General features: G+C 67.7%; 53 protein-coding genes (1 of these 53 cut by a window edge). 33 read left to right on the forward strand and 20 right to left on the reverse strand.

Going from position 1 to position 56218, the window contains the following annotated elements; translation table 11 throughout:
* Positions 1–298: 298 nt before the first annotated feature.
* The 3 genes from Q8S38_RS19695 to Q8S38_RS19705 are packed head-to-tail and all read left to right on the forward strand — an operon-like array spanning position 299 to position 3740.
* The gene (locus Q8S38_RS19695) at positions 299–1228 is read left to right on the forward strand and encodes a hypothetical protein (RefSeq protein ID WP_305682043.1); all 930 of its coding nucleotides are present in this window, start codon (positions 299–301) and stop codon (positions 1226–1228) included.
* The gene (locus Q8S38_RS19700) at positions 1225–1707 is read left to right on the forward strand and encodes a hypothetical protein (protein WP_305682044.1); all 483 of its coding nucleotides are present in this window, start codon (positions 1225–1227) and stop codon (positions 1705–1707) included. Before Q8S38_RS19695 ends, Q8S38_RS19700 begins: the two co-directional genes overlap by 4 nt.
* Positions 1704–3740, forward strand: coding sequence for an AAA family ATPase (locus Q8S38_RS19705; RefSeq protein WP_305682045.1), 2037 nt, complete (start codon positions 1704–1706; stop codon positions 3738–3740). Before Q8S38_RS19700 ends, Q8S38_RS19705 begins: the two co-directional genes overlap by 4 nt.
* Before the next feature lie 414 nt (positions 3741–4154).
* Here the strand turns inward: Q8S38_RS19705 and flgH are convergent, their stop codons facing one another.
* The 4 genes from flgH to flgF are packed head-to-tail and all read right to left on the reverse strand — an operon-like array spanning position 4155 to position 7618.
* Positions 4155–4937, reverse strand: coding sequence for a flagellar basal body L-ring protein FlgH (gene flgH / locus Q8S38_RS19710; RefSeq protein WP_305682046.1), 783 nt, complete (start codon positions 4935–4937; stop codon positions 4155–4157).
* Between the two features lie 23 nt (positions 4938–4960).
* Positions 4961–6046 carry a flagellar basal body P-ring formation chaperone FlgA gene (gene flgA / locus Q8S38_RS19715; RefSeq protein WP_305682047.1) on the reverse strand — a complete coding sequence of 362 codons (1086 nt, stop codon included), beginning with the start codon at positions 6044–6046 and terminating at the stop codon, positions 4961–4963.
* A 17-nt stretch (positions 6047–6063) separates the two neighbouring features.
* Positions 6064–6855, reverse strand: a complete 792-nt coding sequence (gene flgG, locus Q8S38_RS19720) for a flagellar basal-body rod protein FlgG (protein ID WP_305682048.1) — start codon at positions 6853–6855, stop codon at positions 6064–6066.
* 19 nt (positions 6856–6874) lie between these two features.
* On the reverse strand, positions 6875–7618 hold the full coding sequence (flgF, locus tag Q8S38_RS19725; RefSeq protein ID WP_305682049.1) for a flagellar basal-body rod protein FlgF: 744 nt from the start codon (positions 7616–7618) through the stop codon (positions 6875–6877).
* Positions 7619–7910: 292 nt separating this feature from the next.
* Between flgF and fliL the strand changes: the two genes are divergently transcribed.
* From fliL to Q8S38_RS19750, 5 genes are all read left to right on the forward strand, one after another.
* The gene (gene fliL, locus Q8S38_RS19730; RefSeq protein WP_305682050.1) at positions 7911–8426 is read left to right on the forward strand and encodes a flagellar basal body-associated protein FliL; all 516 of its coding nucleotides are present in this window, start codon (positions 7911–7913) and stop codon (positions 8424–8426) included.
* A gap of 88 nt (positions 8427–8514) precedes the next feature.
* A complete protein-coding gene (gene fliM, locus Q8S38_RS19735; RefSeq protein WP_305682051.1) occupies positions 8515–9642 on the forward strand; it encodes a flagellar motor switch protein FliM in 1128 nt (375 codons plus the stop codon).
* Between the two features lie 16 nt (positions 9643–9658).
* Positions 9659–10138 (forward strand): DUF6468 domain-containing protein, encoded by a 480-nt coding sequence (locus tag Q8S38_RS19740; RefSeq protein WP_305682052.1) that lies wholly within the window; start codon positions 9659–9661, stop codon positions 10136–10138.
* Positions 10135–11004 (forward strand): MotE family protein, encoded by an 870-nt coding sequence (locus Q8S38_RS19745; protein WP_305682053.1) that lies wholly within the window; start codon positions 10135–10137, stop codon positions 11002–11004. Before Q8S38_RS19740 ends, Q8S38_RS19745 begins: the two co-directional genes overlap by 4 nt.
* A 90-nt stretch (positions 11005–11094) precedes the next feature.
* Positions 11095–14586, forward strand: a complete 3492-nt coding sequence (locus Q8S38_RS19750; protein WP_305682054.1) for an ATP-binding protein — start codon at positions 11095–11097, stop codon at positions 14584–14586.
* A gap of 24 nt (positions 14587–14610) precedes the next feature.
* On the opposite strand, the gene fliP is transcribed toward Q8S38_RS19750, so the two are convergent.
* Positions 14611–15348 (reverse strand): flagellar type III secretion system pore protein FliP, encoded by a 738-nt coding sequence (gene fliP / locus Q8S38_RS19755; protein WP_305682055.1) that lies wholly within the window; start codon positions 15346–15348, stop codon positions 14611–14613.
* Positions 15349–15523: 175 nt separating this feature from the next.
* The gene (locus tag Q8S38_RS19760; RefSeq protein WP_305682056.1) at positions 15524–17008 is read right to left on the reverse strand and encodes a hypothetical protein; all 1485 of its coding nucleotides are present in this window, start codon (positions 17006–17008) and stop codon (positions 15524–15526) included.
* A gap of 226 nt (positions 17009–17234) precedes the next feature.
* On the opposite strand from Q8S38_RS19760, the gene flgB reads away from it, so the two are divergent.
* From flgB to cckA, 7 genes are all read left to right on the forward strand, one after another.
* Complete coding sequence (gene flgB / locus Q8S38_RS19765; protein ID WP_305682057.1) at positions 17235–17636, forward strand: flagellar basal body rod protein FlgB; 402 nt, start codon at positions 17235–17237, stop codon at positions 17634–17636.
* Between the two features lie 62 nt (positions 17637–17698).
* A complete protein-coding gene (gene flgC / locus Q8S38_RS19770) occupies positions 17699–18109 on the forward strand; it encodes a flagellar basal body rod protein FlgC (protein WP_305682058.1) in 411 nt (136 codons plus the stop codon).
* A 14-nt stretch (positions 18110–18123) separates the two neighbouring features.
* The gene (locus tag Q8S38_RS19775) at positions 18124–18447 is read left to right on the forward strand and encodes a flagellar hook-basal body complex protein FliE (protein WP_305682059.1); all 324 of its coding nucleotides are present in this window, start codon (positions 18124–18126) and stop codon (positions 18445–18447) included.
* A 22-nt stretch (positions 18448–18469) separates the two neighbouring features.
* Positions 18470–18736 (forward strand): flagellar biosynthesis protein FliQ, encoded by a 267-nt coding sequence (gene fliQ, locus Q8S38_RS19780; RefSeq protein ID WP_305682060.1) that lies wholly within the window; start codon positions 18470–18472, stop codon positions 18734–18736.
* An 80-nt stretch (positions 18737–18816) separates the two neighbouring features.
* Positions 18817–19575: a flagellar biosynthetic protein FliR gene (gene fliR, locus Q8S38_RS19785; protein WP_305682061.1), complete on the forward strand. Its 759-nt coding sequence runs from the start codon at positions 18817–18819 to the stop codon at positions 19573–19575.
* 7 nt (positions 19576–19582) lie between these two features.
* Entirely contained in the window at positions 19583–20650 is a 1068-nt protein-coding gene (gene flhB / locus Q8S38_RS19790) for a flagellar biosynthesis protein FlhB (protein WP_305682062.1), read from the forward strand.
* A 122-nt stretch (positions 20651–20772) separates the two neighbouring features.
* Entirely contained in the window at positions 20773–23271 is a 2499-nt protein-coding gene (gene cckA, locus Q8S38_RS19795) for a cell cycle histidine kinase CckA (protein WP_305682063.1), read from the forward strand.
* A 6-nt stretch (positions 23272–23277) separates the two neighbouring features.
* Here cckA and Q8S38_RS19800 read toward each other — a convergent pair whose 3' ends face one another.
* A complete protein-coding gene (locus Q8S38_RS19800) occupies positions 23278–24306 on the reverse strand; it encodes a DmpA family aminopeptidase (protein ID WP_305682064.1) in 1029 nt (342 codons plus the stop codon).
* 198 nt (positions 24307–24504) lie between these two features.
* On the opposite strand from Q8S38_RS19800, the gene recA reads away from it, so the two are divergent.
* The 6 genes from recA (at position 24505) to Q8S38_RS19830 (ending at position 31845) form a co-directional block, all read left to right on the forward strand.
* Positions 24505–25590 carry a recombinase RecA gene (gene recA / locus Q8S38_RS19805; RefSeq protein WP_305682065.1) on the forward strand — a complete coding sequence of 362 codons (1086 nt, stop codon included), beginning with the start codon at positions 24505–24507 and terminating at the stop codon, positions 25588–25590.
* Between the two features lie 323 nt (positions 25591–25913).
* Positions 25914–28556, forward strand: coding sequence for an alanine--tRNA ligase (gene alaS / locus Q8S38_RS19810; RefSeq protein ID WP_305682066.1), 2643 nt, complete (start codon positions 25914–25916; stop codon positions 28554–28556).
* A 7-nt stretch (positions 28557–28563) separates the two neighbouring features.
* Complete coding sequence (locus Q8S38_RS19815) at positions 28564–29730, forward strand: cyclic nucleotide-gated ion channel (protein WP_305682067.1); 1167 nt, start codon at positions 28564–28566, stop codon at positions 29728–29730.
* On the forward strand, positions 29727–30389 hold the full coding sequence (locus Q8S38_RS19820) for a hypothetical protein (RefSeq protein WP_305682068.1): 663 nt from the start codon (positions 29727–29729) through the stop codon (positions 30387–30389). The genes Q8S38_RS19815 and Q8S38_RS19820 overlap by 4 nt, the downstream gene beginning before the upstream one ends.
* Before the next feature lie 232 nt (positions 30390–30621).
* Entirely contained in the window at positions 30622–30915 is a 294-nt protein-coding gene (locus tag Q8S38_RS19825) for a helix-turn-helix domain-containing protein (RefSeq protein WP_305682069.1), read from the forward strand.
* A 111-nt stretch (positions 30916–31026) separates the two neighbouring features.
* Positions 31027–31845 (forward strand): hypothetical protein, encoded by an 819-nt coding sequence (locus Q8S38_RS19830; RefSeq protein ID WP_305682070.1) that lies wholly within the window; start codon positions 31027–31029, stop codon positions 31843–31845.
* Positions 31846–32644: 799 nt separating this feature from the next.
* Here the strand turns inward: Q8S38_RS19830 and Q8S38_RS19835 are convergent.
* Positions 32645–33859 carry an NADP-dependent isocitrate dehydrogenase gene (locus tag Q8S38_RS19835; RefSeq protein ID WP_305682071.1) on the reverse strand — a complete coding sequence of 405 codons (1215 nt, stop codon included), beginning with the start codon at positions 33857–33859 and terminating at the stop codon, positions 32645–32647.
* Between the two features lie 290 nt (positions 33860–34149).
* Here Q8S38_RS19835 and Q8S38_RS19840 point away from each other — a divergent pair, with 290 nt between their 5' ends.
* The 3 genes from Q8S38_RS19840 to Q8S38_RS19850 all read left to right on the forward strand — a co-directional run bounded on the left by Q8S38_RS19840 (position 34150) and on the right by Q8S38_RS19850 (position 36427).
* Positions 34150–34998, forward strand: coding sequence for a hypothetical protein (locus tag Q8S38_RS19840; protein WP_305682072.1), 849 nt, complete (start codon positions 34150–34152; stop codon positions 34996–34998).
* A 54-nt stretch (positions 34999–35052) separates the two neighbouring features.
* Positions 35053–35784 carry an SDR family NAD(P)-dependent oxidoreductase gene (locus Q8S38_RS19845; protein WP_305682073.1) on the forward strand — a complete coding sequence of 244 codons (732 nt, stop codon included), beginning with the start codon at positions 35053–35055 and terminating at the stop codon, positions 35782–35784.
* Positions 35785–35881: 97 nt separating this feature from the next.
* Complete coding sequence (locus tag Q8S38_RS19850) at positions 35882–36427, forward strand: 2,4'-dihydroxyacetophenone dioxygenase family protein (RefSeq protein WP_305682074.1); 546 nt, start codon at positions 35882–35884, stop codon at positions 36425–36427.
* A 13-nt stretch (positions 36428–36440) separates the two neighbouring features.
* On the opposite strand, the gene Q8S38_RS19855 is transcribed toward Q8S38_RS19850, so the two are convergent.
* The 3 genes from Q8S38_RS19855 to Q8S38_RS19865 all read right to left on the reverse strand — a co-directional run bounded on the left by Q8S38_RS19855 (position 36441) and on the right by Q8S38_RS19865 (position 37451).
* Positions 36441–36647, reverse strand: coding sequence for a hypothetical protein (locus Q8S38_RS19855; protein WP_305682075.1), 207 nt, complete (start codon positions 36645–36647; stop codon positions 36441–36443).
* Positions 36644–36844 (reverse strand): type II toxin-antitoxin system RelE/ParE family toxin, encoded by a 201-nt coding sequence (locus Q8S38_RS25030; protein ID WP_371125925.1) that lies wholly within the window; start codon positions 36842–36844, stop codon positions 36644–36646. The genes Q8S38_RS19855 and Q8S38_RS25030 overlap by 4 nt, the downstream gene beginning before the upstream one ends.
* A 199-nt stretch (positions 36845–37043) precedes the next feature.
* Positions 37044–37451 (reverse strand): flagellar assembly protein FliX, encoded by a 408-nt coding sequence (locus tag Q8S38_RS19865; RefSeq protein ID WP_305682076.1) that lies wholly within the window; start codon positions 37449–37451, stop codon positions 37044–37046.
* Between the two features lie 227 nt (positions 37452–37678).
* On the opposite strand from Q8S38_RS19865, the gene Q8S38_RS19870 reads away from it, so the two are divergent.
* From Q8S38_RS19870 to flaF, 8 genes are all read left to right on the forward strand, one after another.
* Positions 37679–38812, forward strand: a complete 1134-nt coding sequence (locus Q8S38_RS19870; RefSeq protein ID WP_305682077.1) for a flagellar basal body P-ring protein FlgI — start codon at positions 37679–37681, stop codon at positions 38810–38812.
* Complete coding sequence (locus Q8S38_RS19875) at positions 38812–39177, forward strand: rod-binding protein (protein ID WP_305682078.1); 366 nt, start codon at positions 38812–38814, stop codon at positions 39175–39177. The genes Q8S38_RS19870 and Q8S38_RS19875 overlap by 1 nt, the downstream gene beginning before the upstream one ends.
* Positions 39178–39179: 2 nt before the next feature.
* A complete protein-coding gene (locus Q8S38_RS19880; protein WP_305682079.1) occupies positions 39180–39668 on the forward strand; it encodes a hypothetical protein in 489 nt (162 codons plus the stop codon).
* Positions 39669–39851: 183 nt separating this feature from the next.
* Positions 39852–40322, forward strand: coding sequence for a hypothetical protein (locus Q8S38_RS19885; protein ID WP_305682080.1), 471 nt, complete (start codon positions 39852–39854; stop codon positions 40320–40322).
* 252 nt (positions 40323–40574) lie between these two features.
* Positions 40575–41912 carry a flagellin N-terminal helical domain-containing protein gene (locus Q8S38_RS19890; protein ID WP_305682081.1) on the forward strand — a complete coding sequence of 446 codons (1338 nt, stop codon included), beginning with the start codon at positions 40575–40577 and terminating at the stop codon, positions 41910–41912.
* Between the two features lie 192 nt (positions 41913–42104).
* Positions 42105–43448 (forward strand): flagellin N-terminal helical domain-containing protein, encoded by a 1344-nt coding sequence (locus Q8S38_RS19895; RefSeq protein WP_305682082.1) that lies wholly within the window; start codon positions 42105–42107, stop codon positions 43446–43448.
* 53 nt (positions 43449–43501) lie between these two features.
* Complete coding sequence (flbT, locus tag Q8S38_RS19900) at positions 43502–43894, forward strand: flagellar biosynthesis repressor FlbT (protein WP_305682083.1); 393 nt, start codon at positions 43502–43504, stop codon at positions 43892–43894.
* Positions 43878–44249: a flagellar biosynthesis regulator FlaF gene (gene flaF, locus Q8S38_RS19905; protein ID WP_305682084.1), complete on the forward strand. Its 372-nt coding sequence runs from the start codon at positions 43878–43880 to the stop codon at positions 44247–44249. Before flbT ends, flaF begins: the two co-directional genes overlap by 17 nt.
* A gap of 89 nt (positions 44250–44338) precedes the next feature.
* Here the strand turns inward: flaF and Q8S38_RS19910 are convergent, their stop codons facing one another.
* The 7 genes from Q8S38_RS19910 to Q8S38_RS19940 all read right to left on the reverse strand — a co-directional run bounded on the left by Q8S38_RS19910 (position 44339) and on the right by Q8S38_RS19940 (position 53064).
* Positions 44339–45856, reverse strand: a complete 1518-nt coding sequence (locus Q8S38_RS19910) for a flagellin (RefSeq protein WP_305682085.1) — start codon at positions 45854–45856, stop codon at positions 44339–44341.
* Positions 45857–45863: 7 nt separating this feature from the next.
* Entirely contained in the window at positions 45864–47732 is a 1869-nt protein-coding gene (gene flgK, locus Q8S38_RS19915; protein WP_305682086.1) for a flagellar hook-associated protein FlgK, read from the reverse strand.
* Positions 47733–47793: 61 nt separating this feature from the next.
* Positions 47794–49170 (reverse strand): flagellar hook protein FlgE, encoded by a 1377-nt coding sequence (locus Q8S38_RS19920; RefSeq protein WP_305682087.1) that lies wholly within the window; start codon positions 49168–49170, stop codon positions 47794–47796.
* Between the two features lie 189 nt (positions 49171–49359).
* Entirely contained in the window at positions 49360–50376 is a 1017-nt protein-coding gene (locus Q8S38_RS19925) for a YcjF family protein (RefSeq protein ID WP_305682088.1), read from the reverse strand.
* Positions 50373–51818, reverse strand: coding sequence for a YcjX family GTP-binding protein (locus tag Q8S38_RS19930; protein WP_371125926.1), 1446 nt, complete (start codon positions 51816–51818; stop codon positions 50373–50375). Before Q8S38_RS19930 ends, Q8S38_RS19925 begins: the two co-directional genes overlap by 4 nt.
* Before the next feature lie 13 nt (positions 51819–51831).
* Complete coding sequence (locus tag Q8S38_RS19935) at positions 51832–52359, reverse strand: SixA phosphatase family protein (RefSeq protein ID WP_305682089.1); 528 nt, start codon at positions 52357–52359, stop codon at positions 51832–51834.
* Positions 52360–52368: 9 nt separating this feature from the next.
* Positions 52369–53064 (reverse strand): TetR/AcrR family transcriptional regulator, encoded by a 696-nt coding sequence (locus tag Q8S38_RS19940; RefSeq protein WP_305682090.1) that lies wholly within the window; start codon positions 53062–53064, stop codon positions 52369–52371.
* A 73-nt stretch (positions 53065–53137) separates the two neighbouring features.
* Between Q8S38_RS19940 and Q8S38_RS19945 the strand changes: the two genes are divergently transcribed.
* Positions 53138–54430 carry an ABA4-like family protein gene (locus tag Q8S38_RS19945; protein ID WP_305682091.1) on the forward strand — a complete coding sequence of 431 codons (1293 nt, stop codon included), beginning with the start codon at positions 53138–53140 and terminating at the stop codon, positions 54428–54430.
* Between the two features lie 39 nt (positions 54431–54469).
* Here Q8S38_RS19945 and Q8S38_RS19950 read toward each other — a convergent pair whose 3' ends face one another.
* Together Q8S38_RS19950 and Q8S38_RS19955 are read right to left on the reverse strand one after the other, a co-directional pair.
* A complete protein-coding gene (locus Q8S38_RS19950) occupies positions 54470–55363 on the reverse strand; it encodes a cell wall hydrolase (RefSeq protein WP_305682092.1) in 894 nt (297 codons plus the stop codon).
* 166 nt (positions 55364–55529) lie between these two features.
* A protein-coding gene (locus Q8S38_RS19955; RefSeq protein ID WP_305682093.1) for an AAA family ATPase crosses the window boundary here: on the reverse strand, positions 55530–56218 show its 3' portion. Its footprint extends 157 nt past the window's final position; only the last 689 of its 846 coding nucleotides appear in the window; its start codon lies off the right edge, out of view — the gene reads right to left on this strand; it ends in the stop codon at positions 55530–55532.

Raw genomic sequence — 56218 nt, forward strand, 5'->3', positions numbered from 1 at the left:
TACCCCCAGGGCGGTGCCCCGAAGCCTCCCGGGACCGGGGTGCAAACCCGGCCGCAGGCGCCGCGCCCATCCCCACCAACGGCTTGCCTTCCGGATGGCTGCCCCTCAGGGATGAGGTGGGTCGATTATGGGGGTGGTTGGCGGGGCGGGGATAAGTTTGTGGGGAAATACAGCTTGGCAACACAGCGCTGTTCCCTCCAATGATTCAACGTAGCGCCGGATGAGTTCGCCAAGCGGGTGATGGATTTCTGTTGCATCCCAGAATTGAGGCTCTACCAATTTGATGGCGGGGGGCGTGATGAAATATCGACGAGCTTGGGACGGTGGGGAGTGGCAAGGCTACGCTCTCCAACTGGTGCAACTTAGGCATGGGCACCAAAACGTCCAGAGCGTTCCAGATCATGTAGGCGGCGATGCGGGCCTTGAATTTATTCATATAGGCGGCATTAACGATCCTCCCACACTGTATCAATGCTATGCCCCCGGGGAAACCGTTGACAACAAGAAAGCAGCGATTGCGCAACGCGCGAAAGCGAACAAAGATCTCCAAAAATTGATTTTAAACAAGGATAAACTGTGTAGTTTACTAAAAAATTTATCGATTAAACGTTGGATATTGCTTTGTCCGTTCCTCGACAACAAAGATGTCATCGGATCAACGCGGGCCAAGGCTGTCGAAATTCGTAAGGCAAAATTACCGTTTTTAGCTGAGGATTTTGATGCTCTGGTACACTGCCAGGAGGATTTCGCTGGCGAGATCGAAATCCTGCGGCAACAAACCATGATGCCAATGACGCTTCCGATTCTAAACGCCGACACCGAGTTCGCTGCTACTCGGGATGGCACAATCGGGAGCCGCATTACCGAGAAGCTGAACCGCGGGTTCAAGGCATCGCTTAGCCCCGAGCAAATTGAACAGAGACGCAATGCCTACGTCCGCGCGCATTTATACCGCGAAAACCTTTTAGAAGAACTCAAGCTCAACCACCCGGCCCTCTGGGATCGTTCAATTCAAACTCTTTCGGCTGAAGAGGAGCGGCTCGCTGCGGTGGGCGCCAGCTCTGACATTCCCGGGATACAGCTAAAGGAGAGCGTCGAGCGGATCGAATTGGCCCTCCAAAAAGATCTGCCAAATATGGCTCTCTCGTTTGCGACCCAAGTTGCGATTGGAACCGTAGGCGAGTGGTTGATCCGGTGCCCCCTCGACTTTCCAGGGGATGACGCATGAGCCTGACAATTGGGCCGCAGCGGTTCTCCTTCAGAAAAAGACCAATTGCAGTTCCAGGCGATCTTCGGATCGAGTGGCGAGTTTCGATCATCGTCCTGATGCTGGGCTTCTCCCGATCAAAGCAAGCCTCGTTGGCGAAACTTCACCTCCTTAACGATGCTGTCCGCGCGCCGAAAGCTGCAGCCCTCCTTGATCTCGTGGTCAGCTCAAGCCCCGGCAGGATACCTTGGACATTTCGAATTGAGCCCGCCTTCGGGCGAGCTATAGACTTTGTTGTGGGAGACGGGTTGGCCGGATGGACAACAACGGCAGACCGCTCAGCGCTTCAACTTTCAATCAAAGGCGTTACACTATTTGAGTCTCTAAAGAAAGAACACGATTTGCTGACATCCGAAAGAGATTTGCTAAGCAAATATGCAAAATCGATGACAGAGGCAATTGTCTCCGCGGTTATTGGCGCAGCGCGTAGGGCGACATGATTCACATTACCCACCTGCGGCTGCGCGCCATCACTGCCGATCACGTTTATGGCACCGATATTCCATTTGAGGCCGGCCTAAACGTCGTTCAAGCTAACAATACGTCAGGCAAATCGACATCCCTCCAAGCGATTATCTATGCATTGGGATTAGAGCGCGCCCTTGGCCCACAGCTAGACATACCTCTTCCTTACGCCATGCGGGAGAAAATCCACGCGCACGAGGATGATGAATACGAACTCGTCATTCAGTCTTACGTAGAGATAGAAATTCGCAATCATACGGGCCGGTCTGTAGTAATTCGTCGGGATGTCGTAGGCGGCAAGGATCGTCGGCTTATTCAAACTTGGGCGGGGCCAGGCCTTGCTGCAAATCGAGAGCGCTCAAACCCGCACGACTACTACGTCCTTGATGGCGGCGCAGCGCAGGCAGAAGACGGTTTTCATCGCTTCCTCACCAATTTTATCGGGTGGGAGCTGCCAATGGTATCACGTTTTGATGGCAGCGAGTGTCCTCTCTATTTGGAGGCAATCTTCCCGATGCTCTTCGTCGAGCAGAAGCGAGGATGGTCGACGATTCAAGGACCTTTCCCGACATTTCTCCGCATTCAGGATGTTGCGCGCCGCGTTATGGAATTCATGCTCGATCTGGATGTCGGACGAATCCGTCGGCGAAGAGCAGAACTACGCAGCGCGGTCGCTGCAACAGCCCAACGCTGGGCCCACCGTCGCACCGCATTAGAAGATGTAGCTCAACGCATTGGCCGGCTGAGGGGGGTTCCCCAAGTCCCGACAGCCGAATTCGCCCATACGCCTGAAATAATACTTGAGGTAATCCGCAATGGCGAATGGATCACGCTTAATGAAGCCGTGAATGGCGCCAAAGCCCGCATCGCAGAACTAGAAGGTGTTCCCATCGAGAGCACCGAAGACGCGGTCCCCGAGATGACCTCGCGCCTTGAGGTGGTTCGGGGAGATATTGACTCACTAAGTGCTCAGCTCGAAGCCATCCGTGCGGAGCACAACGGAGAAGAACAAGAGCGCCAGGCTCTGCGAGCGCGTTTGCAGGCCCTGGAAGCGGACTTGAAGCGTAATCAAGACGCTCAGAAGCTGAAGCGGCTTGGATCGCAACTGGGACGCGCTGCCGGTGAGCATGTCTGCCCAACCTGCCATCAAGAAGTGACCGGCGAGCTTCTGCCGGCCATAGAAGCCGTCGGCATGGGCCTCGACGAAAACATTGCGTTCGTTAAGTCGCAGATGCAGCTCTATAGGGTTGCGCTTGATGGCGTGAACCGCAAAGTCGAAGACTGTCAGGTGCGCTATCGCGCTCAAGATGAAGTATTGCGCGAGCGGCAATCCGAGCTACGACGTTTGCGCCAAGCTATCTTGCAACCGAGCGCGTCTCCGTCGCGCATTGCGATTGAGGAGATCGTTCGTCTCCAGAGCTTCTTGGAGAGATCGAACTCTTTTGATGAAGCTGCCGAAATTGCCAGCGAAGAACTAAAGGCGATGGCATTCGAGTGGAGCCGGCTCCAGCAAGAATTAAAAGCGATACCAGCCGACGAATTTTCTTTCGAAGATACGCAGAAAATCAATTCCCTCGAAATATCGATACAGAAACGTATTGGATCGTATGGGTTCAGATCGTTTCAACCTTCTGAAATCGTCCTCTCCCGAGAGAACCAGCGCCCTCTGACAATAACGAGGGACGCGGACGGAGACGTTGTCGAGAAGGAAATCACATTCGAAGTTTCCGCGAGCGACGGCATTCGTCTAAAGTGGGCATATTATCTATCTATGCTGCGCCTACCTGGCAAAACGAACCATGCGGGTCTGGTGATCTACGACGAGCCCGGCCAGCAGGAAATCGATGCTCAGAGCCTCTACGCCTTCTTGCAAGATGGTGCAGCCGAAAAACGGTCCGACCAACAAATCATCATCTCAACGTCGGAACCTCTGCCCGCCGTTCACAAGGCCGTCGGGCTGAACGGCAAGGTCATTTCGTTTAGCGGCTTTATCCTGCAACCGCTTTGAGACGGTGGATGGCAACCAAGGGCGCGAGCGTTCGCTCGAATCGACCATGTTGACGTCTGGAGACGTTCCATCGTCCGACGCAAAAAACCCCGCGTCGGGAGAACGCGGGGCTTCTTGTTGGGCCGCCTGCCCTGAAATGCCGGGGAGCGTGGCGGGCGGCCGGGTGGGTCGGCGGCTCGGGAGAGACCGCCTGCCGGCTGGCGCGGGGAGAGCGGGGAGCGTTCCGCGCCGGCCGGGATGGGGAAGCGTGTCGGTGAGATCCTTCGTGAAGGGCTTGGGGAACCCGCCGTCATCCGGGGCGAGCTGCGACAGCGGCGCCGGCCTTGGTCCATCCTCGGGCGGCGTCCCGCCCTTCGCTGGATCCCGGGACGACCTGCGGTCGCCCCGGGATGACGCCGTGTTGGCGTGAAACCGCTAGAACGGCAGCAGGATGTCCATCACCTGCTGGCCGTAGCGCGGCTGCTGGACGTCGGTGATCTGGCCGCGGCCGCCATAGGCGATGCGGGCCTGGGCGATCTTGCTGGACTCGATGGTGTTATCACTCTCGATGTCCTCGGGCCGGATCACGCCGGCCACGATCAGCTCACGGACCTCGAAATTGACCCGGATCTCCTGCTTGCCTTCGATCACCAGATTGCCGTTGGGGAGCGTCTGGGTGACCACCGCGGCGACGTTGGTCGCCAGCGTCTCGGAGCGGTTGACCGAGCCCGTGCCCTCGCTCGAGGCGGTGGAATCGAGCTTCAGCAACGAGCCGGCGCTGGCGCCGTCCGGCAGGAACTTGTCGAGCTTGTTCTCGAAGCCGAAGGCGTTGTCGGCGCCGACATCCTCGCCGTTCTTGCGGCTGCGCTTGGTGGTGTTGCTGAGCTGCGCCCGGTCGGTGACCTTGACCTTCACCGTGACCAGATCGCCGACGAGCCGGGCGCGCTGGTCCTTGAAGAAGGCGCGCGAGCCGGTGCGCCAGAGCGAGTTCGGCGCAAAGGAGGCATGCTCCATCGCCGGCATCGGCATCTGCACGGGCTTGTAGCCCTTGCTCGCGGTCGGGTCCTCGATCGGCGACAGCGCCGGCGCCTGGCCGACATTGGCGAGCCGGTCGACGGCGCTGCAGGCGCCGAGCGAAACGCCCAGCAGCAGCGCGCCGGAGAGCCTCAGGAGGCGGTGGCGGGTTTCGGCGACAGGGAGCTTTGACAAACGGGTCATGGCAGGGACTTTCCGTGACGGGTTCAACGGGCGGCGGCGACACGGCCGGTCGAGGCCGCCTGGATCGAGATCCGGCCTGGCCCGCTGACCGTGCCATGCAGCACGCGCTTGGATTGGGGGTTGGTGACGCTGACGACATCGCCCATCGCGCCGGCTTCGCCGGCCCGGCCGCGCATGGTGATCGTCAGCCCGCGGGATTCGTAGACCAGGGTGACGAGATCGCCCTTGGCGACGATCTCCTCGCGCTGGACGTCGCCGGCGCGCAAGGGCGCCCCCGCCATCAGCGCCCGGCGGGCCACCTTGTCGATCGCGGCGCGCGGATCGCCGATCAGATCGTTCGCCTGGCCGTCGCGCGGGCGGCGCTCGACCAGGACATCGGCCTTGCCCAGCGTCTCGCCGCGGGCGATGGCGCGCCGGGGCACCACGACTTCGACCGTCTCGACCAGTTGACCGGCGATGCGGATCGGCTTGAGGCGCATCGCCATGCTGCCGGGCACGCTGACGCGGGCCTGCAGCCGGCGGGTGCGGGAATCATAGCCGAGATCGGTGACCGTGACCTCGCCGTTGAGCTCGGGCTCGACCGCGATCGCCGGCGCGCCACCGTCGATGGTCAGCGCAAAGGCGCGCGCATCGATGCCGTAGCGCTCCTGCAGGCCGATCTTCACCGCCTCCTCGATATCGGACGCCATGATGCGCCGCGCCGCCCGGGTGACCACGACCTGCGCCGCCCCGGCCCCCTCGATCTCGCTGCCCGACTCGATCAGGCCGGCCGCGCGCGCCGCCTCGACGATGCGCGCCACCTGGATCGTCCCGGTTTCGCCGAGCGCCGGCGCGCGGAAGGCCGGGGTCGCGGCCGCATCGGCGGGCAGCCCCGCGATCAGGTCGCCGAAGGAGACGAGATCGCGCATCAGGGTGAGTTCGGAGCGCAGCTGCAGCTTGCGCGACGACGCGGCCGCGGGAGGCATGCCGGCCGCCGCCGCGACGGTGACGACGAGCGGGCCGGACGCCTGCGGCTGCGCGGCCTGCGCCGACGGAGCCACCAGCAGCGCGAGCGCCAGCGAGAGCGGGGCCAGGGAGCGCGGAGCGAAAAGGATTGTCGAGCCGATCATGATGCTGCCTCTCCGCCTTAGCCGCGGAACATCGAGGTCGTCGCCGACATCATCTGGTCGGCGGCGGTGATGACCTTGGAGTTCATCTCGTAGGCGCGCTGCGCCGCGATCAGCGAGGACAGCTCGGTGACCGCCTGGACGTTGCCCTCTTCGAGATAGTTCTGCTGCAGCGTGCCAAAGCCCTCGCCGCCGCCGAAGCCGTCGATCGCCTGGCCCGAGGCCGCCGTCTCGATGAAGAGGTTGTCGCCGATCGATTCCAGCCCGACCTTGTTGACGAAGCGCACGAGCTGGATCTGGCCGATCTGCTGCGGCGCGGTCTGCCCGGGGATCGAGACCTCGACGGCGCCCTGGGCGTTGATGTTCACGCTGGTCGCGTTGTTGGGGATCGTGATGCCCGGCTCGACCTGGTAGCCGTCGCGGGTGACGAGCTGGCCTTGGGAGTCGAGGTCGAACGAACCGTCGCGCGTGTAGGTGGTGCGGCCATCGGGCATGCGGACGCGGAAGAAGCCCTCGCCCCGGATCGCCAGATCGTACTGCTTCTCGGTCGAGGACAGGTTGCCCTGCGTCATGACGCGGCCGGTCGAGACCGTCTTGACGCCGGAGCCGACAAAGGTGCCGGCGGGCGCCTGCGTGTTCTGGTCGGAGGTGGCCGAGCCGGCGCGCCGGAAGTTCTCGTAGAGAAGATCCTGGAAATGCACGCGCTGGCGCTTGTAGCCGGTGGTGCGCACGTTGGCGATGTTGTTGGAGATGACCTGGACGTTGAGTTCCTGGGCCATCATGCCGGTGGCGGCAGTCTGAAGGGCGCGCATGGGTTTCTCCTGTCCCGCCTCAAGCCTGCTGATCGGCAAGGCGCGAAATCGCCTTGCTGCGCAGCTCGTCGGTCTTCGACAGCATGTTGGAAACGCTCTGATAGGAGCGCTGGACTTCCATCAGGCGGGTCATCTCGATCACCGCCTTGACGTTCGACAGCTCGATCGCGCCGGTCTCCAGGCGCGCCTCGGGGCCCGCCGGCAGCGGCGCCGCGGCCGAGCCGAACAGGTTGGAGCCCTCGCTGGTCAGCGCCCGGGGATCGGCGAAGCGGACCATCCGGATCTTGCCGCGCTGGCCCTGATCGGTGGAGACGGTGCCGTCGACGGCGATCCGCGCATTGCTCTCGGCGGCGCCGAACGCGATCGGCCCGCCATCGCCGAGCACCGGCTGGCCCGACTGCGTCACGAGCTGGCCCTGTGCATTGATGTCGAGCGCGCCGGCCCTCGTGTAGCGCTCGCCATTGGGCGTCTGCACGACGAGGTAGTTGTCGCCGCGCAGCGCGATGTCGAGCGGATTGCCGGTGCGCTCGATCGCGCCCTGCGACAGATCGATCGGCGTGCCCTTGTCGATGACGTAGGACAGCGGCTTGTCGGCCGGCTTGAAGCTGTCGGCGCTGGCCTTGGGCATGATGAATTCGTTGAAACGCGCCGAGCGCGTCTTGAAGCCGTTGGTGCCGACATTCGCCATGTTATTGGCGATGACATCCAGCTCTCGCCTCAGAGCCATCTGACGCGACAGGCCGACGAGAAGCGCGTTCTCCACGGCATATTCTCCCGATACACGTTCCGCGGCCGCTTCGACGCTCCCCAGCGCAGCAGCCACGACACACAGTCCGCAAGCGCCATGCCAGGATGGTTAATCCGCGCAACCCTCTGACAAACATCATGAATGCCGAAACTCGGCGTCGTCCGTAACCCTGCAGGACAGGCCCGGCAGGCAAGATCGACCCGGCAGAAATTGCCCTCCTTAACGACGCGTTAACCGTGACTGTTCAGGGTGTTTTCAAGGGTCCGCACAGGCGTGCGGATCACTGCGAATCCGGGGCAGGCAGGCGATGGCGAAGAAGCCCAAGACCGACGAGGACGGCGCCGCCGGCGAGGCCGCGCCGGCAGCTGGCGGTGGCAAGAAGAAGCTGATCATCATCGTCGCCGGCGTCGTGCTGCTGGCGGGCGCGGGCGGCGGCGGCTGGTTCTTTTTCCTGAAGAAGCCCTCGGCCGAGCAGATTGCCGCAGCCGAGGCGGCCAAGAACGTCAAGAAGCCGGTCGCCTTCATCGAGATGAAGGACATGTTGATCGGCATCACCGCCGGCCCGCAGCAGGAGCGCGCCCCGATCATCAAGATCAAGGTCGTGCTGGAAACCGCAGACGCCAAGGTCTCCGACGACATCAAGCCGCTGCTGCCGCGCGTCGAGGATGCCTTCCAGGTCTTCATGCGCGAGCTGCGCCCCTCCGATCTCGAAGGGTCAGCGGGCATGTACCGTCTCAAGGAAGAACTGCTGCGCCGCGTCAATGTGACGGTCTTCCCGGCGAAGGTCGACGCGGTGCTGTTCAAGGAACTGCTGGTCCAGTGAAGCGGCTGGCATCGGCGGCAGATGTGATAACCGGATTTTCGATCATGCCGATGCGCGATCAACCCGTAATGGAAGCGACGACAGGCCCATGAGCTCGAGCGATCGCGACAATGCCGGCGCGCCCCCCAAGGATGCGCCTCTGAGCCCGGAGAGCATGGCGGCCGAATGGGCCACCATGCCCGATCCCGTCGAGGAGGAAGGCGAATCGGAAGGCGGTACAGACCGCCTGATGAGCCAAGAAGAAATCGACACGATGCTCGGTTTTTCGCTCGGCGACGACAAGAACGACCGCAACGGCATCCAGGCGATCGTCGATTCCGGCTCGGTCTCCTATGAACGCCTTCCGATGCTCGAAATCATTTTCGAGCGTCTGGTGCGTCTGCTCTCCACCAGCCTGCGCAACTTCTTCACCGACAACGTCGAGGTCACGCTCGAGAGCATCCGCTCCGTGCGCTTCGGCGACTACATGAACTCGATCTCGCAGCCGGCGATGCTCTCGGTCTTCAAGGCCGAGGAGTGGGACAATTTCGGCCTGGTCACGATCGAATCGGCGCTGACCTACTCGATCATGGACACGATGTTCGGCGGCAAGCGCGGCCAGCCGGCGCCGCGTGTCGACGGGCGGCCCTTCACCTCGATCGAGATCCGGCTGATCCGCCGCGTCATCTCGCTGATTCTCGGCGACGCCGAGGCCGCGTTCAGGCCGCTCTCGCCGGTGACCTTCACCATCGACCGCATCGAGTCGAACCCGCGTTTCGTCTCGATCTCGCGTCCCGCCAACGCCGCCATCCGCGTCGAGCTGAAGTTCGACATGGAAGGCCGCGGCGGCGCCCTCCACATCATCCTGCCCTATGCCACGATCGAGCCGATCCGCGATCTGCTGCTCGAAAGCTTCATGGGTGAGAAGCTCGGACGCGATCCGATCTGGGAGAACCACCTCGCGACCGAAGTCTGGCAGACCGAAGTGCCCGTGACCTGCGTGCTCCACGAAACCCAGATGCCGTTGAAGCGGATGATGAAGCTCGAAATCGGCGACACGCTGATGTTCGATGCCCGTCCCGACGCCTTCGTGTCGCTGCGCTGCGGCGATTTCATCGTCAGCGACGGCCGCATCGGCCGGGTCGATGACAAGATCGCGGTCCAGGTCGTCTCCCCGCTGCGCCGCTCCAAGACGACGATCGCGGCGTTCGACACCAACAATCACGGCCAACCCTGACGACAAGGCGCGTTGCATGACGATCACCCTCTTCGCCGATGCGCTGGTTGCCAGCCTGCTCGTCGCCACCATCATCACCTGCTATGTGCTGACTAAGCGCATCGAGCGTCTCAAGGCCGATGAAGCCGGCATGCGCCAGACCGTCGGCGCGCTGATCGCGGCCACCGACACCGCCGAGCGCGCCATCGCCGGGCTGAAGCTGACGCTGGGCGATTGTGACCGCACGCTGGCCGAGCGCCTGCAGACCGCCGAGCGCTACGCCGCCGATCTCGCCGCGCAGATCGAGGCGGGCCAGGATGTGATGGAGCGCATCGGCCAGATCGTCAGCGCCGGTGCCCTGGTCTCGCAGAAGGCCGCGGGCGACGCGACCACGGGCGCAAGGACACCCGCCGCCCAGGCGGCGCCGACGCCGGTGTCGCGGATGGCCAACGCCGCCCAGTCCGCGGCGGCGATCCGGGCCCGCGCCGCCCGCCGTCTCGAAGGCCACGCCGCGTGATCGAACGGCCCCGCCTGCTTCCAGCCGTCATCCTCGGCGCCATGGGTCTCCTGGCGCTGAAGCTGCTGGCATGGACGGCGGAGCCGTACCCCGGCAAGATTCCCTCCAGTGCGCCGGCCTTCGCCTCCGCCCAGCCCGAGAAACCGGCGAAGCCGGACAAGGAGGTCTGGGCGCTCGCCAAGGTGATCGCGCATGCGCATGCGCCCGACCTGCCCTATCCCGACCCCGAAACCACGGGCTCGGTCGACAAGCCCGACGCCAAGAAGGAGCAGGAGAAGGCTGAAGCCGCCGCCAAGGAGGATGCCGCCCGGGCCGCCAATCCGGCCAACAAGGCCGGCATCATGAACGGCGTGGCCGCTCCGGTCTCGCCGGCCGAGCGCGCCCTGCTCGAACGGCTCGGCAGCCGGCGCGAGGAAATCGATGCGCGCATGCGCGAGCTCGAAATGCGCGAGCGTCTGCTCGATACGGCGGAAAAGAAGCTCGACAGCCGCGTCGATGACCTCAAGGAGCTCGAGACCAAGGCTGGCGTCGCTCCCGGGGCCAAGCCCGGCGCCGACGACAACAAGGCGATCAAGAACCTCGTCATCATGTACGAGGCGATGAAGCCCAAGGATGCCGCCCGCGTCTTCGACAGGCTCGGTCTCGATGTCCTGGTGCCGGTCGTCCAGCAGATGAACCCGCGCAAGATGTCCGAGGTCCTCGCGGCAATGGCCCCCGACCGCGCCGAAAAGCTCACCGTCGCGCTGGCGAGCACGGGGCGCCCGCCCGGCGCCGCCCGCGTGTCGCTCGATCCCGCGGCCCTGTCGGGCACCGAACTGCCCGCGATCGCCCCGGCCCCGCGCCGCGCCGGCCCCGCGCGGCCTTAACCCCGCATTATCCTTGACGCGCTAGCGTTTGCGATCGGAGCCGGCTTTCGTGCCGGGCCCGACCATGTCGCGTTGCGTGAGTGTCCGGTTTTGCGTCTTCCGCGTTCCCTCGCCTTCGGTATCGGCCTTGCGGCCCTCGTCGTCGCCGCCGGGCTCGGCGCGCCGGCGCTCGCGGCCAATGCGACGCTGCGCGGCGACGTGGTGCCGCCGGGCTTCGGGCGCATCTCCCTCACATTCGACGAGCCGACGCCGACGCGCATCCGCGTGTCCAACGGCGTGCTGGTTGTCGCCTTCGGCACGAGCGTCAATGTCGATGTCGCCCGGATCGCGCGCGATTTGCCCGCCTATGTCTCGATCGCCCGCGTCGACCCTGACGGACGCGGCCTGCGACTGGCGCTGGCCAAGCCCTACCGCGCCAACCTGATCGAGGCCGGCGAGCGCGCCTTCATCGATCTCCTGCCCGAGAACTGGCGCGGCCTGCTGCCGGGCCCTCCGCCCGAAGTCATCGCCGAGATGTCGGAGCGGCTGCGCGTCGCCGAGGCCCAGGCCCGCGAGGCCGCGCGTGCCGCCCAGCAGGCGCGCCCCCGGCTGGGCCTGCGCAGCGCCAGCCTGCCGACGCTGGAACGGCTGATCTTCGACGTGCCGCCCGAGACGGTGCTGAAGCCGGAACTCGCCGACGGCGCGCTGTCGCTGACCTTCAACCAGTCGTTGACCGTCGATGCAGCCGTCATCCGAAACGCGCTGCCCGATGGCGTCAAGCTGCGCTCGCATGCCTCGGGGCCGGCGGAGACCAAGCTGGCGCTGTCGGTGCCCAAGGACTGGCAGGTCCGCAGCTTCCGCGACGAGGACGGCCTGCTGCTCGACCTGATCAAGCCGGCCCCTCCCCCCGCGGCGACGCTGTCCGAGCCGGCCGGCGTCCAGCCGGCATCGGCCGTGACCGCGACACCGCCCGTCCAGCCCGCCACGGCGCCCGCGGCTGCAGCCCCGCCTCAGCCGGCGGCCGCGCCGGAGTTGCAGCCTGCCTCGGCCGCGGCGCCCGCCGCCCCTGCCGCGGTCGCCCGGCCCGTGGTGGCCCCGCCCGTGGTCGATCCGACGCCGCAGCCGGTCAAGATCGCGGCGACCGGGACGCGGCTCGATTTCCGCTTCCCGCGGCAGACCGGCGCGGCCGGGTTCGTCGAGCCCGGGCTGGCGACGCTGGTCTTCGACACCCGCGACACGATCGACCCCGCCGATCTGAAAGGCCTGCTGCCGGAGATCATCGAGGAGGCCACGGTGACGCGGGAGGGCCGGGTCGTGCTCGTGCGGCTGCGCCTGACAGGCCAGCCGCTGACGCGCCTGTTCGACGACGGCACGACCTGGGCCCTCGGCTTCGGCGAACAGGGCGGCAAACCCGCCGAACCGCTGGCGCCCGCGCGCACCATGGACGATCAGGGCCAGACCATCGTCGCCGTGCCGCTGCGCAGCATGACCGGCGTCCACTGGCTCGAGGCCGGCCCCTCGGGGCTGCCGATGGCCGTGGCGACGGCCAAGGGCCCCGTCAGGGTGATCGCCAAGCCCTTCCAGTTCGTCGAATTCACCCTGCAGCCGACGACGCATGGTCTCGTCGTGGTGCCGCGCTCGGACGATGTGCTGGTGCGGGCGGGCACCGAGCAGGTCCAGATCGGCCGGACCGGTGGCCTCACCGTCTCGCTCGACGTCGCAGCCCCCGAGAAGAACGGCGAGGCCAAGACCGCCGAGGCGCGCACGCCCCTGATCGACACCGAACAGTGGAACCAGCTCCTCGTCGGCGCGGTGCGCGAGCAGGAGCGCGCCTTGCAGCGCGAGATCGCGGGCGCCTCGCGTGCCCGCAAATCCGAGACCCGCCTCGCCCTGGCGCGCTTCTACGCCGCCAACGGCCTGCTGCCCGAGGCCAAGGGCCCGCTGACGGCGCTGATGGCCGATGACCCGGCGATGCGCAACAACCGCGAGGCGCTTTTCCTGAAGGGCCTGATCGCCACCCGGATGCACCGCCACAAGGAGGCCGCCGCCGCCCTCGACGCGCCCGCGATCAAGACCGAACCCGAAGCCGGTTTGTGGCGCGCGCTGGTCGATCAGCGCAACGGCCGCCACACCCAGGCCATGGCCGGTTTCCGCCAGGCCGACGCGATCCTCGACCGCTACCCCGTCGAGCTGCAATCCGAGCTGCGCACCGCCAAGGCCCGGTCGGCGCTGGCGACGCAGGACATGGCGGCGGCCGAGCGCGAGATCGGCACCCTCGGATCGTTGCCGGCCGACACCGTCGATCAGGAGGAACTGGCCCTGCTGCGGGCGATGCTGGACGATGCCGCCGGCAAGCCCGACAGCGCGCTGGCCGGCTACAAGCCGCTGTTCGAGGCGCGCAGCCGACCCGTGGCGGCGGAGGCGCAGCTGCGCGCGGTCAAGCTGGTCCAGGCCGAGAAACGCGCCGATATCGGGCCCGACGAAGCCCTCGCCCGGCTCGAGACGGTCTCGATCATCTGGCGCGGCGGCGAACTCGAGATCGAGGCGCTGAACGAACTCGGACGCATCTATGCCGAGGGTCAGCGCTGGCGCGACGCCTTCATGGTCGCCCGCCGTGCCTCCGAAAGCTTCCCCGACCACCCGCTGACGCGGCGCATGCAGGACGAGACCGCCCAGCGCTTCGCCGATCTCTTCAGCGGCGGCGGGCTGGACCAGCTGTCCCGCCTCGAGGCGCTGGCGCTGTTCTACGACTTCAAGGAGTTCCTGCCGATCGGCCGCCGCGGCGACGAGATCACCCGCCTGCTCGCCGATCGCCTGATCGGGCTCGATCTGCTCGACCAGGCCGCCGAGATCCTGCGCCACCAGATCGAGCGGCGCCTGACCGGGGCGGCGCGGTCGACCGTCGCCGCACGCCTGGCCATGATCAATCTGATGAACGGCAAGCCGGCCGAGGCCGTCCGCGCCTTGACCACGACGCGGCTCGTGGAACTGCCCACCGACGTCAAGCGGGCCCGCCTGCTGCTGGAGACCAAGGCCCTGTCGGACCTGTCGCGCACGGACCAGGCGCTGGAGCTGCTGGAAACCGAACAGGGCCCGGAGATCGACCGCCTGCGGGCCGACATCTACTGGACCGGACGCCGCTGGCGCGAGGCCGGCGAGGCGCATGAGCGCATCCTCGACGAGGCCTGGCGCGGCGAAGCGGCGCTGAGCGACGGCCAGCGCGCCGACGTGATGCGCGCCGCGATCTCCTATGTCATGGCCGATGAGGGGCTGTCGCTCGACAGGCTGCGCAGCAAGTTCGCAACGAAAATGGCCCAGAGCAGCGATGCCCGGACCTTCGCCTTCGTCACCGGCGCGGACCGGACCAAATCCGCCGACATCCGCGAGATGTCGCGCGCCGCCGTCGCGGCGGGCGCCGACAACCTCTCCGATTTCATGCAGGCCTATCGCGAACGCTACCCGGCCTACTCCGCCGCCGCGCGCCAGAAGAAGCCCGATGCCACCGCTTCGCCTCCGCCCGCCGAGGCGACGCCGCCGGCCACCCCGGCCGCCGCCGGAACCGACGGCGCGGCCGCGCCGGCCTCCGCGCCGGGGCGCAGCTGAGACTCGCGCATCGAGCGCGCGTCGCTAGACGCCGTAACTCTTCACCAGCGATCCGGCGACCAGGCCCCAGCCGTCGACGAGGACGAAGAAGATCAGTTTGAACGGCAGCGCCACCGTCACCGGTGGCAGCATCATCATGCCCACCGACATCAGGATCGACGCGACGACGAGGTCGATGATCAGGAAGGGCACGAACAGCAGAAAGCCGATCTCGAAGGCGCGCCTCAGCTCCGAGATCATGAAGGCCGGCACCAGCACATGGATCTGGACCTCCTGCGGCGTCGCCGGCGGCGGCTCGCGCGACATCTCCATGAACAGGGCCAGGTCCTTCTCGCGCACATGGCGCAGCATGAAGGTCTTGAAGGGAATGACGCCGCGATTATAGGCCTCGGCCGGCTGGATCTGGCCCGCCACCAGCGGCGCGACGGCGGTGGTGTAGGCCTCGCGCAGGGTCGGCGCCATGACGAAGCCCGTCAGGAACACGGCCAGCCCGATGATCACGGCGTTGGGCGGCGCCGTCTGCGTGCCGAGCGCCGAGCGCAGCAGCGACAGCACCACGACGATGCGGGTGAACGACGTCACCATGATCAGGATCGACGGCGCCAGGGACAGGACCGTGATGACCGCGATGAGCTGAAGCGCGCGCTCCGTCACGCCGCCGCCCTGCCCCAGATCGAGCGACAAGGTCTGCGCCAGCGCCGGCCCCGTCGGCACGCTCAGAAGCGCCGCCCAGAGCGCGAGACCAGCCGATGCTGCGCCCAAACTCCGCGCGCGGCGCCATCTCGCAGGGGTGCAGAACAGGGTCACGCGACGGGCCGGGTTTGCACCCGACTCACGTGATCGGGCCCGCCGACGCTAAGGCGAGGCCTCGCGCGACGGCAACCGGCTTGACGGCGACACAGTGCCGCGATGGCCCGAAACCTGTTGATCGCGCCGGTCAGGCCTTGGCTTTGGGGTCCCGCCCGAGCAGCCGTGCGAACTCGGCCTCGATCGCATCGACCGAGAACGGGTCGATCGGCTTCGGCTCGCCATCCGGCTCCGCCTCGGCCGGCTCGGGCGCGTCGGGAGCGGCAGGCGGCACGTCCGCCGGCCTGTCGCCCGTCGTTACGACATCGACCAGCGCGGGCGCAGCCTCCGCGGCGGAGGGATCTTCGCCCCGGCGCAGCTGGGCTTCCAGGTCGGACAGGAAGGCGGGCGAAAGCTCGGGCACGGCCGCCGGCGGTTCAAGAGGCTCAGGCTCCAGCGCTGCAACCGGCTCCGGCTCGACGGGCCTGACAGGTTCGGCCGGCTGGGCGGGTTCAGGAGGCTTGGTCGTCTCGACAGACTTCGGCGGCGAATTGGCCATGGCGCCGAAGCCGGGCTTGGGGACTGTCCGTTCGGGCTTGAGGCCAAGCGCCATCTCGAGTTCGGCCTCGACATCAAGCGGCAGCGCGCGGGCGACCGGCTCGGGCACGGGCGGGAGCGGCTCCGGCTTGACCGGCTCGGGGGCGGCGACAGGCTCGGGCGGGTTGACCGCGGGCGCCGGTTCGGCCTGGACCTTGGCCGGGACCGCCACGGGAGCCGAAGCCATCGCCTGCGACGAGCGCACCGCCGAGAACGGGCGCTTCAACGCCTCGTCGAGCTGGCGCGCCATGTCGTCGAGTTCCACGGCGCTGGCTGTCGGCGCAGGCGCATGGTCGCGCGCGAAATTCGGCGGCTGCACGACCGGTGCCGGTGGGGTCGGCAGCGACGGCGCCTTCGCCACTGCCACGGCGCCCAGAACGGCCGCGCCGCCGGCTGCGGCGGCCACGGCGGCCTCCGCCTGCGTCTGGACCGTGCGCGGCGTCGACCGGCTCGGCAGGGGCGGCAGGGGCGGCAGCTCTTCCTCCGCGACGGGGTGTGCCACGGGCGCCGGCGGCGCACGGCGCGTATCCTCGGCGACATCGAGCCGCCTCGGCTCCTGACGCGGCGGCTCCTGGCGCACCGGCTCCTGGCGCACCGGCTCCTGGCGCATCGGCTCCTGGCGCATCGGCTCCTGGCGCATCGGCTCCTGGCGGGCCAGTTCCGGCGGCACCAGCGTGTCGAAGGGCAGCGGCCGGTCGGGCAGGCCGAGATCCGGCTGGGCCGGCATCGCGGAGCGTGCGCCGCTGCGCACGATGTTGGTTTCGACGACGACGTCGGAAGGGCCACCGATCATGACGAGGTGCTCGACATTGTCGCGCCGGATCAGCACCAGTTGCCGCTGACGGTCGAGATCATGGATGTCGACGACGCCCAGCCGGGGCTGCCGCGTCCGACCGCCGCCCTGCCCCTTGATCCGCAACCGGCCGTCCTTGATCTGGCGTGCGAACAGCCCCAGCAGCACGAGCAGGACCAGGATGACGCCAAAAGCGATGACCCACTTTTGCGCGGTCGGGAGATCGAAGCCAAACAAGCTCTGCAAGGTCTGCCTCATAAGCGACGGCGGGCCGGACCCCGGCTACCGGTAGATACACCTGACGTTGAACACGCTGGCTATAGCATAGCGCCCGCGCTTTCGGGAAACATGGTGAACGCGTGGTTAACCGGTTCCTCGAAACCGCCGCACTTTAACCGATCGTTAACCAAGAGGCCGGCAATATTTACCCAGTGCCCGGCATGAACCCGCCGGCACAGGGAGGGCGGCGATCATGGCGAACACAGCCCTGGGCACAGGCGGCAACCTGATGCAGGCGCTCAAGACGCGCATGCACTGGCACCAGACGCGCCAGAAGGTCCTGGCCGAGAACGTCGCCAACGCCGACAGCCCCGGCTTCCGCCCGATGGAGGTCAAGGCGCCCGCCATCGGCGCCGGTCCGTCCGGCATCGGGCTCGCCCGCACCAGCGCCGGCCATCTCGATCTGAGCGGCCGCCCCGGCGGCTTCGACAATTCCCGCGCCCAACGCTTCGAGACCACGCCCAGCGGCAACGCGGTCAATCTCGAGGACGAGATGATGAAGGTCGCCCAGAACCAGTCGGACTATCAGCTCGCGGCCTCGCTCTACAGCAAGGGCCTCGGCCTGATGAAGATCGCGATCGGCAAGGGCCGCTGACCGCGCAGACGACGCCCCGGGCATCGCGTCGCTGACGGATCGCACCAGAAGGAACAGGCACAATGGATCTTCTCAAGAGCATCGCGGTGGCGACGTCGGGGCTGCGCAGCCAGTCCGGCCGCATGCGCGTCATCTCCGAGAACGTGGCCAACGCCGATTCGGGCCCCGAGCGCCCCGGCGCCGACCCCTATCGCCGCAAGATTCCGACCTTCCAGCGTCGCTTCGACCGCGAGCTCGACGCGCAGGTCGTCGACATGGGCCGCGTCCAGCGCGACCAGAGCGCCTTCCGCGTCAAATACGAACCCGGCAACCCCACCGCCGACGCGGCCGGCAATGTCCGCATGCCCAACGTCAACTCGCTGATCGAGACGATGGACATGCGCGAGGCCCAGCGCAGCTATGAAGCCAACCTCAACCTGATCTCGTCGACGCGCCGGATGATCCAGCGCACCATCGACATCCTGCGCGCTTAAGGGAGCTGCTCGCCATGGCCACGCCAAGCTTCGCCGCCGGCGCCTATGCCTCGATCCAGGGAATGGGCGCGGGCAATCTGCTCCGCAAGCCGCTCGCCTCGACCGGCGCCGAATCCGGCAATACGGACTTCTCCGCCCTCGTCGGCAAGGCGCTCGAAGCCACCGCCGATGCCGGCCGCAAATCCGATGCGCAGGCGGCCTCGGTGGCGATGGGGCGCGCCGACGTGGTCGACGTCGTCACCGCCGTCGCGGAGAGCGAGGCCGCCATCGAGACGCTGGTGGCGGTGCGCGACCGGGTGATCGCGGCTTACGAAGAAATCATGCGGATGCCGGTGTGACGCGGCAGTTGAGGATAAGACCATGACATCCGGAGCCATCCTCGACGTCGCGCGCGACGGCATCATGGTGTTTCTCAAGGCCGGCGGGCCGCTGATGATGATCGCGCTCGTCGTCGGCCTGGCCGTCTCGCTGATTCAGGCGCTGACCCAGATCCAGGAACAGACGCTGGTCTATGTCCCGAAGATTCTGGCGGTCTTCGCCGGGCTGATGCTGTTTCTGCCATTCATGGGAGACGCGCTGGCGGGTTATATGGGACGGGTCGCCGTCCGAATCGCCACGGGCGAATGAGCCTGCCGCTGCAAAGCCTCGTCCTCTGCGCGGGACCGGCCCAGTGGCGCCCCGATCGGCGACGAGGTTCCGGCAGCCCGATGCAGATCGCGATCCTGCCCGAAATCAGCGCCGTCTTCGTGCTCGTCTTCGCGCGGGTCGGCACGCTCGTCATGCTGATGCCGGGCATCGGCGAGCGCTTCATCTTCTCGCGGGCGCGGCTGTCGCTGGCCTTCTTCATCGCGCTGCTGATGGTGCCGATGGCGCGCCCGCTCCTGCAATTGCCGCCGGGCCTGTCGGGGCTGGTCGGCCTGCTTCTCGGCGAGGTGCTGATCGGGCTCGTCATCGGCGTCTGCGCCCGCTTCGTCATGGCCTGCCTGCAGACCGCCGGCACGCTCGTCGCCCAGACCATGGGGCTGGGCTTCGCGATGACGGTCGATCCGACCGGCGGCACCCAGAACCCCTCCATCGGCAACCTGCTCACCATGCTCGGCATCACCCTGATCCTGGCCAGCGACCTGCACCATGTCGCCATCGTCGCGATCCATGAGAGCTATCGCGTGCTGCCGCCCGGCGGCATGCCGGAGATCGGCGACGTCATGATGCTGGCGGTGCGCGCCGCCGCGCAGGGTTTTGCCCTTGCGGTGCAGATCTCGGCGCCCTTCATCGTCTTCGGCCTGCTCTTCAATCTCGGGCTCGGCGTGCTCGCCCGCATGATGCCGCAGCTCCAGGTCTTCTTCCTCGCGGTCCCGGCCTCGATCCTGGGCGGCATGCTGGTGCTGTTTGCCGTCGTCGGCGTGATGATGAGCGTCTTCCTCGCCGATCTCGGCGCCTTCCTGCGCCAGTTCGCCGGCAACTGAGGGCGCCATGTCGGAGGAAGCCGAGAACGACGACAGAACAGAAGACCCGACCCAGCGAAAGCTCGATCAGGCGACCGAGAAGGGCGACATTCCCCGATCGCAGGAGATCGGAACCTTCTTCGTGCTCTGCGGCTTCACCCTGGCGCTGCTCGTCGGCGCCGGCTGGTCGGCCCGCGACGCCGCCCTGTCCCTGCGCAGCTTCCTGATGAACGCCCATCAGGTGCCCTCCGACGGATCCGCCTTCGCCAATGTCGCCAGCAAGGGCATGATGACCGGCTTTGCCGCGCTCGGCCTGCCCTTCGCCTTCATCCTCGTCGCGGCGCTGGTGGGCGCGCTGATCCAGCACAAGCCGCTCTGGACCCTCGACCCGCTGAGCCCGAAATTCAGCCGCATCTCGCCCATGGCCGGCGCCAAGCGGATGTTCGGCAAGGAAGCCTGGGTCAATTTCGCCAAGGGCCTCGCCAAGACCGGGCTCGTCGGCGCCGTGCTGTGGTTCACGCTCTGGGCCGAACACGACCGGCTCGAGGGCTTCGCGCAGATGAACGTCTCGGCCCTGCTGCCGGCGACGCTGGTTCTCGCGATCAAGCTCATGGCTGCCGCACTCGCGCTGTTCGCGGTGATCGCGCTCGGCGATTTCGGCTGGCAGCGCTTCTCCTGGTACCAGCGCCAGAAGATGACCAAGCAGGAGCTCAAGGACGAGTACAAGAACTCGGAAGGCAATCCCGAGATCAAGGCCAAGCTCCGCCAGATCCGGATGCAGCGCGCCCGCAAGCGCATGATGGCGGCCGTGCCCAAGGCGACGGTCATCATCACCAACCCGACCCACTATGCCGTGGCGCTCAAATACGAGCCCGGCATGGCCGCTCCGCTCTGCCTCGCCAAGGGCGTCGATGCTCTCGCCCTGAAGATCCGCGAGGTCGCCGGCGAGCACAGCGTCCCGATCGTCGAGAACGTGCCCCTGGCGCGCGCGCTGTATGCCAGCGTCGAGATCGACGCAGAAATTCCTGTCGAACACTACCAGGCCGTGGCCGAAGTCATCGGATACGTCTTGCGCCTGAAGCGCCGGCGCGCCTAACTCGCTGCAGCGTGATGCCGGGACGGCGCGAACCGGTTTTCGGCTCTCATCATGCGTCAGATTCTAGCGCGCATCGCTCCCCTTAGGAGCGGCGCGGCGGCAACGGGACGGATCACACCGCAATGGGCGGCACCACGACTGCGATCGATCGCTCCGACAAGCCGGGCCATATCGGCGTCATCCTGCTCGTCGCGGGGTTGCTCGTCGGCGCCGCGGTCGCGCTCGGCTTCATCGCCAATGAATGGGCCCAGCCGCTGATTCTCGGCCTGCTGGCGCTGCTGTCGGTCGTCGGCGTCTTCGGCCTCTTCGCCTTCGCCATCGGCCTGATCCAGTTCTCCGGCCGCGCCGCCCGCAACGACCTGACCAAGGCGATCGTCGACCGCGCCGACGAGGGCGTCGTCGTCACCGAGGGCGAGACCGCGATCGTCTACGCCAACGAGGCCTATCTGGCTCTGGCCGGCGCGAAGGGCGCCAGCGACCTGCGCCCGGTCGGCAGCCTGTTCACCGGCCGCGCCGAGGTCTCCGAGGCGATCTACCGCCTCGCCACCGCCGCCCGCGAGAACCGCAAGCTCGCCGAGGAAATCCGGCTCGAGCCCGCGCTGAACGGCCGCGGCGCCGTCGGCTGGTACCGCATCAAGGTCTCGCCCGTGCGTCGCGACGGCAAGTCCGCGACGCTCTGGTCGGTCTCCGACGTCACGCCCGAGCGCGAGCGCCAGGAGAACGCCTTCCAGGAGCTCCAGCACGCGATCGACTATCTCGACCATGCGCCGGCCGGCTTCGTCTCGATCGATGCCGATGGCGAGGTCTCCTATCTCAACGCCACGCTCTCGGGCTGGCTCGATTTCGACCTCGCCCGCTTCGGCTCAGGGGGCTTGCATCTCGACGACATCGCCACGCCCGGCGCCGCGGCCCTCGTCCAGGCCATTCGCGGCCATCCCGGCGATGTCCGCATCGAGGTGCTCGACGTCGATCTCAAGCGCCGCAACGGCGCGCCTTTGCCCGTGCGCCTGCATCACCAGGTCGCCTTCGGCAGCGACGGCCGCGCCGGCTCCTCGCGCACGCTGGTTCTGAACCGCGCGCCGGGCGAGGTCGGCACGGATGGCGGCAGCGAGGCCGAGATCCGCTTCGCCCGCTTCTTCCACTCGACGCCGATGGCGATCGCCACCGTCGACCGCAACGGCGCGATCCTGCGCGCCAACGCCGCCTTCGCCCGGCTGACACAGGCCGGCCCGCAGCCCACCACGATCCACGATCTCGTCGCCGTCGGCGGCGGGCTCGACCGGGCGCTGACCGAGGCGATGGAGGGCCGCTCCGAGATCACCCCGCTCGACCTGACGCTGGCGACCGACGAGGCCCGCTCGGCCCGGCTCTATCTCTCCCCCGTGGCTGCGACCGAGGATGGCGACGGCGAACGCGCCATCATCTACGCGCTGGAGACCACCGCCGAGCGCAAGCTCAAGGACAACATCGACCAGGCCCAGAAGATGCAGGCCGTCGGCCAGCTCGCCGGCGGCATCGCGCACGACTTCAACAACGTGCTGCAGGTGATCATCAACGCCTCGGAGTTCCTGCTGGCGAGCCACCGCCCGACGGACCCCTCCTTCCCCGACATCATGCAGATCAAGCAGAACGCCTACCGCGCCGCGGCGCTGGTGCGGCAGCTACTCGCCTTCTCGCGCCGCCAGACGCTGCGCCCGCAGGTGCTGGAGCTCGGCGACGTGCTGTCGGATCTTTCGCTGATGCTGAAGCGCGTCGTCGCCGACAAGGTCACGCTCGACGTCCGCCAGGGCCGCGACCTCTGGCCGGTCAAGGCCGATCTCGGCCAGCTCGAGCAGGTCATCGTCAACCTCGCGGTCAACGCCCGCGACGCCATGGCCGATGGCGGCAAGCTCACTGTGCGCACCCGCAATGTCGAGCGCGCCGACTGCGCGGGCTTCGCCCATGCCGCCCTGCCGGCCGACGACTATGTCCTGCTCGAGGTCGAGGATTCCGGCACTGGCATCGCGCCCGAGCATCTCGACAAGATCTTCGAGCCGTTCTTCACCACCAAGGAGGTCGGCAAGGGCACGGGGCTGGGCCTCTCCATGGTCTATGGCATCGTCAAGCAGACCGGCGGCTTCGTCTTCTGCGACTCCGTCGTCGGCCGCGGCACGATCTTCCGCATCTTCCTGCCCCGCCATGTCCCCAGCGAGGAGGAGATCGCTGCCGAGGCCGCGATCAAGGAGGCGCCCAAGAAGGTCGCCGCCGACCACACCGGCGCCGGAATCATCCTGCTGGTCGAGGACGAGGACGCGGTCCGCGCGCTCAACGCCCGCATGCTGGTCTCGCGCGGCTACACCGTCCACGAGGCGGCCTCGGGCGTCGAGGCGCTCGACATCTTCCTCGCCCATGACGGCCAGATCGACCTCGTCGTCTCCGACGTGGTCATGCCGGAGATGGACGGCCCGACGCTGCTCGGCGAGCTGCGCCAGCGCAACCCCGCCACCAAGGTCGTCTTCGTCTCCGGCTATGCCGAGGAAGCCTTCCGCAAGAACCTGCCCGAGGGCGAGGATTTCCAGTTCCTGCCCAAGCCCTTCACGATGAAGCAGCTCGTCGAGACGGTGAAGGCGGCGATGGGGTGAAGTTCCTCAGCCGAGCGCGTCGGCCAGCGACAGGCGCACATGCCCGTCCCGCCCGGTAATCGCGGGCGCCGCCAGCATCGCGTTGAGCACCGCCTCCTGCGTCGCTTCAGTGGCGGCCCGGAACGGGAGGTCGATCCGGCTCTCGTTGAGCATGGTCAGCGGCAGGAGATCGGCAGCCTCGTGATGGGCGATGCGCCCCGCCGTGCTGAACGCCACGGCGATGTCGCCGCTGCCATGGCCCCAGAAGGCCCCCAGCCGCGCCAGACCCGCGCCGCAGCGTCGTGCCACCCGGGTCAGCTGGCGTGACTCCAGCGGCAGATCCGTCGCCAGAACGATGATGACCGAGCCGCGCTCCGGCGTTGCAGACCCAGCAGCCGGCGGCACGGGCCGGCGCCCATCCGGCAGGACCAGATCGCCGGCATTGCCGAAATTGGCGAGCACGAGCACGCCGAGCGTAAAGTCGCGCCCGCCCAGCCGCATCAGCCGCGAGGCCGTGCCGATGCCGCCCTTGAAGCCGAAGGCGCTCATCCCAGAGCCGGCGCCGACCGAGCCCTCGGCGACCGGCCCGCCCGTCGCGGCATCCAGCGCGGCATGGGCGTCGGCCTCGGTCAGGGCCCGCGCGCGGATGTCGGAGAGAAACCCGTCATTGCATTCCAGTACCAGCGGATTGACCGTGCCCGTTTCGCGCCCGATGTCGGCGTTGTCCGCCAGGGCCCGGCTGACCAGCGCGTCGAACCCGACGCCGACAGAAAAGGTGTTGCCCAGCAGGATCGGCGTCTCGATCTGGCCGAGTTCCGCAAGCTGCACCAGCCCCACGCTCTTGCCGAAGCCGTTGATGATGTCGCAGCCCGCCCGCAGCTTGTCGCGAAACAGGTCGCCCTCATGCGGCAACACCGCCGTGAAGCCGGTCAGGACATCGCCCTGGCGCAGGCTGCGATGCCCGACGTGCACCCCCGCGACATCGGTGATCGCGTTGAGCGGCCCCGGCGGCAGCGTCCCGCAGACCAGACCATAACCGCGTGCGCGCTTGCTCAATACCGTCACCCCTTTGAAGCCAGCCTGGCCGCCAGCGCCCCCGCGAGACCGGGCCGTCAACAACTCCTGACATCTCCTGTCAGCAAGCATTGCGCGAGAACAAAAAAAGAACTTGCCCGCGAGAACAAACCATGACCAATCTTGGCCATCGGCGCGGATTGAGATGTCCCCGCGCCCCTGCCATAAGGAGCGCGAATCGTGAGTCAGGCGAATCTGAAACTGGTGGAAGGGTCCTCGATGGACAAGGCCAAGGCGCTGGATGCGGCGCTCTCGCAGATCGAGCGCGCCTTCGGCAAGGGCTCGATCATGCGCCTGGGCAAGAACCAGCAGGCGATCGAGATCGAGACGATTTCGACCGGCTCGCTCGGCCTCGACATCGCGCTCGGCGTCGGCGGCCTGCCGCGCGGCCGCGTCATCGAGATCTACGGTCCTGAATCCTCCGGCAAGACCACGCTGGCGCTCCACACCATCGCCGAGGCCCAGAAGAAGGGCGGCGTCTGCGCCTTCGTCGATGCCGAGCACGCGCTCGATCCGGTCTATGCCCGCAAGCTCGGCGTCAATCTCGACGACCTGCTGATCTCCCAGCCCGACACCGGCGAGCAGGCGCTCGAGATCACCGACACCCTCGTCCGCTCCGGCGCGATCGACGTGCTGGTCGTCGACTCGGTCGCAGCCCTCACCCCGCGCGCCGAGATCGAGGGCGAGATGGGCGACGTCCAGCCCGGCCTCCAGGCCCGCCTGATGAGCCAGGCCCTGCGCAAGCTGACCGCGTCGATCTCGCGCTCGAACTGCATGGTCATCTTCATCAACCAGATCCGCATGAAGATCGGCGTGATGTACGGCTCGCCGGAGACCACGACCGGCGGCAACGCGCTGAAGTTCTACGCCTCCGTGCGCCTCGACATCCGCCGCGTCGCGACGCTGAAGGACCGCGAGGAGGCCACCGGCAACCAGGTCCGCGTCAAGGTCGTCAAGAACAAGGTCGCGCCGCCCTTCAAGCAGGTCGAGTTCGACATCATGTTCGGCGAGGGCATCTCCAAGGTCGGCGAGCTCGTCGATCTCGGCGTCAAGGCCGGCATCGTCGAGAAATCCGGCGCCTGGTTCTCCTTCGACAGCCAGCGCCTCGGCCAGGGCCGCGAGAATGCCAAGACGTTCCTCAAGGCCAATCCCGAAATGGCCGCCAAGATCGAAGCGATGATCCGGCAGAATTCCGGTGTGCTGGCCGATCGCATCCTCGACCAGGCGACGCCCAGCGCCGACGATCTCGACGAGGGCGAGGCCTGAGCGCAGGCTCCGGCTGGCGGCGACATCCTCGCCGTCATCCCGGACGCAGCGAAGCGAAGATCCGGGATCCATTCCCGAGCATTGATCGGAAAGGTTCCGGAATGGACCCCGGGTCTCCCTCCGATCGCCCGGGATGACGGCAGGTTTGGCTGGAATGATGTGGACGGCGACACGGGCGGCTCTCGGGCCGTCCGTTTGCGTTTGCGCACAAGGTGTTGAGCCACGCGCCTCTCTCGACAGCGGCATGTCGCCTGACTAGAACGCTTGGAAACCGCCGGTCTTGGGCCCGGACGGCAGCCCAATAGCCAAGAGTTCGAACAGCGATGAGCGGCGTCAACGAAATCCGGTCCACCTTCCTCGACTATTTCAAGGGCCAGGGCCATGAGGTGGTGGCGTCGAGCCCGCTCGTGCCGCGCAACGACCCGACGCTGATGTTCGCCAATTCGGGCATGGTGCAGTTCAAGAACGTCTTCACCGGCCAGGAGAAGCGTCCTTACGTGCGTGCCACCACCGCGCAGAAATGCGTCCGCGCCGGCGGCAAGCACAACGACCTCGACAATGTCGGCTACACCGCGCGCCACCACACCTTCTTCGAGATGCTGGGGAACTTCTCCTTCGGCGATTATTTCAAGGAACAGGCGATCGAGCACGCCTGGACCCTGGTCACCCGCGAATACGGCCTGCCCAAGGAGAAGCTGACCGTCACGGTCTATTCCGAGGACGACGAGGCCCATGGCCTCTGGAAGAAGATCGCCGGCCTCACCGACTCAAAGATCATCCGCATCCCGACCTCGGATAATTTCTGGCGCATGGGCGATACCGGCCCCTGCGGCCCCTGCTCCGAGATCTTCTACGACCATGGCGACCACATCCCCGGCGGCCCCCCGGGCTCGCCCGACGAGGATGGCGACCGCTTCATCGAGATCTGGAACCTCGTCTTCATGCAATACGAGGAAGCGGCGGGCGGCATTCGCACCAACCTGCCCCGCCCCTCGATCGACACCGGCATGGGCCTCGAGCGCATCGCCGCCGTGCTCCAGGGCACGCATGACAATTATGCGATCGACCTGTTCGCGGCCCTGATCTCCGCCATCGCCGACCTCACCAACGTGCCCTCGGACGGGCCGATGAAGGCGAGCCACCGCGTCATCGCCGACCATCTGCGCTGCGCGGCCTTCCTGATCGCCGACGGCGTGCTGCCCTCGAACGAGGGCCGCGGCTATGTGCTGCGCCGGATCATGCGCCGCGGCATGCGCCATGCGCAGCTGCTCGGCGCCCGGGACCCGCTGCTGCACAAGCTCGTGCCCGTGCTGACCCGCGAGATGGGCCGCGCCTATCCCGAGCTGCTGCGCGCCGAGGCCCTGATCTCCGAGACGCTGCAGCTCGAGGAAACCCGCTTCCGCACCACCCTCGCCCGCGGCCTGACCCTGCTCGACGACGCGGCGAAGGACCTGACCTCCGGCCAGAGCCTGAAGGGCGACGTCGCCTTCACCCTCTACGACACCTACGGCTTCCCGCTCGATCTGACGCAGGATGCGCTGCGCGCGCGCGGCGTCACCGTCGACACGGATGGCTTCGATGCCGCCATGCAGCAGCAGAAGGCCAAGGCACGCGCCGCCTGGGCCGGCACCGGCGAGGCCGCGACCGAGAAGCTCTGGTTCCCCTTGCGCGACAAGCTCGGCGCCACCGAATTCCTCGGCTACGACACCGAGACCGCCGAGGGCGTCGTCACCGCGCTGATCCGGGACAATGCCGAGGTCGAGAGCCTCGCAGCCGGCGAAACCGGCCTGATGATCGTCAACCAGACCCCGTTCTACGGCGAGTCCGGCGGCCAGGTCGGCGATGCCGGCACGGTCCGCGGCGCCGGCCTCGTGGCAGCGGTCAGCGATGTCCAGAAGAAGCTCGGCGATGTCTTCGCCCATGCCGTCACCGTCAAGGATGGGGTGCTCAAGCGCGGCGCCGCCGTCGAGCTCACCGTCGATCATGCCCGCCGCACCGCGATCCGCGCCAACCACTCCGCCACCCATCTGCTGCACGAGGCGCTGCGTCTCGTCCTCGGCGACCATGTCGCGCAGAAGGGCTCGCTGGTCTCGCCCGATCGGCTGCGCTTCGATTTCTCGCATCCCAAGCCGATTTCGGATGAGGAACTGCGCGAGGTCGAGGAGATCGCCAACGCCATCGTGCTGAAGAACGAGCCGGTCTCGACCCGGCTGATGAGCGTCGACGAGGCGATCGCCTCGGGCGCCCGCGCGCTGTTCGGCGAGAAATATGGCGATGAGGTCCGCGTCGTCGCGATGGGCACGAACACCACCGGCCGCGCCTATTCGGTCGAGCTCTGCGGCGGCACCCACGCCAGCCGCACCGGCGATATCGGCCTCGTCAGCGTCGTCGGCGAAAGCGCGGTCGCCGCCGGCGTGCGCCGCCTCGAGGCGATGACCGGTAACGGCGCCCGTCTGCGCCTCAACACCGAATCGCGCCTGCTCGACGGGCTCGCCAGCCTGCTCAAGGTCCCCGCCCATGAGGCCGGCAACCGGCTCACCGCCCTGATCGAGGAGCGCCGCAAGCTCGATCGCGAACTGTCGGATGCCCGCAAGAAGCTCGCCATGGGCGGCGGCGGCGAGGCTGAAGCCCCGGTCCAGGAGATCGCCGGCACGAAGCTCCTGGCGCGCGCCATCAGCGGCGTCGAGATGAAGGATCTGAAGAGCCTCGCCGACGAGGCCAAGACCCGCATCGGCTCGGGCGTCGTCGCCATTGTCGGCGTCGCCGAGGACGGCAAGGCCGGCGTCGTCGTCGGCGTGACGCCGGACCTGACCGAGCGCTTCGACGCGGTCGCGCTGGTGCGCGCAGCGTCGGAGGCGCTCGGCGGCAAGGGTGGCGGCGGACGCCGCGACATGGCCCAGGCCGGCGGGCCCGACGGCGACAAGGCGCAAGCCGCGCTCGACGCCGTCGCCGCCGCGATGGGCTGAAGACATCATGGACGCCGCCGCCTCTGCGATGGGATGGCGGCGCCGGGTGCATCTCTGGTTCGACCATGGCGCGGGCGACGACCCGGTCGCCACCGCGATCCATCGCGGGCTCGTCCTACTGATCTGCGCCAACGTCGCGGCGATCGTCCTGGAATCGGTTCCCGACCTGGCGCAGCGTTTCGGCCCGGCCTTCCACGCGCTCGAAAGCGTCTCGCTGGCGATCTTCGCGCTGGAATACGCCGCGCGCCTCTGGGTCGCTCCCGAGCATATGCGCTACCGGACCCTGCCCGCCGCGAAGGCCAGGCTGGCCTATGCCCTGTCGCCCCCCGCGATCATCGATCTGCTGGCGACCTTGCCCCTGCTGTTCTCGGTCTTCGGCTACAGCCATCTGCGGGTGCTGCTGCTGCTGCGGCTGCTGCGCTTCTTCAAGCTCGGGCGCTATTCGCCGGGCATGGCCTCGCTCGCCGCCGCACTCCACGCCGAGCGCAAGGCGCTCTTCGCCTGCTTCGTCGTGCTGATGGGCGTAATGTTGATGACGGCCAGCCTGATGCATCTCGTCGAGCACGAGGCCCAGCCCGACAAGCTCGGCACGATTCCCGACGCGATGTGGTGGGCGATCATCACACTGACCACGGTCGGCTATGGCGACGTCTCGCCGATCACCGCGGCGGGCAAGGCGGTGGCCGCCGTCACCGCCGTGCTCGGTCTGGTCATGCTGGCGCTGCCGGTCGGCATCGTCGCCACCGCCTTCGCACAGGAAATCCACCGCCGCGAATTCGTCGTGACCTGGAGCATGATCGCGCGCGTGCCATTGTTTGGCCAACTCGATGCGGTGGAGATCGCGGAGGTGATGCAGTTCCTGCGCGCCCGCACGGTGCGCAACGGCGTTGTCGTCACGCATGAGGGCGAGCCACTGCAGGCGCTCTATTTCGTCGCCAGCGGCGAGGTCGAGCTCGCCTTGCCGGAGGGAAAGGCGACGTTGGACGAAGGCCATTTTTTCGGCGCACTGACGCTGGACGACGTCGCGATCACGAGCCACGCGTCAGGCGTCAACGCCGCGGTCGCGACCGCGCCGACCAAGCTGCTCGTGCTCGACCAGATCGACTTCCGCGCCCTGACCGCGCGCAGCCCGAAACTCGCCGCCCATATCCGCAAGCTGGCGCGCGACGCATGAGGCGTCGCCACCTCGTCCTGCTGGCGGCAGCCGCCCTGCCGCTGGCCGCGCTGTCGCTCGCCGGCGCCCCGTCGCAGACACAGGCCCAGCAGCAGGCCTCCCGCAAGCCGCCGCAGCCCGCAGGCCCGGCGCTCTCCGCCTCGCAGCGGGTGATGGCGGGCTCGCCCCTGAGTGTGCTTGCCAGCCGTGCGCCGGAGGGGGCGCGGCTCGCCATCGCCCGCCCGGCCGATCCGGCGGGAAGCGCCATCGTCGTGGTGCCGCTGCGTGCTCGCCCCTCGGCCAGCCTGCCCACGCCGGGCGAGGCCGGCGCCTATGAGTTGCGCCTGACGCGCGACCAGGACGGCGCCCCCGTCATCCTGCTGCGCCAGCCGCTCGTAACCACGCCGCCGCAGGCGACCCTGGCCGCGCCCGCCCGCATCGGCCGCGGCCAGGCCCTGCCGGTGCGCGGCATCGGCCCCAATGGCGAGCGCGACCGCGTCGTGCTGGTCCCCGCCGGCGCCGCCCCCAACACCGATGGCCCGTCCTTCTTCCCGCAGGAGAACGTCGAGGCGACGCTGGACGGCCCCGACCAGCCCGGCGTCTATGAGCTGCGCTATGTAATGGACGCCCCCGTCAGCGGGCTACGCGTGCTGGCGATGAGGGCGGTGAGCGTGGAGTGAGGGCGAGCGCAAGCTCCCGTCCTGGTCACCACACGAACCACGGCTTGTCATTCCGGGGCTTCGCGCCAGCGAAGAGCCCGGAATCCATGACCACCGCAGACGACGATAGGCCGCGCGATGTCGGCGCCTGCCCCAGCAACAGTCGTGGTCATGGGTTCCGGACTCGGGCCTTCGGCCCGCCCCGGAATGGCGCTATGATGCGGCGTCTCATCTACTCCGGGGAGATCGAGCGATGACCGGCGAGAGGTTCGACAACGCTTTTGCGGCGCTCTGCGACACACCGGCCGAGGTGCGCCATCTCGCCATGCGCTCCAACCTCATGGATGCGATCGAAGTTGTCGTCTCGTCATGGAACCTGTCCCAGGCGGAAGCCACACGCCGCCTCGGCCCGACCCAGCCGCGCCTCAACGATCTCCTGCGCGGCAAGATCAGCATATTCAGCCTCGACGCCCTGACCGGCATCGCGACAGCGGCGGGCTTGAGCGTGTCGCTGGAGATCGCGGCGGCGGAGACGGTGGCGGGGTGATACTGTTGTGAGGCGGAGGGCGAAACGGCCTGATCCCGTGGTCCTTGAATGCGATGACGGAGTCAGCTTGCGACCATGTCAGGCATCCCGAGTGAGGCGTAGGCTCTGGCTATGAGCGTAACGGGGAAGCTGAACGAAGGCATGGTCGCTTTGGACGAGCAGCAGATCGTCTCCATCGAGCAGGGCGACCGCCTCGTCGTGCTGGCGCGAACATTGGACACGAGATCGACACAGGCCCGTGAGGCGCTTGAACAGGCGGCGAGTGAATGGGCTGGCTTTGGCAAAACATACCTTGGTCGCGCCCTCTACCGCCATCACTCGGTTTTCAAGAGCCAATCTGATGCGCCCGTCTGGAGCCATGTCGAGTTCGTTTATTTTCGAGATATTGTTCCGAGCGAGGCCGTGGATCAGCTCGTCCATGCCCCGCAGCCAACCGGCGTGGATTTGCTGAGAGCTGAAATTCTTCTGACGACACCCGCCTCTTTTGTCTTTCCACGAGATTGGTCCGGGTCCTCAGATCGCGCGGGTCGAAAACCATCGGTCGAGTATCTCGACGTCGATCCATCCTATCTCCGTGACTACCGAGAGATAATGCGACGTTACATCGGACCGGCCGCTTCAAAGCTTGTTGCTATGGGGAAACTCGGAACATTCAGAACGATGGAGACGGCCGCCATTCTATTCCAAGCTCCTTCTTTCGTCGCGAAGTGGAACCAGATTCACTTGAGCGAGGTCGATGCCGAAGGCTTCCAAGGGTTCGGACAGGAACTGGACGCGGCTCTCCGCGAGATTTCGCCGGATGGAGGCTTTACCCGCGTTTTCGCGGAACTGGACCGGATGCGGAGCATCCCACGCTGGACCCTGAACGAAGCTGTGTTGGAGGCCGACGCTACGGTCGGCGAATGGAGCACTGCCGGGGTGGCCAAGTAACCTCGGCGATGAGGCGCGAGACGTCAGTTTCCTGCCCACAGCCGACACGGGCATAACCTCCACCCCTTATCCCCGCAGCCCCGCCCGCCCCTATCCTCCCCCCGCTGCACCCGACCAAGGGGGCTGTCGCGAGGCGTCGTGCGGCCGGGTGGAGTGGCGGGTTTCGGGAGGCGTCGCCGTCGCGGGCGGGGGCTCCCGGAGGCTGAATGGCCGTAAGTCCCCTCGTCAGGGACGACCAGCCGCGACGCCCAAAATCCCCGCGCGCGGAGCCGGGCGGCGCGAGATCGGCGCTGCATCGACATCTCGACATCGACACTCGACATCGGCACTCGGCTCTGGTCCGCGCGCCACCCGGCTCCGCGCATCCCCTCGGGGGAATTGGTGCGAAACCCCGCGGCTCTCGGCCGGTCGGGGCTTTCGGTGTGCTGCCTTATGATTTTCCCCCCGAACCACCCCCGTCATCCTGGGCGGCCGCAGGCCGACCGGGATCCATCAGAGGGCGCTGTCCAGCCCTGGGATGGATCCCGGCCTGCGCCGCGTGCCGCGGCTTGTCCAGGATGACGCGTAGAGGAAACCGATCCCATCTGCCCCAAGCGCGACGTCGTCCCGGGCGCAGCGCAGCGGAGACCCGGGACCCATTCCGGAACCTCGATCGGAAAGGCTCCGGAATGGATCCCGGATCGGCGCGGCTATGCCGCTTGTCCGGGATGACCCGCGCGTTCCGAGACAAACACGCCTCAACGAAAAAGCCCGGCCGTCGCCGGCCGGGCTCGTGTCGTCACGAGAGGCTGAGGCCCGCTCAGGCGGCCATGGCCTTCTTCATGTTCTCGCTGACCTTCTCAAGGAAGCCGGTGGTCGAGAGCCACTTCTGCTCGGCGCCGACCAGCAGGGCCAGATCCTTGGTCATGTCGCCGGCCTCGACGGTGTCGACCGTGACCTTCTCGAGGAGGGTCGCGAACCTGGCGAGCTCGGCATTGCCGTCGAGCTTGGCGCGGTGGGCGAGACCACGGGTCCAGGCGAAGATCGAGGCGATCGAGTTCGTCGAGGTCTCCTTGCCCTTCTGGTGCTCGCGATAGTGGCGCGTCACCGTGCCATGCGCGGCTTCGGCCTCCACCGTCTTGCCGTCCGGCGTCATCAGCACCGAGGTCATCAGACCCAGCGAGCCGAAGCCTTGAGCCACCGTGTCGGACTGCACGTCGCCGTCATAGTTCTTGCAGGCCCAGACATAGCCGCCCGACCACTTCATCGCCGAGGCCACCATGTCGTCGATCAGGCGGTGCTCATAGGTGATGCCGGCGGCGTCGAACTGCGCCTTGAACTCGGCCTGGTAGATCTCCTCGAAGATGTCCTTGAAGCGCCCGTCATAGGTCTTGAGGATGGTGTTCTTGGTCGAGAGATAGACCGGGTACTTGCGGATGAGGCCGTAGTTCAGCGACGCCCGTGCGAAATCGCGGATCGACTCGTCGAGATTGTACATCGCCATGGCGACGCCGGCTTCGGGGGCCTTGAAGACCTCCTTCTCGATCACCGCACCGTCCTCACCGACGAACTTGATCGACAGCGTGCCCTTGCCGGGGAATTTGAAATCAGTGGCGCGGTACTGGTCGCCATAGGCATGGCGGCCGATCACGATCGGCTGGGTCCAGCCCGGCACGAGGCGCGGCACGTTCTTGCAGATGATCGGCTCGCGGAAAATGACGCCGCCGAGGATGTTGCGGATCGTGCCGTTGGGGCTCTTCCACATCGACTTGAGGTTGAATTCCTTCACGCGGCCTTCATCGGGCGTGATCGTCGCGCATTTCACGGCGACGCCATGCTTCTTGGTCGCATTGGCGGCGTCGATCGTCACCTGGTCGTCGGTGGCGTCGCGGTTCTCGACCGAGAGGTCGTAATAGTCGAGTTCGAGGTCGAGATAGGGGAAGATCAGCGTGTCCTTGATCTTCTGCCAGATGATGCGGGTCATCTCGTCGCCGTCCATGTCGACGACCGGGTTGGCGACCTTGATCTTGCTCATGTGAAACGACCCCTGCTTCTGGCCAGATTGAAACGCGTCCAGCCTGCGGCAGAGACGCCGCAGGCGGTTGGGCGTGTCCTAAAGCATCGACCCGGAAAGGGAAATGCGGTTTTCGGCTAAGGCGCTGCGAAAGCGCGCCACGCCACAGGCAAGCCCCGGCGACCGGGCGCGGCTTTCACGCAACGCCGAGGGGCGGACTGCGGACCGCCCCATACCCGCCGCAAAATCGTCGGCATCGCCCCCGAGTTTCGCCGGCTCGCCGCCCCCGGATCGGGAAGATCGCCTTGCCCATGCCTTCGTTGTCGCACCCGTCGTTGCCCCTATCGCTGCCCTGGCCTTCGCCCGCCCGGGCCCATCGCCCCCTCGCCCTCGCCGCGCTCCTGCTGCTGGCCGCCCTGCCCGCCGCCCGGGCGCAGGCGCCCGAGACCGCGCCGGCCCCGATTCAGGATGCGGCCTTCGGCGAGGAGGCCGAAGCCATCCTGTTCGCGCCGATCCCGCGCTGGGAGGCGACCGCGACGGAGCCCGCGCCGGAGGTTCCGGGCTATCTGGCGCCGGGCTCGCCCCGCCGCGGCGCGGGCCGCAACCCGCTCGCGCGGCCGGAGATCGCCGCGACGCCGATCCGCCGCGGGCTGGCGCAGGGCGCAGGCCCGCTGCCGGCCGCGACCGAACGTGCCGTCGGCATGAGGCTCGGCGCCGACCAGCTTTCGCTGTCGACCGAACTCGTCACGGGCCAGGGCGGCTGGCAGCGCACCGACACCCGGCTCGGCTGGAGCCTGACGCGCGGCACCGATGCGGACGGCGAGGTCGTCTGGAGCGCGGCCGCGGGCGGCAATCTCCCCGCGGCCGGCGCCGCCGAGCAGAACGGCGAGGCCATCCTGGGCTACCGTTTGCGCCCGCACGACATCGTCACATTGACGACCGAGATCGCGCTCGCCGGCCGCTACACCTTCGCCACGCAGAACGGCCTCGTCGGCAGCCTGACGCCGCGGGTGAAGGTCGTCGCCGACCTGACGCAGCCGTTGGCGACGCCCTGGCGCACCACGCTCGACCTCAGCCTCGGCCGGCAGGTGCCCATGGTCGGCCGCGACCTGCAGACCAACGGCACCGCCCTGCTCAGGCTGGAACTGCCGACGCCCTGAAATGCAGGGCGGGCGCCCTTCCCGTCCAGCCGGCGCCCCGGTAGTCTCCTGCCCATGACAACCGACGCGCCTTCTTCCACACCCCGCTTCGCCCTCGTCACCGGCGGCACCCGCGGCATCGGCCAGGGCGCCGCGCTGGCGCTGGCAGCAGCCGGCTACGAGGTGCTCGCCACCGGCCTGACCGAGGAGGAGGTGGCGGCCACCCCGCCCCACCCCGCGATCCGCCATGCCCGGCTCGACGTCACCAGGGACGCCGAGGTCGCGGCAACCGTCGCCGCCTGCCCGCGGCTCGACGCGCTGGTCAACTGCGCCGGCATGATCCAGCGCGGCGGCAAGGAATTCGAGATCGACGCCTTCCGCCTGACCATCGAGGTCAATCTCAGCGGCACGATGCGGATGTGCCTGGCGGCGAAGGACAAGCTCGCCGCCGGCAAGGGCGCGATCGTCAACATCGCCTCGATGCTGACCTTCCACGGCTCGGCCTATGCGCCGGGCTATGCGGCCTCCAAGGGCGCGATCGGCCAGCTCACCAAGTCGCTGGCCGCCGCCTGGGCGAGCGACGGCATCCGCGTCAACGCCGTCGCCCCGGGCTGGATCGAGACCGAGCTGACGCGGCCGCTGGTCGAGGATGCCGCCCGCTCGGCGCCGATCCTGGCGCGCACGCCGATGAACCGCTGGGGGCAGCCAGCCGATGTCGGCGGCGCCATCGCCTTCCTGCTCTCGGATGCGGCGGGCTTCATCACCGGCACCATCCTGCCGGTCGACGGCGGCTATCTGGCGGTTTGACCGCCAGCAAGAAACGCAACCGGCACAAGACGATGCCGGGCACATCTGAATCAGTTCGGCAACGACGGTTCAGCCAACATCAAACGGGAGAAACGCGATGAACAAGGTCAGCCCCATTCCGGTCGCCGCCAGCGAGGCCGAGCGCTGGACGCCCTACCGCCATCCCCAGCCGAAGGATTCCCCGCCCGAGCTGATCGTGCCCAACGTCATTCCGACCGATGAGCGCATCTGGGTGCCGGTCGACGACAATGTCTGGTTCCGGCCGCTCTGCCTGAGCGTAACGCGCGGCTACTGGATGAACCTGCTGCGGGTCCGCCGTTCCGGCGTGCTCTCGCGCCATCGCCACCCCCAGCCGGTCCATGGCTATGTGCTGAAGGGGAAGTGGCGCTACCTCGAGCATGACTGGGTCGCGACGGAAGGGGCTTACGTCTACGAGGCCCCGGGCGAGACCCACACGCTGGTGGTCGATCCCGACACCGAGGAGATGATCACCATGTTCCAGGTCAACGGCGCGATGATCTATGTCGACCCGGACGGCAAGTGCTTGGGCTATGACGACGTCTTCACGCGGCTCGACAAATGCCGCGCGCATTATGCCAGCAACGGGCTGGGCGCGGAGTATGCCGACCAGTTCATCCGGTAGGGCGGACGGTGCGTCAGGCTCCGCGCCGGTTCTTCAGTAAAACCGTTTGTCCCTGCGTGGTTTCCTGCTCCGATGCGGATGGATGCGCAACGTCCTCGGGGGGCTCGGCGAAATGCTCCGCAATGAGTTCTCGCGCGCGTTGTGCGATGCGCTTCCGGCGCTCCTCCGGAAGCGTGGCGAGGATGTCCTCCATCGGAACCGGGTGGCCGGGCGCTGTCATGCTGACGTCTCCCTGTTCAACCTCGCGAGATGGGCTGCGAAGCGGCGATCAGCCTTGGCGATGAGCGCCTTGTAAAAACGACGCTGCGAGACGCCGGACTTGTCCGCACCGCATAATAGCACGGCGTTCCTCAGCGGGTCGAATGCATAAGCGACGCGCCAGACGCCGTCCTGAGCGTCGAAACGCAGCTCCTTCATATTTGCGAAGCGCGACCCGTTCAGAGTGTCGGAATGCGGGCGCCGGGCCCAACCTCGGCCAAGAACAAGGCGAGAGCGGAAATCTCATCGCGCACAGCTTCGGGAAGCTGCGCCAGTTCCACGGCAAATTCGGCGTCGACGAGAACGTGCCAACCCATCGGGAGTAACTCGGCAGGGGGTCAGTTGCCCCCATGCTATCTCACCGTCCGAGCTTGGCCAGCTCCACCGCCGCGCGCAGTTCGATATGCGCCAGCACGTCGTCCAGGCGCGGATCGTCGGTCGCCTCGCGCCGCTGGGTCAGGTTGGCCCTGATCTGTTCGAGCTCGGAGATGTTGACGCGGCCTGAGAGCAGCGCCGCCTTGAGCCGGTCGAGCCCGTCGAGCAGGTCGTGGCCGCGCTTGGCCTGGCGCTTCTTGCGCTCCTGCGGCTCCTCATAGGCCTGGACCGCGAGCAGCGTGTCGAGCGGGCCCGACGCGGAGACGCCAGCGCTGCGGGCGCTGGCGGCGCCCTCCTTGGTCGGCAATGTAAAGGCGGCGCCCCCCGCGCGCCTCGCAGGCCCAGCCGGCCCGGCGTTGGAGATGGGTGCGCGCTGGTCGATCCGGATCATGGTCGCCTCGCGATATCGGTCATGCAAACCCTCGCGCCGGCACGGTTAACAGACGGTAAACCACCCGGCAGAAACTGCCGCCCCGGCAGGATCGGCCGCCGGGTTTGCGCCGGGCTCACCCTGCCGCTGATTTCCAAACAACTGATAAATCAGCACTTTCAATTTGTCGGCGTGTGGCACGCGGATCGCAGGAGAGTGTCCGGACGTTTCCTCCTGCCGGTGAGACCATGCTGCGCACAGTCGCCCTGAAATCCCTGCTGAAGCCGCTGGCCGCGCTGCTCGCGCTCGGCCTGGCGCTGGCGTCGGGCCCGGCTCAGGCGCTGTCGCGGATCAAGGACCTGGCCTCCGTCGAGGGCGTCCGCTCCAACCAGATCCTCGGCTACGGCATCGTCGTCGGCCTCAACGGCACCGGCGACACGCTCAACAACGCCCCCTTCACCAAGCAGTCGCTGACGGCGATGCTGGAGCGCCTCGGCGTCAACACGCGCGGCGCCAACATGCGCACCGCCAACGTCGCCGCCGTGATGGTGACCGCCAACCTGCCCCCATTCGCCACCCAGGGCACGCGCATCGACGTCACCGTCTCGGCGCTGGGCGACGCCAAATCGCTGCAGGGCGGCACGCTGCTGGTGACGCCGCTGCTGGGCGCCGATGGCGAGGTCTATGCGGTCTCGCAGGGGCCGGTCGCGATCGCCGGCTTCTCGGCCGAGGGCGACGCCAGCAAGATCACCCGCGGCGTGCCCACCGTCGGCCGCATCGCCAATGGCGGCGTGGTCGAGCGCGAGATCGACTTCGCGCTGAACAAGCTCAAGACGCTTCGGCTGTCGCTGCGCAACCCGGATCTGACCACCGCGCGCCGCATGGCCGCCGCGATCAACGATTTCCTCGGCGGCGAAGCGGCCGAGCCGACCGATCCGTCGACCGTCGTGCTGCAGATCCCGCCGCGCTTCCAGGGCAACATGATCCGGATGCTCACCGATATCGAGCAGCTCCGGATCGAGCCCGACCAGCTCGCCCGCATCGTCATCGACGAGCGCTCCGGCATCATCGTCATGGGCAAGGATGTCCGCGTCTCGACGGTGGCCGTCGCGCAGGGCAACCTCACGGTGACGATCACCGAGCAGCCGCAGGTCAGCCAGCCCGAGCCGCTGTCGAATGGTGAGACCGTGGTCACGCCGCGCACCAATGTGAAGGTCGACACCGGCGCCGCCAACAAGCTGGCCCTGGTCCGCGAGAGCGTCACCCTGGCCGAACTCGTCGACGGGTTGAACGCGCTCGGCATCGGCCCGCGCGACCTGATCTCCATTCTCCAGGCCATCAAGGCGTCCGGCGCCCTGCAGGCCGAAATCGAGGTGATGTAATGAGTGCGACCCTTGCGCTGCCGGCCGCCAAGCTCGGCCTCAACGTCGCCGGCAACCTGATCGGCGGTCTGGCCAACGCGCTGGACCCGGCCAAGGCGAAGGCCAAGAAGCAGGCCGATGATTTCGAGACCATGTTCCTGGAGCAGGTGACGCAGCAGATCATGGCCGCGCCGGAAGGCAGCGAGGGCCCGCTCGGCGAGAACGGCATCGGCGGCGACATCTACAAGTCGCAGCTCACCCAGGAATACGCCAAGCAGATCCAGAAGGCCGGCGGCCTCGGTCTGTCCGACAGCATCCTGCGCGATCTGCTGCGGGTGCAGGAGCAGTCGGGCGCCGCCGCCCCGGCGCAGGCCGCCGGAGCCTGATGATGTCGGTTGCCAGACGCGTTCTCGACGAGCGGCCGCGCATTTCCAGCCCGCTCGAGGCCCGGGCGCTGATCGAGAGCGTGCTGGAGGCGCTGTCGGCGCTCTCGCATCTCGTCGGCGAGGAGACCGAGCTCGTCCGGGGCGGGCGTCTGCCCGAGGCGATGACGCGCGAGGCCCGCAAGACCGAACTCGCCGGCATCTATATGCGCGGCGTCGAGCAGGTGAAGCTCAACGCGGTGGCGCTCGCCCGCTTCGTGCCCGATCAGGTCCAGCGCCTGAAGGCGGCCCATCTCTCCTTCCAGACGCTGATCGAGACCAACCAGATCGTGCTCGCCACGGCCCGCGCGGTTTCGGAATCGATCATTCGCGACCTCGCCGCCGACGCCAACCGGCCATCGCGCGCAGGCGGCTACGGGCCGACGGCCACCGTCGGCGCGGGCGCCTTCGCGCGGCCGAATTCGGGGCCCCTGATGGTGTCGCGGCGGCTCTGACGCCAGAGCTGCAAGCCCATTCGGGCGGCTGCACCGGAAACCCTCAATATTTACCTAACTTCTTGACGGGGGATTCAATCTTTCCTGCCACATTGGGCAGGTTCGGAGGGGTCCATCCCGTCCGAAGTCGAGGGCAAGCAGCGGCGCCGCGTCGCTGGGCCCGACTCCAGAAGGAGTGAAACCATGGATTTCGGCAGCCCATCCAGGACCGCCCCGGTCACAGGTCTTCCCCCCGTCGCCCGCGCCGACATCGTCGCGACGCAAGGCAGCGTCGGCGTCGAACTCGCGCCCGAGAAGACGGTGCAGTCCGCCCAGGCGGGCGAGGCGGTCAGGCTCGACGTGCGCGCCCAGGATCAGGACGCACGGGCCCGCGACCAGCAGACCCGCGCCGCCTTCGAGCGCCGCACGGCCGAAAGCCAGAACCAGGAACGCCAGTCGCGGCAGGATCTCGACACCGCGGTCGAGCGGCGGATCGTCATCGAGCCCCGCACGCGCGCCGTGGTGATGCAGCAGAAGGACCGCGAGACGGGCGAGACCATCTCGCAGCTCCCCGACGAGGCCATGCTGAAGCTGCGCATCTATTCCCGCGAACTGACCGACCGAGCCCGCGAGATCGAGGATGCGAACCGGCCGCAGGTCGAACGCATCGCCTGAGCGCGCCCGCCGCGTCCCTCGCCTCCCCTCCGACCCTTCTCAAGACGCCCGCCTCGCGCGGGCGTTCTGCTGTCTGCCCCTCAACCGCCGCCGTTTGCACGGCGTTAACCCTGTTTTCGGGCGCGGCCTCGAAGCCCGGCATTCGACCGCCGAAATTTACCTCCTGTTACGAGCTGCCCCCCGATGGTCCACCCGTCGCGGCCAGAATGATCGCGACTGCCAGAAGGCACCAAACCAGAAGGGTTTATCATCATGGCTACCGCTATTTCGAACGGCGTCCGTTCTTCGCTCGCTTCGCTGCAGACCATCACCAGCCAGGCCGCCGCCGTTCAGAACCGTCTTGCCACCGGCAAGAAGGTCAACACGGCCGTCGACAATCCGGTCAACTTCTTCACCGCCCAGTCGCTGAACGATCGCTCGAGCCAGCTCAAGGGCCTGCTCGACGGCATCTCGAACGGCATCCAGACCGTCCAGGCCGCTTCCAAGGGCATCGACGGCATCACCAAGCTGGTCGGTTCGCTCCAGTCCACCGTCAAGCAGGCGCAGGCCGACGCGGCTCAGAACCGCCCGACCGTCGTTGGCACCGGCACGACCCTCGCCACCGCTGGCGAAGCCGCGCTGACCAGCAAGAGCCTGAAGGACATCGCCCTCGACAAGCGCGTGGGCAGCGCCGGCGACACCACGGTTGCGACCGCGACCGCCGGTGCGGCAGGTGACCTCGGCGTCGACACCACCGCGACCCCGGCCCTGAACATCCAGATCGTCACCAACCCGGCCGCGGCGACCTCCACGACCAACATCTCGGTCGCGCTGACCGCCAACACGACCGTCCGCGACGTCGTCAACGCGATCAACAGCTCGGGTGTCGCCACCGCCTTCGTCGACGAGAAGGGCCTGCTCAACGTCAAGGGCACCGGCTCGGAGACACTCGGCGTCGGTATCGGTGTCGGCGCGGACGCCGCTGCCGCCACCACGGCCTCGGCGACCGGCACGTCGAACGCCGCCTTCGGCCTCAACGCGACCGACCGCACGACGGGTATCGTCTCTTCGGGCGTGACCTCGGCGACGCGTTCGAACCTGATCGAGCAGTACAACACGCTGCGCACGCAGATCGACTCGCTGGCCAAGGATGCGGGCTTCAACGGCGTCAACCTGCTCGCCGGTGACAAGGTGACGATCGCCTTCAACGAAAAGGGCGGCAAGAACCAGACCAAGCTCGACATTCAGGGCACCAGCCTGACCTCCGAGAACATCGGCATCCAGCAGGCCGGCAACGCTCAGGTGACGGGGACGATCAACTTCCAGAACGACTCCGATCTGGAAAAGGCCACGACGGCCCTGACCAGCGCCCTGACCTCGCTCAAGTCGCTGTCCTCGACCTTCGGTGCCAACCTGTCGGTCGCCCAGACCCGCCAGGACTTCACCAAGGATCTGGCCGACGTCCTGTCGACCGGCGCCGCCAACCTGGTGAACGCCGACGCCAACGAGGAAGCCGCCAACCTGCTCTCGCTGCAGACCCGCCAGCAGCTGTCGCAGACGGCCCTGTCGCTCTCCTCGCAGTCCGACCAGGCCGTGTTGCGTCTGTTCTGATCCGACTTCGTCCGCAGAAGCGGGCCAGCCCACAGAAGGTGGGCCGAAGACGACAAGGCGGCGGAGCGCAAGCTCCGCCGCTTTTTTGCGTTCATGAACGGGCCCTGCCGCGCATTAACGGTTTGTTATCCTTAACGAGGAATGATCAGCCATCACCGCACGAGCGCAGAATCGCGCTTCAGGGGACCGAAGATGGCGAATACGATCCTTACCAGCGGCGTGCGCAACAACCTGCTCACGCTCCAGAAGACGACAAGCGAGCAGGCTGTCCTGCAAAATCGCCTGGCGACGGGCCGAAAGGTCAATTCGGCCATCGACAACCCGGTGAACTACTTCACCGCCCTGTCGCTGAACGACCGCGGCAGCCAGCTGGGCGGTCTGCTCGACGGCATCTCCAACGGCATCCAGACGATCCAGACCGCCTCCAAGGGCATCGACGGCATCACCAAGCTGGTCCAGTCGCTGCAGTCCACGGTCAAGCAGGCCCAGGCCGACGCGGCCCAGAACCGCCCCACCGTGCTCGGCACCGGCGCGACGCTGGCCAGCGCGGCCGAAACCCAGGCGACCAACAAGAGCCTCAAGGACATCGCGCTCGACAAGCGCATCGGCAGCGCCGACACCACGGTGGCCCCCGCGACCGCCGGTGCGCCGGGCGACCTCGGCATCGATGTCACCGCCACCCCTGCCCTCAACATCCAGATCACCACCGGCCCGGTCGGCGCCCCAACCACGACGACGAACATCGGCATCACGCTCACCGTCAACACCACGGTCCGCGACGTCGTCAACGCGATCAACGCCTCGGGCGTCGCGACCGCCTTCGTCGACGAGAAGGGCCTGCTCAACGTCAAGGGCATCGGCTCCGAGACGCTCGGCGTCGGCATCGGCGCCGGCGCGGCGGGCCCTGCCGCCATCACGGCTTCGTCGACGGGCGCCAACAGTGCCGCCTTCGGCCTCAACGCCACCGACCGCACCACCGGCATCGCCTCGTCGGGCGTCACCTCGGCGGTGCGCTCCAACCTGATCCAGCAGTTCAACGACCTGCGCACGCAGATCGACCAGCTCGCCAAGGATTCGAGCTTCAACGGCATCAATCTCCTGGCCGGCGACCGGCTCTCGATCGCCTTCAACGAGAAGACCGGCACCAACCAGACCAAGCTCGACATTCAGGGCTCGACCCTGTCGGCCGAGAACCTCGGCATCCCGCAGGCGGTCAACACGCAACTCGCCGGCTTCTTCAACTTCCAGAACGACCTCGACCTCGACAAGGCGACGGGCTCGCTCTCGAACGCGCTGACCTCGCTGCGCTCGCTGGCCTCGACGCTGGGCTCCAACCTCTCGGTCGCCCAGACCCGGCAGGACTTCACCAAGGAGATGGTCAACACCCTGACCACCGGCGCCGACAACCTCGTCCTGGCCGACTCCAACGAGGAAGGCGCCAAGCTGCTCGCCCTCAACACCCGCCAGCAGCTCTCGCAGACCGCACTCTCGCTCGCCTCGCAGGCGGACCAGAGCGTCCTGCGGCTGTTCAGCTAACCGTTTCCGGGGGGCGAGAGCCCCCTCTTCTCCAGCCAGAAGGCAGGATCGTCATGGCCCTCAAGGTCGAACTCAAGCCCCGCGAGCGCATCATCATCGGCCAGGTGGTGATCCGCAACGACGAGCAGCGCACGCGCTTCTTCATCGAAGGCGATGCGCCGATCCTGCGCGAGAAGGACATTCTCACGCCCACCACCGCCGACAGCCCGGCCAAGAAGATCTATCTCGCCATCCAGCTGATGTATCTCGCCCAGGACCCGATGCATCAGCACGAGGTCTATTTCGAGCTGGTGCGCGAATTCGTCCAGGCGGCGCCGAGTTCCCTGCCGCATATTCATGAGATTAATAACCGCATCTTAAGCAGCGATCTCTACAAAGCTCTCAAGGCAGCCAAGAAGCTGATCGCTTACGAAGCGGAACTCATCGAGAATGCAACACGGGTTTAACGCTTACGCCTCCGCCGCCCGCACCTCTCAGGCGGTCGTTTCTCCCCGCGAACTCGAAGCCTCGCTCCTGCTCAAGGCAGCCGTCCGCCTCCAGTCGATCGCCGACGACTGGACGCTGGCAGAGCGCGATCTTGAGGATGCGCTCGGCTACAACCGCAAGCTCTGGACGCTGCTGGTCTCTGCCGTGGTCGCCGAGGACAATCCTCTGCCGGTCGGCATCAAGACCAACATTCTCGGCCTGGCGAATTTCATCTTCAACCAGACCTTCAAGATCGCTGCCGCGCCGCGCCCCGACTCGCTCGGCGTTCTCGTCAGCATCAACCGCGACATCGCAGCCGGCTTGCGCGGCCGCTGAGGCGGACACGCCGTCGGCGAATGGAAAAAAGGCCGTCACCCTCGCCGGGTGACGGCCTTTCGCGTTGAAACGGCTGAAGCCTGCCGGCGTCAGAGATAGTTCGTCAGCGACAGCTTGGAGAGGATCGCCGTCGTCTGGTAGCTCGCCTGGAGCTGCGTCTGGAGCGCCAGGATCTGCACCGCGACCTCTTCGGTCGTGATGTTCTCGATCCCCGCCAGCGTCGTCGTGAGATAGTTCTTCGTGCCCTCGTGGCGCTCCTTGGCCCGCGCCAGCGAGGTCTGCGCCGAGCCGAATTCGGTGATGATCTCGGCCGGCTTCTGCACGGCGCCGCCGAAGCCGAGCTTCTCGCTGACCCGCGACGTCATCGATTCATAGCGCGCCTGGGAATTGGCGTCGTTGGCGTCGAACGTCTCGATCGCCATCACCGCGAACTGCGCCAGGCCGACCTGGAAAGCCTCCTCATTGGCCCGCGCGCCGGTGCCCACGAGCTGGCCCTTGTCGACCTGCACGGTCGCGGTGCTGCGGGCGGGGTCGCTGCCATCGTCGCCGCGATACCAGATCACCGTGTTCGCCAGCGTGCCGGCGGCAGGGGGGGCGGTGGCCGTGTCATAGGGCGGGCCGGGCACCCGCAGCGGCGGGTTGCTGAGGCTGCCGGCGAAGAAATTCTTCGCCGCGATCTGGGAGGAGGCTGCCGACAAAGACGTCGACGCCTCCTTGGTCAGGGCGGCCGTGATCGTGCCGCGCAGATTGGCGGCGGTCGCGTTGACGTCCGCCCCGATTTCATAGGTCGTGGCGGCTGCGCCGTCGGACCCCGGCGCGCGCGCCGTCAGCACGATCTCTTCCTGCGTGCCGTCGGGCAGATCGAGCGTGATGCGCAGCGTGTCGCCCGGTGTCGGCTGGCTCGCCACCGTCACCGACAGGTCGGCCGGTGGGCCGGCCGTGAAGGTCGGCGTCAACGCCGTCGAACTGCTCGAGGCGCCGGAGAGCTTGAAGCCATAGGAGTGGACCGGCGCCTGATCGGCAATGGTGGCGACGGCCCCTGCCCCACCCGTGGTCAGCCGGCCGAGGCCGGTGGTGCCGAGATCGGCAAGGCGGCGCTCGTCGATCATCTGCCGCAGGCCGGCGCGCCCGGAGCCGTCGCCCTCGATGATCTCGTTGTAGTTCAGCGTCGGCTGGGTGTCGGAGGTCTTGCCGGAGAACAGGTAGCGCCCGTTCACCGCGGTGTTCAGCATGTCGATCGTCTGCTTGAACTTCTCCTCCGCCAGCACCTGCGGCGAGGAGCGCCCCGTCGAGCTCGGCACATAGCTGTTGGAGCGGGTGTCGTTGATGGTTTCGCTGGTCAGCTTGGCGAAATTCTCCACCGTCGTCGTCGACAGCTTGATGTTGACGTCGGCGAGCGCGATGCCGCCGAGCCAGGAATCCAGCGTCGCGACCTTGGCGTTCAGGTCCAGGCTGGTGCGCCGGTCCATGCCGAGATCGCCGTAGCTTTCGGACTTCTGCTTCGTCGCGAGCTGGCGCTCGAGATCGGTGAGCTCGGCCCGGTTGGTGACGAAGCCGTTGGGTGTGGCGGAGCGATAGGCGCCGGTTCCGTAGGAGCTGATGGTCATGGCGCGCTCACACTCTCATCAGGACGTCCATCATCTCTTTGACCGTCGAGATGATGCGGGCGTTGGCGGCATAGGCGGTCTGCAACTCGATCAGCATCGACATCTCCTGGTCGACGCTGACCTGCGCGGTTTGCTGAAAGCGGCTCTGGATCGCCGCGAGCGCCACCTGCTGGCCCTCGTCGAGGCGCTTGGCGGTTTCCACCGCCTGGCCCTGCGAGGAGACGACGCGCTGCACCAGCCCCGACACCGTCGACGTCGTCGTCGCCGAGGCGCCGTCGAGGCCGAGCCGGTTGGTGATGCTCCTGGGAGTCTGCGTCAGCCGCTCCAGCATCAGCTGCGGACGGGTCGTGTCGCCCTGCGCGGTGTTGGTATCGAAGGCGACGAGCTTCGAACGGTCGGCGATCAGCGCCGGATTGACGACGATGCGCCCGGCAAAGCCGGCCGCCTGCGAGCCGTTCTCATAGGAACCGGTATAGACGGCGTTGCCCGCCGCGCCATCGACGAAGAAGGGCAGTTCGGCGCTGCCGCCGGCCGAAGACAGCGACGTCGCCGTCGGACGCGAGGTCAAAGCCCTGACGTCGCGCGTGCCGGCGGCGCCGTCATCGACGATGCGCAGAACCGAGCCGGCGTTGGAAACGGTGAAGCCGGTCCCGATCGCCGCCTGCATCTGTGCCGCGACGGAGGCCGGGCCGCCGGAAAAATCGATGCCGACGACGCGGTTGTTGGCGTCGCCGCTGACGGCGGTCGGCAGCGGCAGGGAGGCGCCCGATTCGACCCGCACGAAGGTGAAGCGCTGCAGCGCGCCGCCCGGCGTCACCGCGTAATCCAGCGTGACCTTGTTGCCCGACTGCAGCCCCGCAAGGTCGACATCGAAGCCGGTGGCGGCGCCGGCGGTGACGGGCGTGCCCGCGATCTGGCGGTCCGACAGCGCGCTGGCCATCTGCGCGGCGATCTCGTCGAGCTGGCCCTGCGCCTGGACCAGCGTCGTGTCGCGCAGCTCCAGAAGAGCGGCGATCTCGCCGGAGCGGAAGATCTTGTTGGCGATCGCATCCGTCGCGCCGCCGGAGGTGGCGGTCATCGTGATGGTGCCGACGCCGCGCTGCGCCGGGTCGCTGCTCCACTGGTCGTCGGCGCCGAGGCCGGGATGCGCGTCGAAGCTGAAGGTGACGGCGGGCCGGCCGTCGAAGATCTGCGCGCCCGAGCCGGTGGTGATGCTGATCGAGCCGCGCGCGTCCTCGCTCGTCCTGATGTCGAGATATTGCGAGAGATCCGACAGGATCAGGTCGCGCTGATCCTTGAGATTGGCGGTCGCCGGATCGTTGGGCGTGCCGACGATCCGGGCGTTCACATTGGTCAGCGCGCCGAGCAGGTTATTGACCTGCGTGACGCCGCTGGCGAGCTTGCTCTCGGCTTCCGCGCGCAAGGCCTGCACGCCGTCCGACAGACTGTTCAGCCGGTTCGCGAGCAGCCCCGCCGAATCCAGCACCGCCGTGCGCAGGCTGTAGGAGGACGGGTCGTTCTGGAGCGCCTGAAGCGCGCCGGTGAAGCCGTTATAGATGGTGTCGAGCGCCGTCGTGCTGCCCGGCGCGCCATACAGGCTGTCGACCCGCGACATCGTGTCGGCGCGCGTCGAGGTGTAGGCGGCGCCGGCCGAATCCTGCCAGAGCTGGTGCTGGACGATCTTGTCGAGCAGGCGCTGGACCTGCGTGCTCTGCGTGCCGACGACGGTTCCGGCCAGGCTGTCGGAGGTCGTGACGGTACGGCGGACATAGCCCGCCGTCCCCGCATTGGCGACGTTCTGCGCGACGACGCCCATGCCGATCTGCGTGGCGTTCAGCCCCGTAATGGCGGTGTTGAGGGACGTGCTGAGACCCATGGCCAGCTCCTGTCATGCCCGGCGGCCCTTCTGGACCGCGCCTTAACCCGTCTCGAAGACCTCAGCGGATGATGCTGAAGACGTCGCGCAGCATTTCCTGCGCCGTGGTGATGACCTTGGTGTTGGCCGAGTAGGCCTGCTGGGTCACGATCATCTTCGAGAACTCGTCGGCGATGTCGGTGTTCGACTGCTCGATATTGCCGCCGATGAGCTGGGAGGTGCCCAGCCCGATGATCGGCGGGCCGGACTCGATCGTCTCCTCGAAGGCGCCGCCATCGAGCCGCTTGAGCGCGTTGTCGGCGTTGAAGCGGGCGACCGAGAGCTGCGCCAGCGCCACGACCTGGCCGTTGCTGAAGGTGCCGATGACCTGTCCGTCCGCGGAGACCGAGGTGCGGTCCAGCGTGCCGGCGGTGTAGCCGTCCTGCCGGATCGAACGGGCGTCGATCTGGCCGCTGACGTCGCCGTTCTGGGTGACGCCGTTGCCGCCCGTGGTCACGTTGATGCCGGTGATCGTGGTGCCCGAGATCGTCATCGTCGGCAGCGTGATGTTGCCGCCTGCGGGCGAGACCAGCTGCCCGGTCGTGCCGAAGGTGACCGGCGAGGCGGCCTTCACATAGGCCGTCGCCGTGCCGGTGGCGCCGGTATCCTGGGCCACGAACAGGTTCCAGGTGCCCGAGGTCGGCGGAACCGCCGCCGGATTGCCGTCGTCGACCTTGCCCCAGCGCAGCTCGACGCTGGTGGCCCGGCCGAGCTCGTCATAGACGGTCACGGAGCCGCCCGGGATGGTGCTGGACAGGAAGTTCGTGATGTTGGCGCCCTGCACCACGTCATTGGGCGCAGCGACGGTGACACTCGTGGCGTCGAGAAAATAGCTGCCACCGTTCGAGGCCGTCGTCGTGCCGGGAACGGCGGGGATGTTGGCGCGGTATTCGATCGACGTCGTCGCCTTGGCCGGGAACTGCTCCTTGGTGATCCGCAGCACCTCGGGTTGGGTCCCGATGAGCTGACCCGTCACATTGTCGATCTTCAGGCCCTTGAGGTAGTAGCCGGCGCCATTGACGAGATAGCCGTTGGCGTCGAAGTCGAAATCGCCGCGGCGCGTGTAGAGATTGCTGTTGGAGAACTGTGTGTTGGTGCCGAGCCCGCTCTGGCGCTGATCGACGACGAAGAAGCCGTCGCCGTTGATCGCCGCGTTGGTGTCGATGCGCGTCGCTGTCAGGTCGCCCTGGATCGAATTCGTCGCCTGGCTGTAAGCCGCAACCGAGCCCGAGAGCTGGCGGTTCAGCGCCGAGTCCGGGACGAGGTCGGAGAAGGTCGTATCGACACGCTTGAACCCCGCGGTCCGGGAGTTGGCGATGTTGCCGGAGATGTTTTCCAGCGCATAGGACTGCGCCTGCATCCCCGAAACCGCTGTCGTCAACGCGCTGAAGACACCCATGAAACCCTCACCTCAACTGGCGCCCTCCGAGGGGGCGACCTTTACTGTCGAGGCCAACACTGCACGCCACATGCCAGGGCATGCAGTGTTAGATTTCAGGGAGTTGCATGGTTTGCGAACCGTTTCTGTCCGTTTCCAGCCGGGCAGAATCGGCCCTGCCCGGCAGAAACTGCCGGGAGCGGGCGTCGTTCAGGCCGAGCCGCCCGGCTCCGGAGCGCCACGCCACGAGGTCAGGTCGCCCGCGACGTCGCCGAGGCTCGGCGGCGCCGCTTCCACGAAGGGCAGCGGCCGGCACACCGCCAGCGCCGACAGCCCGATGCGTGCCGTCAGGAGCCCGTTCAGCACGCCCTCGCCGAGCTTGGCCGAAAGCCGCGCGGCCAGCCCCTGCCCCACCACCTGCTGGATCACCGCGTCCCCGGCCGCGATGCCGCCGGTGACGACGAGGTGGCCGAGCACCTGCCGCGCCAGCCGGATCAGCCCCAGCGTGCCGGGGCGCCCGGCATAGATGCCGGCGATGGTCCGCAGCAGCCGGGCGCAGGCCACCAGCACGAAGACGATGTCGATCAGCGCGCGCGGGCTCACCGCCGTGACGAGCGAGACGCGCCGCGCCGCCTGCGCGATCTGCGCCTGCGCCAGCGCGTCGAGCGGCGCCATCAGGCTGCGCTCGGCCACGGTCAGAACGTCGCGCGCTGCAAAGAGCTGCGGCAGGCTGTCGGCGAGTTCGGCGCGCCCCCTGGCCGTCTCCGCCCGCGACGCGTAGAGCGCGGCGAGTTCGGCGGCGACGGCCTGCGCCTCGCTCAGGCTCGCCTCGGACAGCGCCGCCGTCGCGCGCAGGCGCAAGCCCTCGACCTTGCGCTCGCGCAGGATGTCGCGGATCACGCGCCCGAGCATGACGGCGAGCGCGAGCGCTGCCAGCGCCGCACAGGCCAACGCCGCATAGCCCAGCACCGGGCTCTGATTCATCAACGAGGCGATGGTGCGCTGCGCCCAGACGCCGGCCGCCAGCGTCAGGAAGCCCGACAGCCCGGCCACGAACAGCCCGCCCCAGGACCAGCGCCGCTTCGCCACCGGCACGGCGGCGGGCTCGGCGACGTCGATCGGTTCGCTCTCGGGAAGGATCGCGACGTCGCCCCTGCGGGCGGCCGCATCGATCGCCAGGTCTGGGCTCGCCGGATCGAGCCGCACCGCGCGCGGAGCCTTGCTCATGCCAGCCTGTCTCCGATCAGGAATTCGAGCGCGCGGTCGAGCCGGATCTGCGGCGGCGGACGCAGGCGCCCTCCGGCATCGGCGGCGACGAGCGGCGGCCGGAAGCGCGGCGCCCGGATCTGCCATTTTGCTGCCGGATCGAACACCGCCTCGGGGCGCTCGGGCAGCTCGCCCGGGAAGATCGCAGCCTCACTCAGGCCGTCGAAGACCTCGTCGTCGATCGTCTCTCCCGCCTCCGGCACGCCGGCGATCGCCGGGAGCTCGTCGCGGCCCTGCTTGATGCGGACCTCGCGCGTCGCCCGCACCGCCGACAGCGCCATCGACTCGACCCGTGCGCCCGCGCCTTGCGCCCGCGAAGCGGCCCGGGCGACGAGATGGCCCATCACCGCCGCCAGCCGGTCATGGCTGGTGTGGTGGACATGGTCGGCCTTGGTCGCGGCGAAGAGCACGCGCTCGATCCGCGGCGCGAACAGGCTCGACAGCCAGGAGTTGCGCCCGACCTGGAAGGCCGCCAGCGCCTGGCCGAGCGCCGTCTCCAGATCCGCGAGCGCGGGCGCGCCGGCATCGAGCGCGGCGAGCACGTCGACCAGCACGATCTGCCGGTCGAGCCGGGCGAAATGGTCGCGAAAGAACGGCGCCACGACCACGCGCTTGTAGGCCTCGAAGCGCTCCGCCATCAGCCCGGCGAGCGTGCCGGCTTGAGGCTCCGTGTCGGCACCGAGATCGAGCGGCGCGAACGTCAGGGCCGGCGAGCCCTCGAGATCGCCCGGCATCAGGAATCGCCCCGGCGGCGTCACCGCCACGGCCTCGGGATCGGCCCGCAGCCGCGCCAGATAGGCCTTGAACAGGTCGCTCGCAGCCTCCGCCGCCATCTCGTCGGGCGCGCCGGACGGATCGCGCGCCGGGAGGTCGGCGAGCCAGGCCGCCGCCGCCGCGCGGCGATGCGCCTTGCGCGCATCGCCCACCGCCTGGCGCGACCAGCTCTTGTAGTCCTGACCGATCAGGGCGAGGTCGAGCAGCCACTCGCCGGGATAATCGACGATGTCGAGCGTCAGCGTGGCGGGCCCCTTGAACCAGCCGGAGGCGCGCTCGTAATCGATCTCGACGCGCAGTTCCGAGATGCGTCGCGTCGATTCCGGCCAGCGCCGTTCCGGCCCGTTGAGCGAGGCGCGGTGCGCCTCATAGGGAAAGCGCGGAATCTCCGGGTCGGGCTGGGGCACGAGGCGCACGCGGGTGATGCGCCCCTCGGAGGCCGCCTTCAGCACGGGCAGCTTGGCGCCTTCGATCAGGTTCTGGATCAGCGCCGTGGTGAAGACGGTCTTGCCCGAGCGCGACAGGCCGGTGACGCCGAGCCGCAGCCGCTGCCGCCCCATACCGAGCAGGCTGTCGCCAAAGGCGAGCGCGGCATTGCGCGCGCCGTCGAGATAGGAGCCCTCGCTCACGATGCGGACGGGCTCACTCGTCGGGCCCTTCGCCGAGCGAAGCGGGCGTGACGAAGCGGTCGAGCCGGCCGCCGCGTGCGGCGACATCGCGCCAGTCCTCGACCGCGAAATCGAGCACCGCAAGCCCGCAGGTCGGGTATTTCTGGCTCAGGCGCGCCGCGGCATAGCGATCGCCATGGCCCGTCAGCAGCGCCGCCAGCTCCTCGAAACCGGGATTGTGGCCGATCATCAGCAGCGTCTTCACCTCCGGCGCGGTCTCCTGCACAACGGAGAGCAGGCGCTTCATCTGCGCCTCGTAGATTCGCGGCTCGGTCTGGACCGAGGGCTTTTCAGGCAGCATCGGGGCCACCAGCTGCCAGGTCTCCTGCGTCCGCCGGGCCGGCGAGACGAGCACGAGGTCGGGCAGCAGCAATTCGTCGGCGAGATAGCGCCCCATCACCGGCGCGGCTTCGCGGCCCCGTATGGCGAGCGGCCGCTCGGGGTCGGCAACCCCTTCGGGCCAGTTCGATTTCGCGTGGCGCAGCAGGATCAATCGTCGCATGGTCCCCATCTAACCATCGTGTTCCGGATTTGCGAGCCGCGTCGTCGGCGGCAGCGCGGCGACCAGAAGCGTCATCAAGCGGTCCGCAAACAGCGAGACCATGGACGCGCGCTCGCTGTCATCGACGAGAAAGTCGAACTGGCCGTCGATGAACAGCGTCGTGAAGCCATGCGTCACCGACCAGACGAACAGAATCTCGGCGAAATCGGGCGAACGCGCCGTCTCGGACGACACCACGCCCGGCGGCGGCGCGGCCAGCCCGGCGCGATGGGCGCGCGTCTCCGCGACGAGGATGCCGAAGGCCCGCCCGCCGGCGCGTTGCATCTCGGGATCCTCCTTGTCGAGCTCCCGGCGCCCGAACACGACGCGGAAACGACCCGGCCGGGCAAGCGCGGTCTCCAAATAGGCCCGGCAGATCGCCGCGAGCCTGCAGCCGCCCGCAGCGCTCGCCCGCGCCGCGGCTGCGTCCATCGCATCGGAGAGATCGTCGAAGCCGAGCGTCGCGACAGCCGTCAGGAGCCCGGCGAGATTGCCGAAATGATGCGCCGGCGCCGCGGCCGACACCCCGGCCCGCCGCGCGCATTCGCGCAGCGTGAAGCCGCCGACGCCCCGCTCGGCGAGCACGGCCTCGGCCGCGTCGATCATCGCCTGGCGCAGATCGCCATGGTGATAGCCATCGCGCCCCGCCCCCCGCTTCTCCGCCATGCCGTCGGTCTCCCTCGGCCGCAGCCGCTCATCTTGACAACATCAAGATAGCGCCTTACGCCCGAGGAACAACTTGACACTGTATAGATGGGGGATGGTGATGGGCCCGCTCGACCTCGACGCAGCCTTCTCCGCAGCCGGCGCGCTGGCGATGGGGGGCTGGGCGAGCCTGATCCTGCTGCCGCGCTGGCGCGGGGTTTCCGTCCGGCTGGCGGGTCTCGTCATCCCCGCCATCCTGTCGCTCGGCTATGTCGTCCTCATCATCATGCATTGGCACGGCGCCAGCGGCGGCTTCGGCTCGCTCGATCAGGTCGCCGCGCTCTTCGGCTCGCGTCCCCTGCTGCTGGCCGGCTGGGTCCACTACCTCGCCTTCGACCTCCTCGTCGGGGCCTGGGTGCTGCGGCGCTCGCAGGAGCAGGCCATCGCGCATGGCCTGATCGTGCCGGTCCTGCTGCTGACCTTCCTGTTCGGCCCGCTCGGCTACCTCGCCTATCTCTGGCTGGAGGCGAGCATCCGCAGCGCCCGCGAGGACCGGATCGCGCGGCTCCAGGCGCGCCTGCCGGCCTGGCTGCGGGCGCTCGAAATCGAGCCGCGCCTGGCCGCCGCGGCCTTCGCCATGCTCCTCCTGGCGCTGCCGCTGGCCCTGACCTGGGCGCTCGACCCGCGCCTGTTCCAGGGCGTCAGCACCTGGATCAAGCCACTCAAATTCGCGCTCTCGGCGGCGCTGTTCCTGCTGACGCTGGCGCTGTTCGTGCCGCTCGCGGGCGAGCGCTTTCGCGCCAGCCTGGCCGGGCGCTACCTGATCTGGCCGGTGATCGTCCCGCTGATCGGCGAGGTGCTCTACATCGCCTGGCGCGCCTCGCGGGTGGAGGCCTCGCATTACAACACCGACAGCGCGCTCGGGGCCGCGCTCTACAGCCTGATGGCGGTCGGCGCGGTGATGTTCACGGCGGCGCCCGCCGTGCTGGCCTATGGGCTGGCCCGCCGCGACGCGGTGGCGATGCCAGCGGTGCTGCGCTGGTCGCTGGTCGGCGGACAGGCCCTGACGGCGGTGCTCGGCATCGTCAGCGGCTTCGCCATGGGCGGCAGCCCAAGCGGGCACTATGTCGGGGCCGTGCCGCCGGACCACGCCACGGTTCCCTTCCTCGGCTGGTCGCTCGAAATCGGCGATCTGCGCCTGCCGCATTTCCTCGGCCTGCACGCATTGCAGTTCGTGCCGCTCTTCGGGCTTTTGGTCTGGCGGCTGACGTCAGCGACGCGACCCGGCGTGCTCGCCGTCGCGGCCTTCACGACGGTCTATGCGGCAGTCACGCTGGCGGCGCTGGTCGCCGCGCTGGGCGGACGCCCCCTTCTGGGCTGGGCCTGACCCCAGCTGTTGAGCCTGCGACGGCCCCAGGCCCGAGGGTCAGTCCTGCTTGAGGCTGCCGCGCAGGCCGCGGCTCTCCGGCATGAGCGAGGCGAAGCGCAGATCGCGGGCCTCTGGGCCAGCGGACGCCGTCTTCCGGGTCAGGCCGAGATCCATCGGCCGACCCGGCGGCAGCGGCGCGGTGACGAGCAGGGTCGCGGCCGGCGCGGCGGCGGCAAGCGACGGCGCCGGCGCGAAGGCCAGCGGCGCGGCGGCAAACGAGGTCGGCACGGACGACGCACTCGTCGCCAGCGGCGTGGACACCGAGGCGAGCTGGTAGGTCGGCTCCTCGCTGCGGCGACGCTCGGGGCGCTCGCCCTTCACATAGAAGGCGTTGCCGCCGGCCACCGTCACGTAATGCATGTTGGCGTAGGAGAAGCGCAGGCCGGCCATGTGGAAATGCTTGGCGTTCCCCACCGCCTCGTTGCGCTTGCCGGCGAGGATCGCCTCGGCGGCGGCCTCGACCCGCGGCAGGTCGCGCGGCGCCATCGACCGCGTCAGCACGCCCGGCGCGAATTGCCGTGGGGCACCGACGACGCTGCAGATGGTGTCCGGATAGCGCGGCGACTCGACCCGGTTCAGCACGACGGTGCCGACGCCGAGCAAACCGCTGTCGCTCGAGCGGTTCGATTCGAAATACATCGCGCGGACGAGGCAGTCCTTCTCGCGCGGATCGGCCTTGGCCAGTTCGATCGCCTGTTTGCGCTTCTCGTGGGGCGCCTTCGCAACGGGGGTCGGCTTCGTCGCGGCGGTCTCGACCGGCGAGAGACTGCAGGCGCCGAGCGCCGGGGCGGCCAGAACCATCAGCAGCGGGATCGCCTTGCGGCGGTGGAGAGAGCCCGCGGAACGGACGGCTTGGGCAGCGATCATGTCGGCAGCAGTTTTGGCGCGCATCGAGCGGCGGCCTCCTGATTTCGGGCGGCGGGCCACCGCAGCCGGCGGCCCCTCGTCACCGGCAAGGAACGCCGGACGTCTTAACAGAAAGTGAAGGACGGGCGGAAGAGGCAAAGACGGGGGTCGTCTGACGCCGCCATTTCAGGGGCGGGGCAACGCGGCCCCCTCACCGCCCCTCGCGCCTGACCATGAAGGCCAGCTTCTCGAACAGCGAGACGTCCTGCTCGTTCTTCAGCAGCGCGCCGTGCAGCGGCGGGATCAGCTTGCGGGGATCGCGCTCGCGCAGCATCTCCGGCGTCATCTCGTCGGCGACGAGCAGCTTGAGCCAGTCGAGCAGCTCCGAGGTTGAGGGCTTCTTCTTCAGGCCGGGCACCTCGCGGACCTCGAAGAACAGCTTCAGCGCCTCCTCCATCAGCCGCTTCTTGATGCCGGGGAAATGCACCTCGACGATGGCCTGCATCGTCTCCGTGTCGGGAAAGCGAATGTAGTGGAAGAAGCAGCGGCGCAGGAAGGCGTCGGGCAGCTCCTTCTCGTTGTTGGATGTGATGATGATCACCGGCCGCTGCACCGCCCGGATGGTCTCGCCGGTCTCGTAGACATGGAACTCCATGCGGTCGAGCTCGAGCAACAGATCATTGGGGAATTCGATATCGGCCTTGTCGATCTCGTCGATCAGCAGCACCGGCCGCACGGGGGCGACGAAGGCCTCCCAGAGCTTGCCGCGCCGGATGTAGTGGGAGATGTCCGAGACGCGGGGGTCGCCGAGCTGGCTGTCACGCAGACGGCTGACCGCGTCGTACTCGTAGAGGCCCTGCTGCGCCTTGGTCGTCGACTTGACGTGCCAGGTGATCAGCG

Source organism: Allobosea sp., from assembly GCF_030695125.1.
In the GTDB taxonomy this organism is placed as follows: Bacteria; Pseudomonadota; Alphaproteobacteria; order Rhizobiales; family Beijerinckiaceae; genus Allobosea.

Excerpts from the sequence above, each read along its gene's own strand:
- flgH (WP_305682046.1), bottom strand. The coding sequence starts at position 4,937 with ATGACCCGTTTGTCAAAGCTCCCTGTCGCCGAAACCCGCCACCGCCTC.
- Q8S38_RS19825 (WP_305682069.1), top strand. The coding sequence starts at position 30,622 with ATGACCGGCGAGAGGTTCGACAACGCTTTTGCGGCGCTCTGCGACACA.
- Q8S38_RS19740 (WP_305682052.1), top strand. The coding sequence starts at position 9,659 with ATGACGATCACCCTCTTCGCCGATGCGCTGGTTGCCAGCCTGCTCGTC.
- Q8S38_RS19865 (WP_305682076.1), bottom strand. The coding sequence starts at position 37,451 with ATGATCCGGATCGACCAGCGCGCACCCATCTCCAACGCCGGGCCGGCT.
- flgC (WP_305682058.1), top strand. The coding sequence starts at position 17,699 with ATGGATCTTCTCAAGAGCATCGCGGTGGCGACGTCGGGGCTGCGCAGC.
- cckA (WP_305682063.1), top strand. The coding sequence starts at position 20,773 with ATGGGCGGCACCACGACTGCGATCGATCGCTCCGACAAGCCGGGCCAT.
- Q8S38_RS19890 (WP_305682081.1), top strand. The coding sequence starts at position 40,575 with ATGGCTACCGCTATTTCGAACGGCGTCCGTTCTTCGCTCGCTTCGCTG.
- Q8S38_RS19830 (WP_305682070.1), top strand. The coding sequence starts at position 31,027 with ATGAGCGTAACGGGGAAGCTGAACGAAGGCATGGTCGCTTTGGACGAG.
- Q8S38_RS19935 (WP_305682089.1), bottom strand. The coding sequence starts at position 52,359 with ATGCGACGATTGATCCTGCTGCGCCACGCGAAATCGAACTGGCCCGAA.
- alaS (WP_305682066.1), top strand. The coding sequence starts at position 25,914 with ATGAGCGGCGTCAACGAAATCCGGTCCACCTTCCTCGACTATTTCAAG.
- Q8S38_RS19820 (WP_305682068.1), top strand. The coding sequence starts at position 29,727 with ATGAGGCGTCGCCACCTCGTCCTGCTGGCGGCAGCCGCCCTGCCGCTG.
- fliQ (WP_305682060.1), top strand. The coding sequence starts at position 18,470 with ATGACATCCGGAGCCATCCTCGACGTCGCGCGCGACGGCATCATGGTG.
- flgA (WP_305682047.1), bottom strand. The coding sequence starts at position 6,046 with ATGATCGGCTCGACAATCCTTTTCGCTCCGCGCTCCCTGGCCCCGCTC.
- Q8S38_RS19835 (WP_305682071.1), bottom strand. The coding sequence starts at position 33,859 with ATGAGCAAGATCAAGGTCGCCAACCCGGTCGTCGACATGGACGGCGAC.
- Q8S38_RS19695 (WP_305682043.1), top strand. The coding sequence starts at position 299 with ATGAAATATCGACGAGCTTGGGACGGTGGGGAGTGGCAAGGCTACGCT.
- Q8S38_RS19775 (WP_305682059.1), top strand. The coding sequence starts at position 18,124 with ATGGCCACGCCAAGCTTCGCCGCCGGCGCCTATGCCTCGATCCAGGGA.
- Q8S38_RS19840 (WP_305682072.1), top strand. The coding sequence starts at position 34,150 with ATGCCTTCGTTGTCGCACCCGTCGTTGCCCCTATCGCTGCCCTGGCCT.
- Q8S38_RS19845 (WP_305682073.1), top strand. The coding sequence starts at position 35,053 with ATGACAACCGACGCGCCTTCTTCCACACCCCGCTTCGCCCTCGTCACC.
- Q8S38_RS19880 (WP_305682079.1), top strand. The coding sequence starts at position 39,180 with ATGTCGGTTGCCAGACGCGTTCTCGACGAGCGGCCGCGCATTTCCAGC.
- flgK (WP_305682086.1), bottom strand. The coding sequence starts at position 47,732 with ATGGGTCTCAGCACGTCCCTCAACACCGCCATTACGGGGCTGAACGCC.
- Q8S38_RS19705 (WP_305682045.1), top strand. The coding sequence starts at position 1,704 with ATGATTCACATTACCCACCTGCGGCTGCGCGCCATCACTGCCGATCAC.
- fliL (WP_305682050.1), top strand. The coding sequence starts at position 7,911 with ATGGCGAAGAAGCCCAAGACCGACGAGGACGGCGCCGCCGGCGAGGCC.
- Q8S38_RS19700 (WP_305682044.1), top strand. The coding sequence starts at position 1,225 with ATGAGCCTGACAATTGGGCCGCAGCGGTTCTCCTTCAGAAAAAGACCA.
- fliM (WP_305682051.1), top strand. The coding sequence starts at position 8,515 with ATGAGCTCGAGCGATCGCGACAATGCCGGCGCGCCCCCCAAGGATGCG.
- flaF (WP_305682084.1), top strand. The coding sequence starts at position 43,878 with ATGCAACACGGGTTTAACGCTTACGCCTCCGCCGCCCGCACCTCTCAG.
- Q8S38_RS19855 (WP_305682075.1), bottom strand. The coding sequence starts at position 36,647 with ATGACAGCGCCCGGCCACCCGGTTCCGATGGAGGACATCCTCGCCACG.
- Q8S38_RS19920 (WP_305682087.1), bottom strand. The coding sequence starts at position 49,170 with ATGGGTGTCTTCAGCGCGTTGACGACAGCGGTTTCGGGGATGCAGGCG.
- Q8S38_RS19950 (WP_305682092.1), bottom strand. The coding sequence starts at position 55,363 with ATGCGCGCCAAAACTGCTGCCGACATGATCGCTGCCCAAGCCGTCCGT.
- Q8S38_RS19850 (WP_305682074.1), top strand. The coding sequence starts at position 35,882 with ATGAACAAGGTCAGCCCCATTCCGGTCGCCGCCAGCGAGGCCGAGCGC.
- Q8S38_RS19815 (WP_305682067.1), top strand. The coding sequence starts at position 28,564 with ATGGACGCCGCCGCCTCTGCGATGGGATGGCGGCGCCGGGTGCATCTC.
- Q8S38_RS19870 (WP_305682077.1), top strand. The coding sequence starts at position 37,679 with ATGCTGCGCACAGTCGCCCTGAAATCCCTGCTGAAGCCGCTGGCCGCG.
- flgB (WP_305682057.1), top strand. The coding sequence starts at position 17,235 with ATGGCGAACACAGCCCTGGGCACAGGCGGCAACCTGATGCAGGCGCTC.
- Q8S38_RS19895 (WP_305682082.1), top strand. The coding sequence starts at position 42,105 with ATGGCGAATACGATCCTTACCAGCGGCGTGCGCAACAACCTGCTCACG.
- Q8S38_RS25030 (WP_371125925.1), bottom strand. The coding sequence starts at position 36,844 with ATGAAGGAGCTGCGTTTCGACGCTCAGGACGGCGTCTGGCGCGTCGCT.
- Q8S38_RS19910 (WP_305682085.1), bottom strand. The coding sequence starts at position 45,856 with ATGACCATCAGCTCCTACGGAACCGGCGCCTATCGCTCCGCCACACCC.
- fliR (WP_305682061.1), top strand. The coding sequence starts at position 18,817 with ATGCAGATCGCGATCCTGCCCGAAATCAGCGCCGTCTTCGTGCTCGTC.
- Q8S38_RS19925 (WP_305682088.1), bottom strand. The coding sequence starts at position 50,376 with ATGAGCAAGGCTCCGCGCGCGGTGCGGCTCGATCCGGCGAGCCCAGAC.
- Q8S38_RS19885 (WP_305682080.1), top strand. The coding sequence starts at position 39,852 with ATGGATTTCGGCAGCCCATCCAGGACCGCCCCGGTCACAGGTCTTCCC.
- Q8S38_RS19875 (WP_305682078.1), top strand. The coding sequence starts at position 38,812 with ATGAGTGCGACCCTTGCGCTGCCGGCCGCCAAGCTCGGCCTCAACGTC.
- flhB (WP_305682062.1), top strand. The coding sequence starts at position 19,583 with ATGTCGGAGGAAGCCGAGAACGACGACAGAACAGAAGACCCGACCCAG.
- flbT (WP_305682083.1), top strand. The coding sequence starts at position 43,502 with ATGGCCCTCAAGGTCGAACTCAAGCCCCGCGAGCGCATCATCATCGGC.
- flgG (WP_305682048.1), bottom strand. The coding sequence starts at position 6,855 with ATGCGCGCCCTTCAGACTGCCGCCACCGGCATGATGGCCCAGGAACTC.
- Q8S38_RS19940 (WP_305682090.1), bottom strand. The coding sequence starts at position 53,064 with ATGGCGGAGAAGCGGGGGGCGGGGCGCGATGGCTATCACCATGGCGAT.